The sequence below is a fragment of the Bradyrhizobium sp. LCT2 genome, from assembly GCF_009931255.1.
Taxonomy (GTDB): domain Bacteria; phylum Pseudomonadota; class Alphaproteobacteria; order Rhizobiales; family Xanthobacteraceae; genus Bradyrhizobium; species Bradyrhizobium diazoefficiens.
Genome location: NZ_CP034432.1, coordinates 8203460 through 8261130 on the forward strand (window position 1 = coordinate 8203460; position 57671 = coordinate 8261130).

The following is a 57671-nucleotide window of genomic DNA, read 5'->3' on the forward strand; positions in this document are numbered from 1 at the left end:
CAATGCGCGGTGATCGCCACAGGCGCGGTGGTGGACTGAGCCCGCACTGCGCCGCCGACATTGCAGTGGGGTCGATGATGCCCGCGGTCTGCACACGGCAACGGCGCTGAGCTTGACGGCCGGTGGCGGCAACACTTGGTCCGTATCACGCATGCTCAGCATACGATGTGCGCAGGAGCTGCTCCTGTTTCAACCGCCGCTCGCAGATAGAGCTAGGCGGGAAGAGCGCATCCGTTCTTGCTTCTGAGAGCCGCAGGCTAGACAGGTGAATACAGCTCACGCATGCATGCAAAGTTCTCATTTGTCGAAGAGTTCTGCGACAACGCAGACTAGCCGCAAAATCAGAGCTTAACAGCGTTTTGGGAAGGATGCGTGCTTCAAGGAAGCCAAATCGCGTTCATTCGGGAAGCCCAGTCTGGCTGATGCAGACCTGGCCGAAAGATGAGTGGCAATTCTCGCCACAGATGAATCGATTTGCCCGCGGCATCGGTACCGCCCGACCGTGCTCGCGCCGCGAGGCGATATCCCCAACCTGCTGATCAGAAAAAGTCACGTGAGAAGCGCTCCAAAGCCGCCTTGGCGGTCTGCGGACGCCCAGAAGAGGAGGAAAAAGGGGATGAAGTTCAGGACGTTTCTCGGCGCGGTCGTTGTCCTAGCGCTCACCGGTGCTTCGGCGCCAGCGGCCGATAAAGATGCCGCCGACATTGCGGTCGAAGCAGCAAAGAAGTACGCGGGCACGACGATCAGCATTGTCTGGGAGGCCGGCCTCCAATCGCTCGACCCACTGAATTACTCGGGCCCCAAGTGGGAGAAGCTGACCGGCATCAAGGTGAAGGTTGTCGAAGTGCCCACCGACCAGATGTTCACCAAGATCATGCAGGATTTCAAATCGGGCGCCGGAGCCTACGACGCGCTGAACGTCATTCCGTCTTGGATGCCTGATCTTGCGCGCGCCGGCGCGCTCGAGCCTCTCGACAAGTACGTCGACAAGTTCAGCTATCGCGACGAGTTGCAGGACATCGCGGCCGCTTACCGCGACAACCAGATGCAGTATGACGGGAAGATTTTCGGCTTTCCGGACGACGGCGACGTGATGCTGCTTTACTACCGGAAAGACATCTTCGATGATCCGAAGATGAAGGACGAATTCAAGGCCAAGTTCGGCTACGAACTCGCTCCGCCAAAGGACTGGAAACAGTTCGACCAGATCGGCCAGTTCATCACCGACAAGATGGCACCCAAGGTTTACGGCGCCGGCTTCTTCCGCACAGCGCCCTATCCGCAATACATGTTCCAGGAGCGCTTCCGCATGGAGGGCGGCAAGTTCTTCAATGCGGACACCATGAAGACGACGGTGAATGGCGACGTCGGCCTCAAGGTGTTCAAACAAATGCTGGCGGAAAACAAGTTCATGCCGCCGGGCGTGGAGCAGTGGAATTTCGTCGACAACCTCGCGGCATTTCTTCAGGGCACAACCGCGATGACGATCTCGTGGCCGCCTTACGGACGTTGGGCCGCCGGCTACGGTTCGGGCGAGGAAGCGTTGAAGTGGGTTCCCAAATCCCAAGTCGCCGGCAAGGTCGGCTACGCGCTCACGCCTCTCGGCCGCCCCGAACTCGGCGTCGGCTTCGACTTGTCGGTGTCGGCCACCAGCAAGAACAAGGAGGCCGCTTATCTCTTCATCCAGTGGCTGAACAGCAAGAAGACCAGCCTCGAGCGCGTCCAGCTCCCCTATACGCTCCGCGATCCGTTCCGCCTGTCGCACTACGCGAGCGAGAAATACCGTGCGCTCTGGCCTGAGGCTCCTGCCTATCTCGATACGATCAAGACATCCGGTGAGAAGGGCCTGCTCGATCTCTCCCTGCTGCAGCAGGACAAATACGACGAGGCGATGACCAAGGCGATTTCGAGCCTCTGGGCTAGCGAAGATCCCAAGGCCATCCTCGACCGCATGGCGCAACAATTCGACGCCATCACCGAGAAGGTTGGCATTGAAAATCAAAAGGCCGTCTACAAGGTCTGGGCGGCTAAGCCCGGCGCCTATCCGCAATAGCTGCCCTGGACACCACACGGGAGGCGTCGCCCTCCCGTTCGGCGTCGTTTCCTGGACTGATGATGACGCTTTCCGCAAGTCTCAATGGTGCCGAGCAACGCCGCCCGAGCCGCCTCGGGCGCATGCTCGAGGACCGCCTCCCCTATCTCATCGTCGCACCGGCCATTCTGATCCTTCTCCTGGTCGGCTTGTTCCCCCTCATCTACTCGCTGATCGTGAGCTTCCAGCGCATCACGATGACCGAGAACGACACATCCTTTGTCGGCCCCTTGAACTATGCGGAGCTCTTCCGGGATGCTCGCCTCTGGGCTTCGCTCGGCCACACAGCCATCATCACGGCAATCGCCCTGCCGCTTGAGCTGCTGATCGGCTTCCTGATGGCGCAGCTCTTCATTGATCGTATGCCCGGTCGCCAGATCTTCGTCGCGCTGCTGGTCCTCCCCACGGTGATTTCTCCGATTGTCGCGGGAGCGACCTGGCGTCTGATGTTCGACGTCCGCTTCGGTCCGATCGGCGAGATCCTGAGCTTCATCGCCGGCGAGCCGGTCCGGATTTTGTGGACGGTCAATCCCGCCTACGTCTATCCCGCGATCATCATCTGCGAGGTCTGGCAGTGGTCGCCGTTCATGTTCCTGTTGCTGCTTGCAGCGCTGTCAAATGTCGACCAGTCGCAGCTCGAAGCTGCGGAGATTGATGGCGCATCATACCTGCGCGTGCTCCGCGCGATCGTTCTGCCGGCCATCGCCCCCGTGGTCGCCGTCGCTTGCCTGATCCGGGGCCTGGACCTCGTCCGCATCTTCGACATCATCTGGGCTCTTACCGAAGGCGGCCCGGGGTCGATGACCGAGACCGTCTCGCTCTACACCTACGTCCAGGGCTTCTCGCAATTCGAGACGAGCTATACGGCCGCGATCTCGTTCCTGGTGATTGCGCTGTTGACGCTCATCACCACCCTGGTCCTCAAGCGTATGGACCTTGCGCGATGAGGGTTGCCAAGCTTCCGGCGAGAAAAGCCCGCATCCTGGCGCTTCGCTATCTCGGCGCCGGCGTCGTAACCTTGCTGTTTCTGTTTCCGGTCTACTGGCTGTTCATGATTTCGTTCAAGACGCCGGACGAGATCTATCATGTGCCGCCCTTATGGATCCCCGGACAGATCCAGTTCTCGAACTATTACGTGCTGTTCAAGGATGGTGACGTCTTGGCCGTCCTGAACAGTCTGATCGTCGCCGGCGTGAGTTCCGCCATTGCGATCGTTCTTGGGACACTCTGCGCCTACAGCCTCGCCCGGTTCGGAACCGGCGGCGAGAACCTCGCAATGTGTATCATCTCCCAGCGCATGATCCCGCCGATCGCGGTCGTATTTCCGATCTTCCTGATCTACGTGTATTTCGGTCTCGTCGACGGCTACTTCGGACTGATCCTGCTCTATACGGCGTTCAATCTTCCCTACGTCATCTGGATGATGCGCGGCTACATCGTCGACGTTCCGCTGGAGCTCGAGGAAAGCGCTCTCGTTGACGGCCTGAACCGATGGGAAGTGATCTGGAAAGTCGTCTTCCCGATGGTGCGCCCGGGGCTCATGGCGACGTCGGTCTTCACCTTCGTATTCGCCTGGAATGACTTCCTCTTCGCGCTGGTGCTCACACGCACCGAGGTCATCACGTTTCCGGTCATGCTGACGCACTACTTCGGCGGACAATCAAATTTCTGGGCAAAGATCGCAGCGATGTCCGTATTGGGGACCTTGCCGATCTTCGTCGCAGTCTCGGTGATGCAGCGCTATCTCGTGCGCGGCATCTCCTTGGGCGCAGTCAAGGGTTAGGGAGAGCGGAGTGGCTGATGTCAAGCTATCCGGGGTGCATAAATACTACGGCAGCGTGCACGCGGTTCGAGGTGTCGATCTCACCATCGCCGACGGCGAATTCGCAGTGCTTGTAGGGCCGTCCGGCTGCGGCAAGAGCACGCTCTTACGAACGATAGCCGGTCTTGAAGACCCTGACCGCGGAACCATCACGATCGGTGGCGCGGTGGTCAACGATCTGCGCCCGCGCGAGCGTAACATCGCGATGGTATTTCAAAATTACGCGCTCTACCCCTACTTGACGGTCAACGAGAACATCGCCTTCGGTCTGCGCGCCCGCAAGACTCCAGAAATGGAGATCAGGAAGCGGGTCAGCGAAGCCGCCGACATGCTCGGCATCGGAAATCTCTTGCAGCGCTATCCGCGTCAGCTCTCCGGCGGACAGCGTCAGCGGGTCGCCATCGGACGCGCCATCGTCCGCAAGGCGGACCTGTTCCTGTTCGACGAACCGCTGTCGAATCTCGACGCTCAATTGCGCGATGAGATGCGGACCGAGATCAAGCGTCTGCATCACGAGATCACGACGACGATGATCTACGTCACCCACGATCAGGTCGAGGCGATGACGCTCGCTGACCGCATCGTGCTGCTCCGCGATGGAAAGATCGAGCAGCAAGGGGCCCCGCTTGAACTGTTCGAGCAGCCCCGTACGGGCTTTGTGGCCGGCTTCCTCGGGTCTCCGTCGATCAATCTCGTCCCGGCGACCCTCAAGACGAACGGCGGCTGCGCCGCAGTTGTGTTTCAGTCCGGCGGTGCGCTGACGCTTCCGAGCGCAAGAGCCAAATTGCTGACAGGTGCGGATGGCCAAGAAGTTCTCGTCGGCATTCGACCCCAGCACTTCAGCCGGGCTGGCGGCGGACCTCTGCGCGACGGGGTGGTCTCCTATTCGGCCGTCGCCGATCTCATTCAGCCGACGGGGACCCGTACATTCACCACCATCAAGATCGGCGGCGTCGATGCGGTCGCGGAGCTCCAGGCTCATGACGTCAGCAGCCATGGCGAGCGGATCGACCTCGCCATCGACCTCAATCGCGTGGTGCTGATCGATCCGGCCAGCGGCCTGGTCATCTCGTAACGAGCGCCGGCAATCTGGAGAACGGGAGGAAAAGATGGCGTCGAGACTGTTTGCCACCGGAATTGGAGCGCCGGAGGGGCCGGTGTGCCTGCCCGATGGATCGATGTATGTGACCGAAATGTCAGCGTCGACCCTTTGTGTTACACGGCTTGATCCTCGCGGCAATCGCAGGGTCATCCGGACGACGGGTGGGCGTCCGAACGGGTTGACGACTGACGGCGACGGTCGGATCTGGATCGCGGAAGCAGGCCTCCGGGCGCTGATTTGCATCGACGAAGGCGGAAACGAGATCCGGCGCATGCAAGGCGCAGGTACGGACCGCTTTCTATTTCCGAACGATCTTTGCTTCGGCCCGAACGGACTGCTCTACATGACTGACTCCGGCATGGCCGCGGAGGACTTCATCAATGGTCAGGCCTTCGTCGACGGCTATCTGAACCTTGATTGGGACGGCCGTGTGTATGAGATCGATCCGGCCGCCATGAAGGTGCTACGCGTACTCGATCGCAAGATCCGCTTCACCAACGGCATTGCTTTCGGCTCCGACAATCACCTCTATGCCAACGCGTCCTTCACCGGCGAGATCTACCGATATGACGTGCTCGGCGAAGCCTCGCCTAGACGAGAGGTCTTCGGCAACGTGCTGCAACCGGATGCCAATCCCGATTTCAAAGGTCCGGACGGGATGGCATTCGGCACGGATGGCCGACTCTATTGCACGGTCTACAACCAGAAGAACGTCACGGTGCTGGACCGCCGGGGTGAGGTCGCCGACCGGCTGATCCTGGATGGGCCGCGGCCGACGAATTGCGCCTTCACGCTCGAGGGCAAGAAGCTACGCGTGACTGAAGTCGGCAAGGGCCAGGTCGAGGAGATCGATATGCCCTGCGAAGGCTTGCCGCTGCATCTGCCGAAATTCGCCTGACGAGGTGCCTCGCGGTTTTGTCCCGCGAAGCGTCCCGCCGAGGCGTCAAAGGAAGCCGATCGATAGCCAGGGCACGGCTGCGACGATCAGTGTACCGATCAAGAGCGCGATCATGTAGCCCACGATCGGCTTCATTCCCTCGTCCGGGTTGATGCGACTGATCGCGCAGGCCGCGTAGTAGCCGACGCCGAACGGTGGCGCGAACAGCCCGATGCCCATGGCCAGAACGACCACCATCGCATAGTGGACATCGTGCACCCCGACCTGCCGCGCGATCGGGAACAACAGCGGTCCGAACAGGACGATGGCCGGAATCCCTTCCAGAACGCTGCCCAGGATCACGAAGGTCACGATCGTCACGGCGAGGAACACAGGAACGCCGCCGGGAAGGCTGGTCATGAACTTGGCAAGAGAGGCGGAAAATCCCGACTGAGTCAGCGCCCACGCCATGCCCGTCGCCGCGCCGATGATGAGGAGAATCGCCCCCGACAGCGAGGCCGTCTCGAGCAGCATCGGATAGATGCGACGCCAGTCGAACTGCCGATAGATCAAGAGACCCGCACAGGCCGAGTACAGGATGCCAATGGTCGAGACCTCCGTCGCCGTCGCAACCCCTTCGACGACAGCGGTCCGGATCACGAATGGCAGCGCGATCGCCGGTATCGCGATCACGAAGGCGCGGCCGATCTGCCGCCCCGTCGCTCGTTTGACGTGAGACAGGTCCTCGCGGCGGTATCGCCACCACACCACGGCCGCGAGCATGACCGCGAGCACCACGCCCGGAAGCAACCCGCCGGTGAACAGCGCCGAGATCGATACACCGGTCACTGAGCCGATCGTGATCAAAACCAGTGACGGGGGAATCGTCTCGGTCTGCGCCCCCGTCGCGGCCAGGAGCGCAACGAGATCGCCGGGCTTGGCCCCCCGCTGCCGCATCTCGGGAAACAATACCGGCGCCACCGCAGCCATGTCCGCCGCCTTGGAGCCGGAAATGCCCGAGACCAGATACATCGCCCCGACGAGCACGTAGTGCAGTCCGCCGCGCACGTGGCCCAGAAGGCTTGCAAGGAAGCTGACCATGGCCCGCGCCATGCCCGTCATCTCGATCAGAAGGCCGAGAAAGACGAAGAGAGGCACGGCGAGCAAGATCAGGTGGCTCATGCCCTCATCCATTCGTCCGATCATCACCACGTCGGGCGTGTTGGTTGTCAGGGCGAGATAGCCGACCGTGGCGAGGCCGAATGCGAACGCGATCGGCACGGCCGCAAAGACCATCGCGCCGACCACGAAAACGAAGAAGATCAGAAGATTCAGATTGCCAAGCGGCTTCAAGACCGGCGCCAGCAGAATGAACGTCCCGATGATGCCTGCGACGATCGCGAGCGAAGCCAGCAAGCTGCGCAGGCTCGCGATGCGGATGAGCCGGAGGACGGCTGCGATCAGCATCAGCCCGATCCCGATCGGCAACGCCGCCGCTCGCCAGCTGTTGACGATCTCGAGCGCCGGCGTGGTGACGAATGCCTCGTCGGCGGCGAATTCATAGGCCGGCCAAACGACGAGCGCGAGGAACGCCAGAGATGCCGCGGCCGCGACGACATCCAGGAACGCACGAACTTCCGCACTGAGAACGCCGACGATGGCGGTCATTCGCATGTGCTCGCCGCGCTGGAACGCGATCACGGACCCGAACATGGCGAGCCAGAGGAAGAGAATGCCGGCGAGCTCGTCGGACCAGACGATCGGCGAGCGGAACACGTATCGGCTCACGATGCCCGCGGACAGCACGGCGATCTCCGCCAGGACCAGCAGCGCCGCCGGCACCGCGACGGCGTGGCCAAGTACCATGTTTGCCTCGACCACCCATCGGCGCGAGTTCGCTTGAGATGTGCCGGCCGCGGTCCCGGTATCCACATGCGGCGTATGGCTCATGCTGGTCATGACAGCTGGCCCGCTGCTTTTTCGAGCTGAGACCACGCCTCCTCGCCAAACTTGCCCTTCCAGTCGGCGTAGAAGCTGGTTTTGGACAAGGCTTGGCGGAACGCAGTCCGATCGACGTCGATGAACTTGAGGCCTTTGGCCGAGAGATCGGTTCGCAATGACTGGCTGAGCTTCGCGATGTCGGCCCGTTGGTCAACGGCGGAGCGATCGAGCTCGCGCGTCACGATCTCCTGCACGTCCTTCGGCAGACGCTCGAAGGCGCGCTTGTTGCCCAGGATCCAGTAGCCGTCCCAGACGTGCCCGGTCAGACTGCACGTGCTCTGCACTTCGTAGAGACGCGCGGTCGCAATGATCGGCAACGGATTCTCCTGGCCGTCGACGACCTTGGTCTGCAACGCGGAATAGACCTCGTTGAAGTTGATCGGCGTCGGCCCGGCGCCGAGCGCCTTGAAGAGCGAGGTGAGCAGCGGCGCGGGCGGAACGCGGATCTGGAAATTCTTCAGATCATCCGGTGTCCGGACCTCGCGGCCCGACGAGGTCACTTGACGAAAGCCGTTATCCCAGGCCTTCGACACCGCCATGATCGGCGTCTTGGCGATCTGCGCCCGGATGTAGGTGCCGAGGTCGCCGTCCATCGCCTTCCATACGCCATCGTAGTCGGCGAATGCGAAGCCGGTGTTTACAATGCCTGCGCTAGGTACGAGGGTGGCAAGAATCGAGGACGATTGGTTGAAGAACTCGACGCCGCCGCTGCGAACCTGGGTCAGAAGCTCGGTGTCGGAGCCGAGCTGGTTGGCCGGGAATAGCCTGATCTCCAGCCGACCGCTCGTCGCTTCGCGGATACGGTCGATCGCCTCTTGCGCCCGGATATTCACCGGATGCGTTGGATCCTGTCCGGTCGCGAACTTGTAGACGAACTCGGCGGCAGACGCCGGGCGGGTCAGAATCCCGATGAGAGGAACGGCCGTGGCCGCCATCAACAGCGAACGGCGGCTGATACTTCCGGGCTTCGAGACAATCATGTTTTCCTCCTGGTCCTTTATTGACGTTGCTGCCCGCTGCATCAGCGCACGCTGGCGTGCGGCTTTCCGGGTTCTCCGGTTGCCGGCTCTAGATCACAGACATTTGGGCAGGAGCAATCACTCGCCGCCACAACATGCGACGGGCGTAGCTCCTCACCTGAGCTTGGCTCGATTGGCGCTTAGCGCCGGTATCCTAAAGCCACTTCTTGATCTGTCGTGCGACCTCTACAGTGGAAATCCCGTAGCGGTCGTGCAGCGTCGGAAGTGCACCAGCATCAAGAAACTCGTCCGGCAATGCGATCTGGCGGAAAGTCGGATGGACGCCTGAACGCATCAGAAGTGCGGCAACCGCCTCGCCGAGACCGCCAATTGTTGTGTGGTTTTCGGCAACGACGACGAGCCGGCCCGGCCTGCCGGCTTCGCGCAAGATCGTCTCGGCGTCGAGCGGCTTGATGGTTGGCACATGCAGCACCGCAACATCGACGCTGTCGTCCTTCAAGGTTTGCGCGGCCTCAAGCGCACGCATGGTCATGATGCCGGAGGAAATGACCAGGGCGTCCTTCCCGTCACGGATCAGCTTGGCCTTGCCGAGCTCGAATTTGTAGTCGTACTCGTCCAGCACGACCGGCACCTGGCCGCGCAGCAAGCGCATGTAGACCGGCCCGTGATGCGCCGCGATAGCAGGCACCAACTGCTCGATCTCGTGGGCATCGCAGGGATCGATGACCGTCATGTTCGGCATGGCGCGAAACAGCGCGAGATCCTCCGCGGCCTGGTGACTCGGGCCGTAGCCCGAGGTCAGGCCGGGCAATGCGCAGACGATCTTCACGTTGCGGTCTTCCTCCGCGATCGTCTGGTGAATGAAATCGTAAGCCCGCCGAGACGCGAACACCGCGTAGGTTGTCGCGAATGGCATGAAACCTTCGGCGGCGAGGCCGGAGGCTGCGCCGAACAGAAGCTGCTCGGCCATGCCCATCTGGTAATAACGGTCCGGAAATTCCTTCGCAAAGATGTGCAGATCGGTGTATTTGCCGAGATCGGCCGTCATGCCGACCACCTCAGGGCGGTGGCGTGCGAGTTCGACGAGCGCGTGTCCAAAGGGCGCAGGCTTCGTCTTCTGCCCCTCGGCCGCGATCGATGCGATCATCGCTGAGGTGGTCAGGCGCGGCTTGCCCGGCTGCGGTGCTGATCTGACGGTCTTCATGCCTGCCTCCCGGCTTCCAGCGCGGCAAGCGCGAGCTGCCATTCGTGCGGCTCGACGCGGATGAAATGGCTCTTCTCGCGTTGCTCGAGGAAGGGAACACCCTTCCCCATCAGCGTGTCGGCGACGATCATCCGCGGCTTGGGCTCGGGATGAGACTTGGCGGCGTCGAAGGCGGCAATCACGGCATCGAGATCGTTGCCGTTGACGCGCTGCACGAACCAGCCAAAGGCCTGAAGCTTGTCCACCAGCGGCTCGAATGCCATCACCTGCGTGGAAGGGCCGTCCGCCTGCTGATTGTTGACGTCGACAATGCCGATCACATTGTCGAGCTTGTAGTGACCCGCCGACTGGATGGCCTCCCAGACCGAGCCTTCGTCAAGCTCGCCATCGGAGAACAAGGTGTACACCCGCGCCTCGGATTTCTTGCGTTTGAGTCCCAGGCCCATGCCGACCGCGATGCTGAGTCCGAGCCCGAGCGAGCCGCCCGACATTTCCATGCCGGGTGTGTAGGAGGCCATGCCCGACATCGGCAGGCGGCTCTCGTCGCTGCCATAAGTTTCGAGCTCTTCCTCGGGGACAATCCCCGCCTCTATCAAGGCCGCGTAGAGCGCGATGGCATAATGCCCGTTGGAGAGCAGAAAGCGGTCTCGCTCCTCCCAGGACGGATCTTCGGGTCTGTAGCGCATCGCATGGAAATAGGCGACGGCGAGAACGTCAGAGATGTCGAGCGCCTGTGCGATATAGCCTTGGCCCTGAACTTCGCCCATGCGCAGGGCATTGCGGCGAATATTGTGGGCGCGGTCCGTCAGCTTGGGCGTGTTCGTAAGCGCGTTGGTCGAGGTTTCCATCGATCTGACCCTTGTCTCGCTGGCTCAGTGGATGAGCATGCCGCCGTTCACGTCGATCACGGCGCCGGTTACGTAGGCGGAGAGATCCGAGGCCAGGAAGGTGTAGATACCGGCGACGTCTTCGGCCGTACCGAGACGATTGAGCGGAATGCCTTCCAGGATCTTCGCCCTCATCTCGTCGGTCAGCTTGCCCGCGGTGATATCGGTGCCGATCAGGCCGGGCGTGACGCAATTGACGCGAATGCCGTCCGGGCCGAACTCTCGGGCCATCGCCTTGGCGAGACCAAGTACGCCGGCCTTCGCGGCCGAATAGTGCGGACCGCCAAAAATTCCGCCGCCGCGCTGAGCCGAGACCGATGACATGCATGCGATGGATCCAGATTTCCGTGCGCGCATATGCGGGATCACCGCCTGGGAGAGGAACAGGATGCCCTTGAGATTGACGTCCTGAATGCGATCCCAATCGGCTGCCGAAATCTCCAGGAACTTCACCGGTTGGGTGATGCCGGCATTGTTGATCAGGACATCGATGGCGCCGAAGGATTCGATCACGCAGGCGACTGCCTGCTCGCAGGACGATTTGTTGGCGACGTCGCACCCTAGTCCGATGTGGGAATTTCCGAGCGATGCCGCAGCATCCGCCGCAGCGCCGGCGTCAATATCCAGAATGGCGACCCGAGCGCCCTCGGCGGCGAACCGCCGGGCGGTGGCAAGCCCGATCCCGCGCGGCGAGGCCGCGCCCGAAATGATCGCCGTCTTACCGCTGAGCAGCATCAGTTCCTCCCGCAAATTGTTCTTCCTTGGCGCTTAGGAATGACCCGCCGACGGCCAGCGGACAAGCGCGCAGTTGTCACGGATCGATGAATCTGGTTCACTTATGGGATGCTGTCGAATATCCCCCTATCGGCAATTCGTGCCTTTGAAGCGGCTGCCCGCACCGGATCGTTTCGCGATGCGGCGAATGAGCTTCACCTGACGCCAAGTGCGGTCAGTCATGCCATCCGTAAGCTGGAGGACACGCTTCGGACCGTTCTGTTCGAGCGCGGCGCGCGGTCAGTGCGGCTCACGCCAGCAGGCGAAAATCTGATGCGCCACACGGGAGCAGCATTCGATCAGCTCCGCCGCGGCCTCGAGGAAGTCGCCGCGCGCGGACCGCAATTGGTGCGCGTCCACTCCGCGCCAAGCTTTGCCGCTCAATGGCTGGCGCCGCGGCTCGCACAGTTTCTCGCCGCTTATCCGAAGCTCGAAGTTCGGCTGGCAGCAAGCACAGATTATGCGCGCTTCAGCAACGACGATTTCGATATCGACATCGTCTACGGCCCGCCGCGCGCGGAGGGCGTCGAAATTGTTCCTTTGCCGGAGGAGACGGTCACGCCACTCTGCTCGCCCTCGCTCGCAAAATCGATACGAAAGCCTGCCGATCTCCTCGATCAGACGCTCATCCGCTCCGACGTGAAGCGGGTGCAGTGGCACCAATGGTTCACCGCGAATGGGTTGGAAGCACCTGCGCTTCACGGCATGAGATTCGACCGCAGCTTTCTTGCGATTGCGACGGCTGCGGAGGGATTGGGCGTAGCGCTGGAATCAACCCTTCTGGCCGAACGCGAACTGGCGAGCGGGCGATTGGTAGCTCCATTGGCGGGACGGGCCAACGATATCCGCTACGTCGGTCACCGCCTGATCTACCCGCGCGCCAGCCGACAGCGATCGGCCGTGCGAGCGTTTGCAGATTGGCTCGTGGCGCAACTTGAGGGGCAAAACACGCGCTCCTCAGAGTGACTGCAACCATGGCCCTCCTCTTGGCTTAAGCACAGCCGAAGAGCCAATTTTAATAGGGATACATCCAATAAGTCGCGGTGGAATCGTCGGGCATCGATCGCAAGGTCGGGGTCCGCTGCGGGGGTTTAAGATGCGTCGAAGAAGAGATGATCCGGCCTATATCATCGAGAACCGCGCGGCTGGTTGAGTACGTGCTGTGATTTAGAGCAAACATTTCGCTCCCCACCGCAGAAACATCAATCGTTTCGATCCCGGGCACGAGAGTCGGCCCACTCTTGGATACGAACCCCATTCGCGAGGTGGATTGCGCCTTCTTCATGGAGGCGAGCAAGGCGAGATCCGTTGAGGAGGCGTATAGGGTGACCGCGCCTGCTGCTGATTTGATCTGGTTAGCTCTTTCCAGATAGAGGTCGCGATCAACATCCGGCGCCGCAAAAATCAGCTCGGTAATGCCTAGCGTCGTCTGGCTCAGCGCGGCTTGCTGCAAAGCTCCCAATAGCACCTCGCTGCCCAAGCTGTGTGCGATCACGATAATCCTGGAAACTTTCGCTTCCTTCTTGATGAGCTGAAGGAGATCGAACAAGCCGTCTGGCGCATAGAGTGCGCTTTCGCGATCGTAGTCATAATCGAGCAGCCCGCCCTTGGACGGCCAGGAATACATCATGACGCGACCTTTGTAGTTCGCATCGAAAGCAATCTGCGCTGCCTTAAATGCAGCGTCGGAAAAACCGACGTTGTAGCCATGCACAAAGAGCATCATGCTGTCGGCGGGATTTGCGATAGCGGAAGCGAACTCTTCGCGAGACAGACGATATAGCTTCTGGATTCGGAAATGCTTTCTGTCGTCTTCCGCCTCCTTGCGTAGCCCAAACCAGCTCGTCTTCGGCGTCTCAACTTCGCCCATCTTGTGAACGACGGGAATACTGACGGTCACGTAACCAAAAGTGTTGGTGGCAGAACGAGCATAGGAGATCTGGCTCAATTCGAGACCAGGCCCGCCCGTCACCATGCGATTCGTGGCGAAGTAGACCGGCACCAGACCCTTGATAGCCGACTTGTTGACCACAACCTCGGCACCGGTGGTGCTCTTGTCAGGCGGCGCCTCCTGGCTCGCCTCACCGGTTGTCGGTCGCCACGGCCGATAGCCATGATAGTGACGGACATGATGGTAATACCCGGGGCCATAGCGATAGCCGAATCTCTTGAACGCGCTCCCATGTTTCTGCGGAGCTTTGTGAACATGCGGCTTGGCAGGCTGTGAGACCGGACCTTGGTGGGCGCAACCGGTGGCGAGCGCGCAGAACAAGATAACGAGCCCTGTCCGAACGTGCTGGAACGCGTGGCGGAGCCAATGTAACCGGTTCGAAGCGTGGGTTGGCAGGGCGAGCATAACCATCCGGTCCGTTACCTACTTCGCTAGAATCTGGGAAAGATTGACGGTCGCGCCCAGCCATCCGCGATACCTGTCGACGGCAGGTCCGCTGGTGAGCCTGTAGGTGAAACGAGCCTGTGCCCCGCTGCCGTTTATCGCGCAAGCAATATTGCCGGCACCATTGGCGGTCTCCACGTGCCAGGAGCACCCCGTGATTCGGTACCCAGGTTCAGCCGCGAAGGTCTCAGCGTAATCAGCCGAGTGCTCCGCAAATACGACCGGGTGATCGTCCTTGGTCTTGTCCACCGTAAACGACCGCTCGATCTGCTTTGGCTCGACGAGTTGCGATACCGGAACGTTCACTATCAGTCGCCGGTCCTCCGGCAGAAGAGTGTGGATCGCTCCGGCAAGAATTTTGGGAATTTTCACGCCGGCATTGGCTTGCGTCTGCACATGCGTGGAATTCAGCCTGCTCCAGTTCTCAAACGAGATCGTCGTGTCGACCCACTTCGTCCAGCAAACAGAGGGCTGGGGAATGGCCGTGATCATGCTGTAGAGCGGGCTGGCGGTAATCACAGTGGCTGGAATGATGAAGTTGACGCCAGAAACCTGCGCATCGTTCCACTTAATAATGCCACCGACCGCAATCCCCAGCAGTGCGCCGAACTCGTTGAATGCGGGTCCCCCGCTGTTGCCGACGTTCATGACCGTGTCGGTCTGCCAGCGACCATTCGGGCTAGTCTGGTTGCTTATCAGACCGCTCGATATGCTGAGATCCAGATCGAGGGGATATCCGAGCAGATACAGCTGAGTCCCCATCGGGGCTTGCTGGTTGTCGTCGATCACCGGCATCGGGCAACGCGATGCGCCACCGCTGTTGTTGACGGGCTGAGACAATTCGAGGAGCGCCAGGTCCCTGGCATCATCGCGATGAATCGCGGTGACTTTGATCGGGTTCGCATTGCGCGATCCGAGACGAGCATTGACTTCGAAGCTCTTGTAGTTCTCCTCGCGTCCGATCACATGGCTGTTGGTCAGCACGAGGTTGTCGCCGATCAGCAGCCCGGAGCCGCCGCCGACCTCCTGCTTGTCGTTGTACATGACGCCAACATACTGGACGTGAACCGTCCTGACATTGTACCGCGCAGCAACCTGCACCGCCGCGCGGTCCGCTTGCGCCGGCGGGCAGAAGAATAGAGACAGGCCAAATGTCAGGAAGGATAGAATGTTCTGACAGCGGCGATGTCGAGCGGGCTGAGTTGTCCGTTTCCGTTCCATGCTGGATTACAATAGTTCATGATGGAATTGGGGTCGTATTTGGTGACTTTATAATCGCCGACCGAGCCAGACGCTTTCTCGTTGCGGCACTGCTCCGGCGCATCGTCGCGGTTCTGTTCATGCGTGAAACCAAGCGCATGTCCGAATTCGTGGACCGCAACCGCACGAATGCAGAACTCGCGTCTATCTCGACAGCCTTTGCTCCAATGATTGAAACTGAAATTGAGAGTCATGCCCGATGGCTTGCGGTCAAGGTATTTTCCGACGACATCGGTGTGAGCGCCCTCATCAGCGACCCGCACGTGCACACCGGGCGCGCCGTCGGTACACAACGACCAGGTCTTCGAAAACCACACTCCGCCTTGCGCCGCAGTCTGCCAAGTCTCCGCAACCGCTTTTCGAACTAGGTCGGCATACTTTTGATCCTTCGGCTGCAGATTCTCCCAGCAGACGGGGATTTCCTTAATCTCCCATTTCGATCCGCGAATGACCGTGCCGTACAGCTCCATTTCGGACACGCCCGAAGGAAGCGCGGGCTGAGCATTCGCGCCCCAAGAGATCAAGAGCGCGAGCAGCAGAACGAGTCTGGGTAACCAGAGGCGAATCATTGTCCTAATGCGTCGGGGTTGGGGTCGGCGGGAACACAGGCACCGGCGCCACGATGAAACCATTTGTCCGGGGTCCGCCGCCCGTACGGCGTCCGGCGCCTCCCGGGAATTCCTGCGACTTCTCTCCTCCCGGCGAGGGAGCGGTGTAAATTGGATTGTCCTTTGATCCAAGCGGCGGCGTTTTTGCCGCGTAGCCGGCGGACCCGGATTTGGCTCCGTTGGCAAGCACCGCGTTCGGACCGTTAATGTAGATACCGAGATTGCTGAACTGCTGAGCGGAGGCAGAGGCCTGAACTGCAGCAGGCGTCCAACGCGACGACGTGAGGGAGTACTTTGCCTCGACGCCGCCGGTAACCTGGATCGAAAACGTGTAAGTCATCTGCGCCGGCTCCGCGCTCTCCGAAGGCATGGCCGGCGTGAGATTGTTAGCGGCGATGAGAATAGCATTGTCCCGCAACCAAGCCGCCAGTGGCTTGGACGCATCGACAATGATGCGCTTATAGGCGGCGCGGTCCGGGTACTTGTTCTCGGCGAGTCCCTCGAGCTCGATCAGGTCCGTAGGCGTTCCTCGATAGCAGCCACGCTCGTACGTTGCGGGTCCCGCGGCAGCCGGCGTCGAGTCGGACGCAAGCTGGGCGTTCTGCTTCATCAGGAATGACCAGATCAGGTCATAGGTGTCCTGGGCTGAAGCAGTGGGACCCACATGGGTGATCTCACTACTGGTCGCGCTCAGAATCCGCTTGTAATCGAACGCTGTACCGGATCCGAGCCCGCCCGTATCGGTCACCTTCAACTCCAGGAAAAAGGTGCCATACAGGAACGGGTCTATGTCGAGATGAGCGTACCTGTCGAAGGCCTCTTCAGGCCTGGCCTTGTAGATCTTCAGGTATTCCTTCCGCTTCTCTCCTCCCGGCGAGGGAGCCGTGTAAATCGGATTATCCTTTGATCCAAGCCTGGATGGAGAAAAGTGTATGTCATTTGCGCCGGCTCCGCGCTCTCGGTAGGCATCGCCGGCGTGAGATTGTTAGCGGCGATGAGAATAGCATTGTCCCGCACCAGGCTGCCTGTGGCTTGGACGCGTCGACAATGATGCGCTTATAGGCGGCTCGGTCCGGGTACTTGTTCTCAGCACGCCCCTCGAGCTCGATCAGGTCCGCCGGCGTTCCATGATAGCAGCCGCGCTCATACGTTGCCGGTCCCGCGGCCGCTGGCGTCGTATCGGACGCAAGTTGTGCGTTCTGTTTCATCAGGAATGACCAGATCAGGTCATAGGTATCCTGGGCTGAAGCAGTGGGACCCCATGGGTGATTTCACTACTGGTCGCGCTCAGAATCCGTTTGTAATCAAACGCTGTACCGGAGCCGAGCCCGCCGGTATCGGTCACCTTCAACTCCAGGAAGAAAGTGCCATACAGGAACGGATCAATGTCGAAATGAGCGTACCTGTCGAACGCCTCTTCAGGGCGTGACTTCTAGATTTTGAGGTATTCCTTCCGCCGCTCCCGTTCGATCTGGTAGAAAGTCACGACCTCACATCGGATCGACTTGAGGAAATACGGCAGCCCACCGGCCGTAATCACGCCTGTCTGCGGTTCATGAATATAATACAGACTGGTACACCCGCCCATGGCGAGGCAAATACCAACGCAAGCCGCGGCTCGACTGAAATTCCACATATGACCGCCCCGTATCCGCGTCGAGCTAGCCCGTCTTATTCGCAAGAGTGCGCCTGAGGGGTTGGCGAGCGTGGTGTAAAGCGCTGATACGGCGTAGGATTCGGTTGCAACCCATCACCTTCAACCGCGAACGCCACGTCCGCCATGACCGACGATACGATTCCGCCCTTCTCGTTTTCGGCCGTTCACGCCAAGAAAGTCACAGCTGCCTTCGATGGTGGGCGCCTAATCTCGAATGGGGGCGTGATGCTTCTGGCGATGGCCGAGCGGCGTCTTGGTTTGGCCGACAATTTGGCCCGGGTGTTCCCGGATCGGCGCGATCCGACGCGGTTCGTGCACAGCCTTGTCGATATGTTCCGCGCGCGCATGTTCGCGATCTGCTGCGGCTACGAGGACGCCGACGACCTCGATCATCTGAGGTCCGATCCTGCATTCAAGCTGGCCTGCGGACGGCTGCCGGACGCGGGCCGGGATTTGTGTTCCCAGCCGACGCTGTCGCGGCTGGAGAATGCTCCGCGCCTGCGCGACGTGATTCGACTGACCTGCATTTTGGTCGATGCATGGATGGATAGCTACCCCCACCAGCCGGCATCCGTCACGCTGGACATCGATGATACCTGCGACGTCGTCCGCGGCCATCAGCAGCTCTCGCTGTTCAACGCTCATTATGACGAACGCTGCTTTCTGCCGATCCACGTCTACGACACGGAGAAGAGCCGGCCCGTGGCGGTCGTGCTGCGGCCCGGCAAGACGCCGGGCGGCGTCGAGGTGCGTGGCCATCTGCGCCGCCTGGTACGGCATCCGCACGCGATGGCACAACACGCGAATTACGTTCCGTGGCGACGGACACTATGCCCGGCCGGAGGCAATGGCGTGGTGCGAGACCAACGGGCATCGACTACATCTTCGGTCTGTCCGGCACCAAGCCGCTCGCCAGAAAAGTCGACGAGGTCGCCGACGACATCCGCACGCGACGCGCCATCGAGAACCTGCCGGTTCTGCGTGGCTATACCGAGACGCGCCACAAGGCAAAGTCCTCGGATCGCGAACGGCGCATGGTCGCCCGTATCGAGGCGACGATGCTCGGCCTCGACATCCGCTTCGTCGTCACCAGCCTCGATGTCGGTTCGGCCGAGTGGATCTACGACAGCCTGTATTGCGCGGGCGGCCAAGCCGAGAATCTGATCAAGCTGCATAAGACGCAGCTCGCCTCCGACCGCACCAGCTGCCGTTCGGCGCTCGCCAACCAGGTCCGTCTCGTGCTCCATACGGCCGCTTATTGGCTGATGCTGACCGTGCGCGAGGCGATTCCCAAAGTCCGGGAATTGGCCGCTGCCGAGTTCGCGACGCTGCGTCTTCGGCTCTTGAAAATCGCTGCCCGTGTCGTCGAGACCACGAGCCGCATTCGCCTTGCGTTCGCCGCGGCATGTCCCGAAGCCGACCTGATCCGCGGCTTGCCAGGCGCGCTGCTGCCACTCGGTCCTTGACCGGCGGGGCGTGCGCCCCCGTTCGCCCACCCCATCCCTCAAGCGCGTTGCAAAGTACGGGTCGTCAGGCGGTGAATAGCCGAAGGCAATCCTGTGCGCCTCGTCAGACAAGATGTGCGGCCGCATCAATCGGACTAAAAAGCCGCACTCTCACGAATAGGACGGGCTAGGCGCGGCAGCGACCGTCCTTTTCTTCTTGGTCAATCCACGCGCTGCGGGCGTTGGCCTTAAAGAGCGCGGCGTGATCTATTTGGTCATCATGGTGGTCGGCAGTAGCGTACCGTGCGCGATATTGTACGGCTTAGGTGCTTTGGCTCGCCATGTTTTTGCGGGAGCGACTTGAAGAGCGAGTCGGCCGGCTACAACTTCGGCCTGCTCCTGCGATGGCCCGCAGACGTGCCATCATCCGTGCCTTCGCCGAAACTGTCCCGGCTCAAAAGATTGCTTAAATCATCGCTCGTCCGCGTTTTTCACGGAGCACTCTTTATTTATTTGTTTGCACTGCTCCCTTGAGGATTGGGAATGAGCCTAAATTGGCCGCCTATGCGTCAGGTTGTGGTCAGCCAAGCTGTATATCCTCCTCCGCACGGAGCTTGCGCGGCACGAGCTCCAGCGTGCAATTGTGCCGAGAGGAGAGCGAATCTGATGTATGGTAGAATCGTCGGATCGTCCAGCCAGCCTGGAAGCGCCAGCCATGTTGATGAATCTGGAGATGAGGGAGAGAGTCCCCGATTTGCGGACACAGTTGCGGGCATGGAGCCCAGTACGTCGTCGTCGGTGACAACGACGCCATACTCTCTGGCTTCCAAGCCGCCGATCATAGAGATCGATCAAAATTCCTTCGAAAACGGACTGAGGAGATTTTTGGGCGGCGACATCAGGCACGTCGCCGGTAACCCAGAAGAGTACTCGGATCACGTGTCCGAGAAGGCTTGGCGCACAGGAGCGGTTGCTGGAAGCTACCTCAACACTCCCGAATATTCAATCAAGCCAGGACGATTCTACAGCTATCAGTTAGGTGACGAAACCGTCGGGCTTTTAAAAGCAGGTGGGCCGACTCAAATCGAGGGGGAGCAGTTTTGGCAACAGTTTGGACGCAACGATATCACGTCCGTGGTTGAGCTTCGGGTTACTCATCCGTTGGTCGATAACGCGGGCGATATTCTGCTGGAGCATCAACTGCGACTGGACGGCGACCATCCCTTGGTCTTGTCACGTCCTGGCATGGAGGGCATGGAACCCCGTCTGAAAAAAATGGGTTTTGTCCACATGGGTGGTAATGATTGGGCGCTTGATCCTAACCAGCATCCCGAAGTGTGGACGAAGAACGAGAGCAACGAGTGGCAGCGAGTAGACAAACCTACGAAGTATCTTACTAAGGTCGAGGATAGTGACACCGCTTCTGAAGCAAGTGTCGAAAGTGCCGAAACGACCTCTTCAGGTGGTGATCCGGCATCCCTCTTGGACCAGCACTTCGCACGATTGCGCATGGAGTAGAACAGCCGCAATAAAGAGAGACCTGGGCAGGAAATAACGGCTGTTTCGTGAATGGACGCGGCGCCGCGAAGGTCCTAGCGTTAAACGAGGGGGGCGTACGTTAGCAGCGTGCGCCCCATTCGCCTGCCTATCCTATTCAGAAAGTAATGTAAAAAGGCACTCCGCTCCGTCACAGTGCGAACCACCGATGCGAGGGGCGACCGCCGGTCTTGGTCGAGGCGAACCGCTGCTCGATCTGCTTGGACTCGAGAAGCTGTTGGGTGACGTCGTTCAGACGGCGCAAGTCGAACTCGCCGTTGACCATCTTCTTCAGCGTCGAGCTAGCCCGTCTTATTCGAAAGCGTGCGCCTGAGGGGCTGGCGAGCGTGGTGTAAAGCGTTGATGCGGCGTAGGATTCGGTTGCGAAGCCAACCCCATCACCTCAACCGTGAACGCCACGCCCGCCATGAACGATGATACGATTCTGCCCTTTTCGTTTCCAGCCGTTCACGCCAAGAAAGTCACAGCTGCCTCGATGGTGGGCGCCTAACCTCGAAAGGGGGGGGTGATGCTTCTGGCGATGGCCGAGCGGCGTCTTGGTTTGGCCGACAATTTGGCCCGGGTGTTCCCGGATCGGCGCGATCCGACGCGGGTCGTGCACAGCCTGGTCGATATGTTCCGCGCGCGCATGTTCGCGATCTGCTGCGGCTACGAGGACGCCGACGACCTCGATCATCTGCGGTCCGATCGTAAGCGGCGTGTCTCCCGCACCTTGTTGCTGTTGAGCAGACCGGCAATATGCGTTCCGTCTTGAAGAGGACGGTTTGCATATATGATCGGGCGTGTTGTCGACGCATCGGAACTACGGGTTCGGCGGCGCTGGAGCGGCGAGGTCAAGGGACGGATCGTCGCGGAATCCTTTGTTCCCGGCGCGATCGTCTCGGACGTCGCGCGGCGCCACGGTCTATCGCCGCAGCATTTGTCGACCTGGCGCAAGGCCGTGCGCGACGGGTTGTTGACGTTGTCGGAACACACGGAGCCGGCGGCGACGAGGCCGGCTGGAGCGGTCGCGATCCAGGAAGCGAGTTCATCAAGCGGCGAGGCTTTTAGCTTGCTCGGCGCTCCACGCCCAGGGCATGAGTTCGTCCAGACGCGAGGCCGGCCAGAGGTTGACGAGTCTGGTGAGGACGTCGGTCAGATAGGCCTGCGGCTCCACGCCGCAGAGCTTGCAGGTCTCAATCAGCGAAGCGATGCAGGCCCAGTTCTCCGCGCCCTCATCATGCCCCGCGAACAGTGCGTTCTTGCGGTTGAGGATAAGAGGACGGATGCTTCGCTCGACAATATTTGTGTCGAGCTCGATGCGGCCGTCGTCAAGGAAGCGCATCAGGCCAACCCAGTGGTTCAAGGCGTAACGGATGTGCTCGGCGATTGTCGCTTTGCCCGAGACGCGGGTGAGTTGCTGCTCGAACCAGGCCTTGAGCGCCAGCACCAGCGGCTTGCTGCGCTCCTGGCGGATGGCACGACGCTCATCGGCGCTGCGGCCCCTGATCGTCTTCTCGATCGCATAGAGAGCGGCAATACGCTCGAGCGCTTCGCTCGCGATCGGAGCAGGACCGTCCTGGACAACGTCGAAGAAGCGCCGCCGCAGATGAGCCCAGCAGAAGGCGAGCGTGATCGCCGCGTCAGGCGCGGTGTCGGCAATGGTCTTGTAGACGGTGTAGCCGTCGCATTGCACGATGCCGCGATAACCGTCGAGCAGCTTGAGCGCGTGGACGGCGCCGCGACCAGGCGCATAAGTGTAGGCCACTGCCGGCGGATCGGCCCCGCCCCACGGCCGATCGTCGCGCGCGATCGCCCAGAAGAAGCCTTTCTTGGTGCGGCCGCGGCCGGGATCGAGCACAGGCGCTGTGGTCTCGTCCACCGCGATCTTGTTCGCGGTCAAAATGATCTCGCGCAGCCTGAGCCAGAGCGGACGAAGCTCTGCGCCTGCATAGCCCACCCAGAACGCCAAAACCGAGCGCTTGATGTCGATACCCTGCGCCAGCAGCATCTGAGCCTGCCGATACAGCGGCAGGTGCCAGGCATATTTGGCGACCAGAACATGGGCGACCATCGCCTCGGTCGGCAAGCCGCCCTTGATCAGCCGCTCTGGTGCCGGCGCCTGAACCACGCCATCCGTGCAGGCCCGACAGGCATATTTGGGACGATGGGTGACGATCACGCGGAACTGTGCCGGGACGACGTCGAGCCGCCGTGAGGTCTCCTCACCGATCACATGCAGAGGCGTGTGGCAGCACGGACAGTTGGTATCCTCCGGGGCAATCGTGACGTCGATATGCGGCAGATGGCCGGAAGCGCACCACGGCTGGCGCGGCGCCGTTCAGCACGCTGGCGTGCGCCTGCCGTGTCCTTCCTGTCCTGGACCGCTTCATCGCCGGCAATGGCCTGCTCGATGTCCTCGATCGCCAGCTGCAACTGCTCAGGGTCGAGCTTCTCCGAGCGGCGACCGAACTGCGCGCGTTGCAGCTGGCGCAAGAGATGCTGAAGGCGATCCATTTGCGACAGCGCCTGATCGCGTTCGACGATCGCCGCGTCGCACTTTGCGATCGCCGCGTCGCGCTCCGCACGTGCCGCCGCAACCAGCGCCTGCAGCGCCTCGATATCGGTCGGAAGTTGATCCGTGGTCTCGCTCACGCCCGGTACTCAAGCTGATTCGCGGGCCCTTGTGGAAGACTGCAGCCGACATGATTCAATTGGTCACAGGGTTCACGACGTTGCGCTCGGCTGACCAATGTCGCGGGCATGCAGGCGCGACCAATCCAGGCCGTCCATCAGCGCGGCGAGCTGTGAGGCAGACAAACGCATCACGCCATCGCTGATCGGCGGCCAGCGGAACGCGCTATGCTCCAGCCGCTTCCACAGCAGCACGAGCCCGGACCCGTCCCAGGCAAAAATCTTCAAACGGTCCGCTCGCTTTGAACGGAAGACGAAAATCGTTCCCGCGAACGGATCATGGTGGAGTTGCTCGCGCACCAGCGCGGCGAGACCATCGGCACCTTTACGAAAGTCGACCGGCCGCGTCGCGACCATGATCTTCACGCCCGCCGAAGCCGCGATCATGTCGTCGCCCTCACGGCCCGCAGCACATCGCGCAGCCAGGCCGGATCGACCCCCGCCGCTGCGCGAACTACCGCATCGCCAATCTCGATGCTGATCGTTATCCCGTTCCGCGTTGCCGCTTCCACGCACATCCCAGCGGGGCGAAGCTCCGACACCACCGGAACGAAGAGCGGTGCATCCTCCGCCGGCAAGCTCAGCAGACCGGCACGCGCGGCCTTGCGCCAAGCAAACAGGTGTTGCGGTGAGAGGTCGTGCCGGCGCGCCACCTCGGACACAACTGTGCCCGGCGCATATGACTCCGCCACGATCCGCCCCTTGACCACGGCGCTCCACCGCCGCCGACGCCCCGCTCCGACCTGGATATCCACCCGGCCCCGTGGCTCTGAAGCGTCAACTATATGGTCAACCATATATGCGAACCGTACTGTATATGACGGCTCGCATGTTGCCGATCAGCTCACGCCGAACAAGGTGCGGGAGACACACCGCTTACGTCCGATCCCGCATTCAAGCTGGCCTGCGGACGGCTGCCGGACAGCGGTCGCGATCTTTGTTCCCAACCGACACTGTCACGCCTAGAGAATGCGCCGCGCCTGCGCGACGTGATCCGACTGACCTACATTTTGGTCGACGCATGGATGGATAGCTATTCATCTCCGCGCGGGCTTTAGGCGCGAGATCCATCAAGCGAGCCATGGTCAAGGGCTCGTAAGGCCGCCCCAGGCGAACCGACGCGGGGAAGCAATCGAGGGACACCGCCTTCGCCGCGATCCAGCATGATCTTGCGCTTTTGCGCCGCATTCCGTTGCCGAATGCGGGATAACAGCAGCGAACGTCACCTCAAGTTGCACCAAATTAGTGATCCAAGATGCGACTTCTAAGCGAACTCTTTTGGGGCTTCAATATGAAGAGATTTCTGGGATTTTTGTTGATCGCTCAGTTCTTCTTGCTTTTCGCCGAGGCCAGGGCGCAGGGGCTTCCTGCTCCCTCATACTGGAAGAATGAACGGGGTTCAGAGCTGTATGTTTGGTCCACTAATGGCAGGGCAATCCAAGGGACTTTCACGAACCATGCTCAAGGGTTTGCTTGCCAGGGTATCCCTTATCCTGCATCGGGAGCAGTCGGTCCAACCGGACTGTATTTTGTTGTTACTTTTGCCCAGTGCAATTCGTTCACCCGGTGGGTTGGAAAAATTAACGGGGCTCAAATGCCAACGTCATGGACGCTGTTCTACGTTGATAAGAACGGAAAGCCCGGCAAGTTGAAGGGCGCGGATACATTCACGCGCGTATGGTAGTTTTCAATCTTCTTGCAACGTGGCGACCTTAGATCGACAATTCGCTCTCGCGAGTTTCGGACTGCGTCTCTTTGAGACGCGTAAGCTCCGTTTCGCAATGCTCTGGGCTGTCCACGATCAGCAGGTTCGATGCTTCCCGCAAGCCCTGTTGGAACGGCCGAGGAATTGCATCGAAGGGCCTCCCCAGATCCGAAAGGACAGTATAAGCTTGCGTCCAAACTTGTCGGACGATCCGTGCGTTAGCATTTGTTTTCAGGTTCTTGTTTTGAAGCCCAGCGCGGGGTCCGCTAGGGGCCGCTAATGTGTGCGGCGATCGTGCCACTGCGTTTGGTTAACGAATGTGAGTTTTCAGCTCTCGATACTTAAGATTCTCGCCGGCCAACCGGAGGGCCGTGCGAGTCTCGCTGTCCTGAAGGATTACCTAGCGGTATTCTACACCAGCGGTCCGGAGTGGACGGCTCGTATGAAGCGATTGGCAGAGCGGGCCCCGGATCTCAATATTTTCGGACAGAAGCTGGTTGCGCGAGAATCCGGACAGTGGATCATAACGGAAAAAGGCAGGGCCCTTCTTGGTTCGCTGGAACAGATGGCCATGCCGACCACTCAAGAGCGAGCGCTCGAAGGATCGCGTGAGACGCCTCTCGCAAGTAAGCTTCCCGTGCTTCCACCCGCGCTGCAACGCCGCAGCGCCAGCCGCAGGCGTCGCGGCCAGAAACAGCCGAGGACGCGGGACGATCGATCGGCCTAACGGCTCTGTGAAGCTCAGAGCGACGACCGATGTCGCTCAATAGTGAGCGGCGGGGCAACATCGCACGCGACCTACGAGGAGGGTCTTGATCATTCTGCGAACAGTAGATAGATCGCGGTCATTTGCATGGAGATATTATAGTGGCAACCGGTATAGTAAAGTGGTTCAGCGCGACGAAGGGCTACGGCTTTATTAGGCCGGATGATGGGGGAGCCGACGTATTCGTGCACATCAGAGCAGTCGAGAAGGCCGGCTACACCGCTCTTGCGGAGGGGGCGCGGATCAGCTTCGATGTCAAGATGGGTAGCTCGGGTAAGGTGTCCGCAGAAAATCTGCGTTTTGGTTGATTTGCGCCATCAGCTTCGCGGCCGTCGCTGTGTAAGCCGAGCAATGCCTGCGCGGCTCAAGCGATCATCCCTGGGGTCGAGAGCTAGTCTTACTGCATCATAAATTTCGATGACTGCTTTGTCTTGAGATTGCTCTGATACAACAAGGGCATCGAGATAGTGTGGACGCGAGAGCGGCGCTCAATTTCCGCCGGACAGTCGAGATCGAATTTGGAACGTGGCGTTCAGGCCGCAATGGCGGAACCCCCTCGGGCGATAAGTTTCGGGAATTGTAACCTCTTTGAAAAACCCGGCCGAACCTGTTGCTGAGGGGGGAATCGTCTCCCGCTCGGAGACCAGGAATCCGTAGGCCGCGATGCACAGCGTTGCATGATGGTGGAAGCCGCGCCAGCCTCGTCCCTCGAAGTGGCCAAGACCGATCTCCTGTTTGAGTTCGTGGTAGTCGCGCTCGATGCGCCAACGCAGCTTGGCCGTGTCAACCAGCTGACGGAATCCAATGTTCTCCGGAAGCGTCGAGAACCAATATTTGGTGGGTGCTTCCGCGCCCTCCGGCCACTCGATCAGCAGCCATTCCTGCGGCCGGCTTTCGGCAAGCCAGTAATCTCGATGTGCCGGACGGATGCGCACACGGGCAAAGCGCGAGGATAAGCGTTCTGCCGTCCCTTCACGCCACGTGATCTTGCGCCAAGCACCATCCGACGCGGCGGTATCACCAAGGCTGGCAACGCTCTGGCCAGGCGGGCTCTGATCGAGGGGGCATGGACCTATCGCATGCAAGCCCGCGTCAGTCGCAAGCTCCATGACCGTAACGAGCGCCTGCCTCAAGTTATCCCCGTGGGTCGGTCAAAATCCCCCGGGTATGGTCACTTGAAACTCCCCCACCTGATGATCGCCGTCAGCGCCGCTGAACAGCAGTAGCCGGTCAGGCAGGACGTTTATGTTCGACCCCTTTAGCCAGCAAGGGGCCGGGGAGTTGAACGTCTTGAAGCGACATCTGCAAAGCACGGTATTTACATTACTTGATCGCAACGCCAGCCAGCGCGAGATCCACAGGCTGACGGGGGTCGATCGCAAGACGATCCGGCGTTACCGGGCGCTGCGGGCTGGTGCGGAGGCAAATTCCCCCGGGGAAGTGACCACCGGCACGGTGAGCGCGGACGACCAAATTCCCCCACCCCGACCACCGGCTTTTGGGGTGTCGGAAGCGACAGCCGCCTGCAGCCTGGCCCGCTCGGCCTGCGAACCGCATCGGGCATGGATCGAAGAACAGGTCCGCCTGAAGCGGAATGCGCAGGCGATTTACCAGGACCTGGTCGATCGATTTGGCTTTCCGTCCAGCTATCAGAGCGTCAAGCGGTTTGTGCGCACGTTGCGACACAGCGATCCCGAGCAGTTTGATCGACTTGAGTTCCTGCCTGGCGAGGAAGCTCAGGTCGACTATGGCGAGGGCGCTCTGACGATTGATCCCAGGAGCGGCCGGTACCGCCGTCCCCGCCTGTTCGTGATGACGCTGCGCTACTCGCGGCGCAGCTTCCGGCGGGTGGTCTGGAAGTCCAGCCAACACGTCTGGGCGCAGCTCCACGAAGAGGCGTTCCGGTATTTTGGCGGGGTCCCCAGCTATGTCGTGCTCGACAATCTGAAGGAAGGCGTCCTCAAGCCGGATTTGTACGAGCCCGAGCTCAACCCGATTTACAGCGCGATGCTGGCTCATTACGCCGTGGTCGCCGATCCCGCGCGGGTGGCCGATCCCAATCGGAAAGGCTGCGTCGAGAGTGCGATTCAACATACCCAGGGCACCGCGCTGGCCGGACGGCGCTTCGAGACACTGGAAGCCCAGAACGAGTTCCTGAGGCACTGGGAGGAGAATTGGGCCTCCAAGCGCATCCACGGCAGCACGCGCCGTCAGGTCGAGGCGATGTTCCAGGAAGAGAAGCCGCACCTGCGGCCGCTGCCTGTCGCTCCCTTCCGCATCTTCACCGAAGTCGTCCGGACTGTCTGCGACGACACCACCGTACGCGTCGACAACAGCTATTACGCCGCGCGGCCCGCGCCGATCGGCAGTCAGGTCGTGGTGCGGATCTACGCCTCCACGATCGAGATCCGTGATCGCCACACCCGTGCGCTGCTGCGTGTTCATTCCCGGATGACGCACCCCGGTTCTGTTGTCCTGCCGACCAGCGAACGGCCGTTCAATCCGTCGCGGCAAACCGCCGTGCTGCTGGCGAGCGCCGAGCGCATCGGGCCGCAGACCAGGGCCTTGTGCCAGCAGGTGTTCGACACCGAAGGGCGCCCCGGACAGCGCGCGATGTGGGGCATTGTCGGGCTGGGCCGGAAGTATCCGGCGCGGCTGGTCGAGCAGGCCTGCGCGCACGCCATCGACAACCGCATCTACCGCTACAAGCACGTGCGTGCGACCGTCGAGCGGTTGTTCGAACAGGCGATTGAGAAGGTTGGAGTGACGCCACAGCCGGCATCGCCGCTCACCCAGGATCATCCGCTGATCCGTACCCCCGCGGAATACGGCGACCTCTTCAGCCGCGCTGTGCGGCGCGACGCCGACGATAATGGTCGGCAGGCCGAGGCTCACGACGATCACGCCACGGCAATCCGCGCTCGTGTCGCCTGCGCAACCCCGGCCAGCTCCGGCGCCACGAGCGCTCCCGCTGCACCTTCTCACCTTAAACTGGAGACCTAGCCACATGATGACCATGCCGGAAATTGAGCGTTGCCTACGACAGCTGCGCCTGTCGGGTGTCCGCGACACGCTGCAGACGCGCGTGCTCCAGGCGCAGGGCGCCAACCAGCCCTTCCTCGAGACCTTCTCCCTTATCCTGCAGGATGAACTGGACCGTCGTCAGTCCCGTCTTATCGAGCGGCGATACCAGCAATCCGGGCTCGACGAAAAGCTGACGCTCGCCGAGTTCGACTGGTCCTTCAATCCCAAACTGCCACGTCAGACCTGCTTCCAGCTCCACACCCTGGCGTTCATTGCCGCTGGCGAGAACGCTCTGCTTGTCGGCAAACCTGGCACCGGGAAGTCGCACATCGCCAAGGCGATTGCCTATCAGGCGATCCTGCAAAGCCACAAGGTCCAGTATCTTGAGACCGACGACTTCTTCCACCGCTACGCCCTGAACTCTCCGGCACAACGCGAGGTCCGGCTGCGAACCATCATCGACTGCGATCTCCTCGTGCTGGACGATCTATTCCTCGCACGCGCCATCCCCGACGACGCCGGCACTTTGCTGCAGACCCTGATCCATCAGCGCTACAAACTGCGCCGCAGCGTCATCGTCACCTCCAATCGCGTCGTGCAGGATTGGGGGCATACCTTGGGGACAACACTATGAGCACGACGATCCTCGATCGCCTTATGCATCATTGCCATCTGCTTGAGTTCGACGGACGCAGCTATCGGCTCAAAGAAGCCGCTGAAGCTCTTGCCCGGGAAACAAACTCAAACTAACAGTCCCTTGTCCTGCCTCGCGGGTGGAGGAATTTGACTGACCACACCCGGAGGAATTTGAAGTGACCCGCGGGGAGTTATCCGCGATATCGCCTGGAAGGCCCAGGTCAGGCTATGCGCTCGCTATCGGCGCTTGTCGGCGGCCGGCAAACCCAAGGTGATCGTCACCACCGCCATTGCACGTGAGATGGTCGGCTTCCTGTGGGCGATCACTCGTCAAGTACAACTCGGGCCGGCCGCCTGAAGAGCGCCGACCATATCGGTGCCCAGGGCAGGAGGCAGGGCGCGGTGGGGAATCCTCGTGGCCTGTTATGAGCCGGCATTGCCGACGCTCGCCCTCTAGACCGAGGCAGCCCCAAGACGAAACCACGGTCATGCGGTAGCCAACCCGCGCATGAGAGCTTGATCAACCGTCGTCTTTAGCCCTGCCTCCTACCGTGGGCACCTTCGAAGTCCAGCATCCGGGCGCTCAGCCGGAAGCGGCTCCGCTTGATCGGGTCGCTTGACAGCAAACATGAGAGCAGGGTGTTGAAAAACTCAGCCGCGTTCGCAAACGAAGGCGGAATCGTCGCCGTTGTGGATGTAGAAGTGGCCGACGAGCCTGCCCTTGGTGCCAATCATAGCCCATCCGCGACCGCAGGATGGATCATTCTCATCGTGCCCTTCCCATGAGAACTCCGCGCAGGGCGAACCGTCGCGGGTGCCGTAGCGCACGTCCAAGAAGCCCTTAAGAGCCCCAAAGGCGATTTCGCCATCGGACTTGCCCTGGAAGGTGAGATGCGCCTCTTCGACAAGATCGAGGAAGTCGCTGTCCCAGACGTCCATCTCGACGATGCGCCAACGTCCGACAAAGGCCTTGGCGAAGCCGGGCACCTTGCCCATCAGCCGGTCTCCGCGATCAACTTGGGCAGCCGCACCAGATTGTAGGCGCTGGCAGCGAAGGTGAAGGCCCATGCGACGCGATCACGGCCACGGAAGCTGGTCTTCTCTTGACCGGCGACCGTCTTGATCCAGCCGAACGCCTCCTCGATGCGCTTGCGGATGCGCTGGCTGACGGCATAGCCGCTGTGCCGGGTCGTTCTCCCGTCGATCGAAGAGCTGCGGCCGCTGGTGTTCTGCGCAACATGCGGCGTTACGTGCATCGAGCGCAGCTCGTTGACGAAGTCCTCTGCGTCGTAGGCTTTGTCGGCGCCAAGCGTGATTGCTGTCGGCCGGTCGGCACGAGGCTCAATCATGTGCAGCGCGGCCACTCGCTCGGCATGCCCGTCGGCCCGCGTCAGGCAGGCGTCGACCAGCAGGCCGTGGCGGTTCTCCATCAGCCCATGCCCGATGAAGCACAGCTTCGTCTCCTTGCCTTTACCTTTGCGGTAGAGCCTGGCATCGGGATCAGTCGTCGAAGCATGGGTGTCGTTCGAGCGTTTCTGGCCGTGGAAGTCCGCATCAGCATTGCGCCCGCCGCCTTGCGCCGGCGGCTCGCCCGAGCCGTCCTTGGGTTTGACGCTCTTCATTGTTGCCGCAAGCCCGACGTCATTTGACGAGTTTGGCGAGTATTTCGGGAGCGTCAACGAAGGCGAACGGGTTCAGGAACTGCCGCCCCCATAGGAAATTGCGATCGACCTCTGTAAGTGACGCGGCGTCGCATACGTCATTCCAGAATGTCTTGATCGCCCTGATCTGTCGAGCAATGAGATCCGTGGCCTCGTTGGTATCGAGCAGGAAGAGCGGCGCCGCCTTCAGGCAAACGGAGATTTGGCTTGTGCGTTGCTCGCCGACAATGAGCATTGCCTGGGTTGTCTCGCCGACCGTCCTGACTTGCGGGCAGATATCATAGGCGGGCGTCAGCGCGAGATCTTTTCCATTCCAAAAGCCCGCGTGATTGCGGGCATGATCGTCTGTATTGCCGCAAAGGATATTGAACACCATCCGGCCATACAATTCTTTGAGCGTTTCCTTGGGCGAAGTGAACCGGTGACGGATAATAGTCGCAAGGTCTTCGTAGCTTGCGTAACGCGCCATCATCTCGTCGAGCCCGAGCAAGGTCAGCGCTGATACCATGACGCGACGCTGCCATCCGTCATCGACTTTCTGCCGATCGAAACGCTCGATCAGCAGCACCTCTTTGCCGGCGGCGCGCTCGAGAGCGACGGAAGCGGCGGCAAGTCCTGCTTTGGTGGCCAGCCGCATTGCCACGAACTCGGCTTTCACGACATTGTAGAGGTCGTTCTGTGAAGAGAACTTGGTGATGTACTTCTTGCTGTCCGACGTGATCATCGTCTTGGGCCGGGCACCGCCAATCGAGCTTCCGTGCAGAAGCGCGCGATCGAGGTCCTGCGTCAGCGGCAGGCCCTTTTCGACGAGCGCGGTCGCGGCTTGAAGTTCTTCGAGCGATGCAGCCGAAGCCTCCCGCGGCACGTACTTTTCTGCCGACGACTGGAAATCGAGGGCTCCGATGCGGTCGGAGCCAGATTCGAGAAGATAGGTCAGTTCGTCGATCTCCGCAGCGTCGACCTCCTTGCTGCTCTTCCCGAATTTGCGGTTGATGATTACGCGACGTCCCCAGGCGTCGGGAGCCGCGTCGCGAATGCAATTAGGCATCATCAATCCCGGCGTCAGGGGAAGGACCCCACGACGTAACGGCAGTTCCGGATCGTAGAGCGCAATGGCGTTGTTGCGCGCGAGATAGGTCTGTCCGTAGTTGAAGAGGAACTGATTGCCAGAGGCAAACAAGCGGCCGGCCACGACCGGCGTGGTCTTACCGGGTAGCCAGACCCATACGAAGGCCTCGGCCGGCTTCTTGTCAGAAGTCGTCATCGGGCCTCACGCGCGGGGCATGGACGGCTTTTGGCAATAGCCTCATCACGGCCGAATTCGATGCGAGAGCGCTGGTCAGCGTGCGTTCATCCGCTTCAAACAGCGGTGCGCCCGCGATGGTGGCGGCTTCGAAAACGGCGCCAAGTGTGCAGCCAAGATCGCCATTCTCGATACGTCGCAAGAGTCCACGGGAAAGGCCCGCCCGGTCGGCGAGCTCTTCGGTCGTCATCTTGCGATCGATGCGGGCCTTGCGGATGAGCTGCCCCAGAAGTGCAGCCGCATCCTTGGCATATCGAGAGTATGGTCTCGTTTTCTTGGGCATCTCACGATCCATTAATAGACCATTGTGGTTAGTATGGCTCATTTATAAACCAATCTCGAGGATCATGTCAAGTTCTGGTCCATCTGTGAACCAAATCCACTCATATGGTTCGTTAATGGATCATCTTGCCTTGCGGAGCCCGAGTTTGAAGCGGCAATCAACCGACTGCGTATAGCCGATCTCGCCACTCGGGTTTGTGAACGAAAACTGCTGCAGCTCCAGGCACCCCCGCCACCTGCAAACCCGGGCGGAAGCACACCAAAGTCCCAGCCTGAAACGACAGACGATGAAGCGCTTACACGTTCATGTCTCTCGAGATCCGAATCGTAAGATTCGAGTCCTCCCGCCGATCGGAAAGCAGAAGCGATATTTCGCGCTGACATTAACGGTGATCCATGCCGAAGAACGCGGGACACCGAAGAACAGAAAGAAAATCGAGTGGAAACTGATCACCGACCTGCTCGTTCAGTCACGCAAGGACGCCATTGAGAAGCTCGAATGGTATGCGCTGAGGTGGAAAATCGATGTGTTCCACAAGATCCTCAAATCGGGCTGCAAAGCTGACGAGTCGAAGCTCAGGACCGCCCAACGGCTTGCCAATCTGATCTCGGTCTTTTGCATCCTGAGTTGGCGGGTCTTCTGGATGACGATGCTCAACCGCTCGGCTCCAGATGCGCCACCGAGCCTTGCGCTGTCCGACATCGAGATCGACCTGCTTGATCATCTTGTAAAGGATAAAGGCCAAAGGTCGTTCCGACAAAAATCACTGTCTCATTACCTGACCAAGATCGCACGACTCGGCGGTACCTCGCGCGCTCCAATGATCCCCCGCCCGGCAATACGGTTATGTGGCGCGGACTGTCACGCCTTACTGACATCGGGTTGGGCGCCGTCGTTGGGCAGAAATTGTGAGTAATTGAAAGCTTGACCGGATGTGTACGTCCCAAACAGGAGCTATGGCTGATTTTGGGTGACGCGGCCTGATCAGGCGGCGTGGCTTTCAGTGTTCGGAATGACTTCGATTCCGTCGATGAACTTTACACCGGCGATGACTTTCGGCAACTGGTTCGTGCTCTTCAATCGCCGCCAGGTCTTCGATGCGGCGTCGATGAGCTTGAACACCATCAGCTTCGCAGTTTGTTGCGACAGCGATCCCTTGGTCCGCACCGTTCGGTGGCGCACCGTGGCGAAGACGCTCTCGATCGGGTTCGAGCTGCGTAGGTGGATCCAGTGCTCAGCAGGGAAGTCGAAGAAGGCGAGCAGCGCATGGCGATCCTTGATCAGGCACTCCACCGCACGTCCGTATTTGACGTGGTATTTCTCGACGAAGACGTCGATCGCGGTTTCAGCTTCGGCCCGGTGTGGGGCCAGATAGATGTTCCGCAGGTCGTTCTTCATGGGGCCCTGCACGGATTTGGCGACCTTGTCGAGTACGTTGCTCACTTTATGGCACCAGCATCGTTGGTGCCGCGTGCCGGGAAAGGCCTCGTCCAGTGCCTTCCAGAAGCCGAGGGCGCCGTCGCCGATGGCGAGTTGCGGGGCAATCCGTAACCCGCGTTGCCGCAGGTCGATCAGGAGTTCGCGCCAGCTCTGCGCGCTCTCGCGCACGCCGACCTGGAAGCCGATCAGCTCCTTCTTGCCTTCCGGCGTGGTGCCAATCAGCACCAGCATGCATTCGCTGTGATCTTCCATGCGGGCCTGCAGGTACACGCCATCGGCCCAGATGTAGACATAGCGACGCGCCGACAGATCGCGTCTCTGCCAGCGTTCGTACTCGACCTGCCAATCGGCCTTCAGGCCGGCGATCACCGAAGGCGACAGGTTCGGCGCATCCTTGCCGAGCAGCGCCGAGAGCGCCTCCTGGAAGTCGCCGGTCGAGATGCCGCGCAAATAGAGGACCGGGATCAAGGCATCCAGGCTCTTCGTCCGCCGCGCCCATAGCGGCAGGATTGCCGAACTGAAGCGGAGGCGGTCGCCTGGCCCGCTCGCTCCGCGGTCGCGGACCTTGGGACGAGCGACCTCCACCGGACCGATGCCGGTCGCAATCTCGCGCACCGGACCGTGCCCATGTCGGACCAGGCGCGCTCGACCGTCGGGCAGCGTCAGATTGGCCGTGCTGGCCAGAAACGCGCCAACCTCGATCTCGATCGCCCTGGCAAGCAGGTCCCGCGCGCCGGCACGAACGATATCGGTCAGTGGATCATCAACCGCGGACGGCTGACGGAAAGCAAGAACATTGGTAGTCTCGGTCATGGCGTATCGCTCTCCTCGAGAGGTTCTGGCAGGCTCGTCACCCGCCTCGATACGCCGCCTTCCTCACACCGTCATCACCCAGATTCCGCCATAGCTCCCCAAACAGCGCCGATGCGTGTGGAAACGGATTTCGCCGTCGCAAGCGGCTATGGCTCGCTCGATATCGTCAGCAATCAGGAATCCTGGAACCGACGCCAGTTGCCAATTGGTGAAGAGCGTCCTGCTCAGCGCCGCATCTTCGAGCAATCGCCAAGGTCCGCACAGTTAACGAGTGACCCACATTTGCTTGAAGTCTAACATCGGCAGCACGGATAGTCGCACCAGCTCTCCGGCGCCATTTACAGGACTGAGGTGCAGACTGTCGAGGAGCTCAAGCTAAATGATCTCGAAGTACCTCCGACGTTCGAAGTCGGTGACCCGATGTTGAACGGCTTCCCATTCCCAACGGCGGGAGCAAGAAAAGGCTTCAACAAACCTTTCTCCGAAGACATCATTGGCCGCTGGAGACTGTGCAAACCGTGATGTTGCCTCTGATAGGCTTTGGGGCAGTCTCGCGGACGGACGACACATCTCCACGCCTGCATCACCGACGATCGAAGCCGGTAGTGCCACATCCGTCTCGACGCCCAGTATTCCGGAACCAATGGCACATGCGAGCGCGAGATATGGGTTCGCGTCTGCGCCAGCCAGCCTATACTCCAGGCGATGGGCCGACGAATCTCCCGGAATCGCACGAACCGCGCAGGAGCGGTTGTCAACTCCCCAGCTTGGACAGATTGGTGCCCAGCAGCCGGGTACCAATCTCTTGTAGCTATTGAAGTTCGGCGCTGCGAGCACACAGAAATCATTCATGTATTCCAGTTGTCCGGCGATGAATTGCCTCATAAGCTTCGAGACGTTGCCGAACGCATCGCTGTCGTAAAACGCATTCTGACCATCCGCGGACATCGAGATGTGAATATGGCCGGACTGGCCAGGCCATTTCTCGGAAACCTTGGCCATGAATGTAGCCATCATGCCTCGCGTTTGCGCCCAGGCTTTTATCATCGACTTGAATATGGTTGCTCGATCGGCAGCTTCCAGCGCATCACAATGACGAAGTGACGCTTCGACCACGCCAGGCCCCGTTTCAAAGTGCAGTCCGCTGAGAGGTATTCTAGCCTTCTCACAAAGCGCCAAGATCTCATCGAACAGCTCATGTTGCGCGACAGAGCGCGCAATCGAGTAGCCGAACGGGCCCCGTGTTAAAGGAGCCCATTCGCCGAACGGCTTATCTTCAATTGTGTCGGCGTTCTCCTTGAACAGCATAAATTCAAACTCGAACCCGGCAGCGCAGCCGTATCCGTGGTCAGCGGCCCTTCTCAGGACCTTACGCAGAATACCGCGCGGGCAGATGTTCTCATGTGCGCCCGTGAACTCGGCCAGGTAGAGATATTGATCGCCGACATAAGACACTGAACGGCCGGTGCCTGACAGAATACGCAGATCAGCATCTCCGAACGCTGATAGCGGCTTTTGCGTGAAACTGGCCGGAATGACCCGGTCCGAGCAATCCCACGCCAGCACCGCTTCAGAGAACTTGATAACTTTATCGCCATCCGACAGATCTTCACCTAAGACGTGTTTGCCTCGCAGGACGCCATCGAAGTCGCTTACGCCGATCATCGCCGCGCGGGCTGGATTCGCCCCGGTCAACCTGGCATTAGTTGGCATTAGTCGCGATCCACTAAATCGAACACCTGATCCATCCGCATTGCTCGCAACTTGTCATAGTCATCCTCAAGCTGCGTCAAGTCGCTATTCACGAGATAAACGATGCCTGGTGTCGACGCCAAGTCGATCGTCGGAACCAGCTCTTGACCAATCGGAACGAATGCAATGGCATCCGCGAAGCTCGGGAGCTTGCGGATAGCTTCGAGTCCCGGGTAACCGACAACGACACCGCCCATATCGGAGATCAGCGAGACGCATAGTGCGTGAGCTTGCCGCTTGTATGGCCCGCGCAGCCTCATGTACTCACCAAAGCTCTTGGGATCTGCGTAGCGCCAGGCCGTCAGCGTCATATGGTTGTGCCCCAACGCCATGGTTCGTGCTTTTGCCGACATGGTCCCTTGAAGCCTCGCTCCGAAGTCCACCAGAACCGGCCCCCGACGATCGACAATGATCTCAGCATGAGCTGGTCCGTCGACGATCTGAAGCGCCTGCAACGCACGCACCAAGTAGTCGGACAGCTCCTGAACGATTGGTTCGCTGCCCCCCAACAACCTCTCAAGTGAGCAGACCGATGATGCCCCCTGAATAGGAACGGTGTCATAGGTCCAGGCCTCCGTAACGAAGGCTTCCCCGTCGATCGAGACGGCATTTACGGTGTATTGCTGGCCGTTTATTTTTTCCTGCCCAAGGGCAAAGCGATTCAACGCTCCGACACGGTTCGTCTTCCCGACAATTGCGCTTAGAGCCCGCTGAATATCAGCATCTGTCGAGCAAAAGAATACATCCTCGGTACCAGTACTGTTCAGAGGCTTGATCACGATCTCGTCGAACTTCGCTTCATGCTTCCAACTTGCGAACTCTACAGCACTGTCGGACACGACTTGTCTGATCGATCGCACGCCTGCAGAGGTCAGCGCGCAAGACAACCGCGCTTTGTCACGCCGAGCAGCCGATAGCGCGGTGCCATTCGAAGGTAAGCCCAGCCGCTCCGACAAAGAATCGGCGAGCTCAACTCCGGTCTCGCAGCCCGCGATAACGAACTCCAATTCCCTACCATGGAGAGCCTGAAGATGATATTCAACGATGTCGTCATACCCCATGTGCTCGCTGGGGCGAATGACTTCATCATACAGATCCGCATTGAAATGCGATTGGAATATGGGTGGAATCTGTGCAGCCGACATCGCATGCACCGTTCCAATTCCATAGCGCTTGAATTCTTCCGGTAGGTAGCGGCCGCTAGAGTATGCGTCTACGATTACACAGTTCCGTTCTTTCATGCGGATCTCCGATACTGCAAGTAGATGCTGCCGACAGAGACAGCCGTAATGAGAACATTTCCAACGAACGTATGTGACGAAGGCACGATGCGAGAATCGAAGTACTGGAACAGGAAGGTGATGATAGGGGCGGTGGACAGGACCATGTTGACGGTGAAGGGCTCTAGGCGGCGAATGCCCTGCTGGATCAAGAGCAAAGGAACAATGATCGTCGACAGCCCAGTTGTTGCGATCGCAAACCAATGCTGCGAGATCTCGATCACCATAGATGAATGGTCGACCAGTCCCAGCAGCAAGAGAATCGTTCCATAAAAGCGATGCGCCAGCACTTGTCGGCCAGAAAAGCCACGGTCGAACAGCAGTTTAACAAGTATATTTGTAACGGCCAGCGATAGGCCGGCCACGATGGCCAAGACGATGCCAAAGGACGATCGAGCCCCCCACTCCACGCCCGCGTTGCCGCTGGCCGAGATCCAAATCATGTAGCTCCCGATCGTCGCGATCGTAACGCTCACGACAATATCGGATGCTGGAGGGGCGCCCTGGCGCCTGATCAGTGCGTTTAACCACACTGTTGCAGTGGGCCCCAACGCCACCATAAAGGCGACGACGATCGCAGGTTCAGCGTATTTCAGGCCGATAAACAGGCCGATCCAGCTGATCGCTGTCACGGCATTGAGCGCGACGAAGATCAGGAGCGACCATTTCGCCACCCTTGCTTCGCCTCCCTCGTGGTGAGCCAGGAGATTGAACGTCAGACAAATCACAGCGAAGGACAGCAGGAGCGCGACGAACACATCTGCTTGCTGAAAATACGATGCCGCATAAACCTCGCCTGCCGCGCTCACGACGACATAAAGCGCCACAAAGAAAACTCCTAGAGCGAAGCGATTCGTCAATCGCGCACTCTTCCTGTGCCCGCGCGGCGGCGCACGGCCCTCGCAGGACCAGACGCGTACATCGGCTCCGACGGATTCTCGTTTCGACCTGCACGGACCACGTTTGGTTTGAAATGTCACAATCCGCCTCTAGTGCTTCTTAGTTCGGCAGTACCCAACACACGCCTCTCCAAATGCCTTGAACAGTTGCTTGCTGAGGAGATCGGTTGAGACGTGCCATTCGGGGTGCCATTGCACACCGGTTTGCAGCGTCGGCGCGCCAATGACCGAGGCCGCCTCGACCAGACCGTCAGGCGCCCACGCCTCCCGCCTCAGCGCCGGGGCAAGCGCCTCGATGCCTTGATTGTGCAGCGAGTTGACTTGCGCTTCGATCGCCCGCGCGACTGGAAAGAGCGCGCCATCGGAACATATGCTGACGCTGTGCGCGGCGTCGTACTGACGGTCTCTAGGACGATCTGACTTCTCGGCATGCATCGCGCCACTTTCCGGCCTCCACTCCGCAAGCGATGGGCGGAGTGTGCCGCCGAAATAGACGTTGAGTTCCTGAAGCCCACGGCAGATGCCCAGAATAGGCATTCCGAGCGCGATGGCGCTCTCTATGGTTACGGCAGAGAGCCTGTCCCGCGGGCGGTCAAGGATCCCAACCTCAACGTCCTGCGGATCAGCCTCCGTCAAGGACGCAGGCGCTCTCAGGACGGCGGGGTCGATGTTCGATTCATCACCAGTCAACACCAGGCCGTCGAGCCGGCGCATGATCGCCGGGGCGATCTCCTCCCGCGCGTCTTCGGCGTCGACCGTCGGCAATATGACGCAAGCCACTCCCGCATGCCGATGGAGTGCCTGCACGTACTTGCGCCGCAACCAGTCGCGATGCACACCATCGACCAAAAGACGGTTCGAGGTGACGCCGACCACGGCTCGGGCGCGCTCTGGCCGAAGCAACGTCACGCCCCCTGCCCTCGCGTGCGAACGTCGGCAACGGACTGCTCATACAACCGTCGATTTCGCTCTTTCAACTGAGCTATGACGCTAGGTTGACCTTGAGGTCCCTTGACAAAGAGCCCGCCCCAGGTAGCGGCAACCTTCGCGTAGTTCGGATCCTGCATTCGGATTTTCTGAGCTTTGCGCAACAGCCAAAACGGGATACCCGGCGAAAGGTGATGCTCAAGATGGTATTCATCCAGATTCTGTCCAAGGATGGCCCGCTCGAGGAAACTTCCTTTCCGATTCCTGGTGAGATAGACGTTTTGCGTCTCGGTTTCGCACATAGGTGAGTGCTCAGCGAGCTCGATAAACCAGCCGAGGACCTGAAACGTGGTAAGATAGGGCACGATCCAAAACAGGACGACGATATGGAGCAGCCCAAGAGCATATGACCCGGCCAGGATGCTGATCCAGAAGAGATAGAAGCCATACTTGTCGACAAGTATGGCTGAGCGGCTCTGATCCTCGGCATTTGTGATCGAAAACCGATTCGTCCAAAGATATTTCAGATACGTCACTGTTGCGCCGCCGAAGATCGGCTTCCAGATGATGTTGAAAGCGTACCGCTCCGGAGACTGCACGTCGTAAACGCCGCTGGCCAGGAAGAACTTCAGGTCGGGATCCTTGTCCGGGTCGCCGAGATAGGGATGATGCAAATAGACGTGCGAGATCCGGTAGGCCCAGTGGCGCTGGAACAAGGGATAGGCCGCGAACAGAATGCCGAGCACATAATTCCAGGTCGTGTTCTTTGCGAGCGTGCGGTGAGCCGCATCATGAGCGATGGTTGTCAATCCGCGCTGATAGGCACCAATCAGAAGAACGGCCAGCGGGTAGAGCCACCATGAGACGGACACAGTCGCGAGCGTGCACGCTGTGATCACAGCGTAATCTTTAGCAATATAAGCGGCTCCCGTTATGTTGTCGGGCCTCAACTCGGAGAGCTGCCTATTGATCTCTCGGCTGAATTGAACGGCCTCATAGCGTGATGACCTCAATTTCCAAGCCTCTGCCTGATTCATGAGAACCTCTTCCTGATCGCCTTGCGGGTTGTCAGATTGCGGAAAGCGCCTTGTCCAGATCGCGTACGATGTCGCTGACATCTTCTATGCCGACGCAAAGTCGGATCGAGCCGCCAAATATGCCGGCGGCTTCGCGCTTTTCCCGCGGGACGGTGGTGTGGGTCGTCGAGACAGGATGGGTCACGAGCGTGCGGGCATCCCCTACATTCGAAACGTGATACATCAAGTCGACGTTCTGGATGAACTTGCGCCCAGCCTGTTCATCCTCCACTTCGAACATGACCATCGCCCCGTGCCCGTATGCGGCATTGAGTGTCTGGTCGACGGTTTCCCGATCGGCGCCTTCAAAGAGCCCCGGGTAGAAGACACGGCGCACTTTAGGATGCTCCTTGAGAACGTCGGCCACGATCCTGGCATTCGCGCAGTGCTGCTTCATGCGAAGGGGCAGCGTTTCAAGCCCTTGGATCAGTTGAAAGCTCGCAAACGGGGCGATCGCCGCGCCGGTATCGCGCAACCAGGTCATGCGAGCCTTGAGGAGAAACTCGCTCTTTCCAAGATCGTCGACATCGCGCACCGCGTTATGCCAGACAATTCCGCCATGCGCATCGTCGGGACGGTTGAACAAGGGAAAGCGAGAGGCTCCCCGGTAGCTAAACTCGCCGTTGTCAACGATCAGTCCGCCGAGCGTCGTGCCATGGCCGGATATATATTTCGTTGCGGAGTACGTCGTAATCGCAGCGCCAAGATCTGATGGCCGGCATACCAGTGGCGTCGTCGTATTGTCCACGACCAAAGGCACGCCGTACTTTCGGCCGATCTCCACCAGCTGTTTGACGGGGAGCGGAATCAGACAGGGATTCGAAATCACCTCTCCGAACAGGCATATCGTGCGATCATCAATGGCACGTTCGAACGTCTCGGGCCTTCGAGGATCTGCCGTCCTCACGCTGATCCCAAGACGCTTTAATGTGTTGTGGAGCAGGTTCCAGGTATTGCCATATAGATACGGAGAGGCGACGACATTGTCCCCCACATCGCCACTTGACAGGTTGACAATAGCAAGGAACGTCGCCGCTTGACCTGACGCAACGGCGAGCGAGTCGCTTCCCATATCGACGGCGGCGTAGCGTCTTTCCAGCGCGCGGGTCGTCGGATTGATGATCCTCGTATAGGTGAACCCATCAGCCTTAACGTTGTAGACGTCAGCAATGTGGTTTAGATCGCCATCGAGTTCATAAGCCGTATTCTGGTAAATCGGCACTGCGACGGCTTTCGTCACCGGGTCGCTTCGATAGCCCGCATGCAAAACAGCAGTCTCGGCAGAGAACGACAGCTGCGGGTCCGCAGCCGCTCGAGCCGGCATCTTTACGCGAGCCCCGCATGTCTCTTGGCCCGATATCGGGCCCGCTGACCGAGCCTGACCGGACCGGAAATATGTACGAAAAGCGCACCCCAACTGCTCGATCCAGCTGGATTGGATTTCCCCGATGCAACCGACTCGAAAACTCCGCGTCGCAAGATGCAGCTTCGAGTAGATGTAAAGGTTGTGGGCCGCCAAGTGGCGATACAGCCCATCGAATCCTGCCTGGTCCACGATTCCGGACGGCGCACTGAACGCGACGCAGACCGGCGACTGCAAGTCCGCGGACAGCAGCGGAGACACTACTCCTTCGAGTTCTTTGACGAGATCGTCCCTGACCTTCTCGTATCTGCAGCGCCTGGCATCAATGCCCTCCTCGTGCAGAATCTTCAAGGCCTTTGTCGTTGCCTGAACGACGTGGGTGGGAGGGGTCGATCGCCACTCGCCGGTGCGCTCGAGTGAGAGCCATTGATCTCTCACGTCGAGCACAAACGACCTCGGTTCTTGAACCGCATTCTCCAGCAGCTCGCGAGACGCGATGACAAACGCTACTCCCGGCGGCCCTTCTATGCACTTGTTGCTCGACGTAACCAGGACGTCAGGTCCACGCTGGCTCAGGTCGATATTAAGGGCGCCGAAAGAACTCATCCCATCGATGATGGTCTTTACGCCACGTCGCCTCGCCTCCTCCACGATCGCGTCCAGCGGATTGACGATCCCGGTGGTCGTCTCACAGTGCACGAGACACAGGTGCGTAACGCCAGGGTTTCGGCTCAGATGCTCGCCAATTTCTTGAGGATCCAAAGGATCGGTCGCTCGCTTGACAAGCTTCAGTGCTTCGACGCCCCACAGCCGCAAAATTTCTAAAATGCGCTCGCCATAGATGCCGTTTATGCAAACGAGCGGCCTGTGGGCTCGGGACACAAATGAAGAGAGAGCGGCTTCCATTGCAAAGGAGCCGCCTCCCTGAATAGGCACCACCGAATGGTCGCCAGCATTTCCCAGCAAGTTGAGCATCAGCCGCCTCATGCAGGCGGTCACTTCCTTGAACTCGCAATCGCGCGATGCGAGATCAAGCTGCATCTGGCTCCTGACCGCCAGCGATAACGACAATGGACCAGGCGTCAGCAAAGAGCGCTGTCTTGTCAAACCATTCCTCCTCAAGTTGTATTCGTCAATGGATCTGAAGTACGCCCACCCCACCAGGGGAGCCCCTGTGGCGAGCGTCGACTTCCTCGGTCAACAGCTTAGGAACGTCATAGATCGCGGGCGCGTTTCTGGTCGGCGTCCGAAAAGCCTGCCGGATGACAACCTCCATATCTCATCGCAGATGCAGAGCGATCTTCAAAGCTCCTCACCGATGCCATTCAGACTTCCTAGAAATTGGCTTTGCGACCGCGCCCTCGAACGCAATTGGCGCCGACGCGCGCTCTCACCCAGCCATCACGCATGCGCAGGTTTTAGCGTGGTCGCCTTCTTGCGAAGCGGCAGGTCGGCCGACCGACTTACGTGTGAACCTGCGCCATTCAGGCAAACTTGACGTTTGGAAATCGATGCAAATCATCGCGCCCGGATGCAGATCAAGGCATGGCACACTTGATAATCGTCGTTGGCAGCGGGAGTCTGATGCGTGGGCTTGAGACTTGATGCATTCGCACACCGTCGCTCGTTGGAGGGTTTGGGACGCTGATGACTGCCGTTGTCCATTTCAAGATCGTACAACTTGACGTTAGGGGCGTTTCAACCCTCTCCAGGATTTTCTTGCGTGAATTTTTCCTGACACGTCCTCCCATCTGGCGGCGACAAGCCGACGTGGGCGGCAGAGTGCGGAGATTCACAGCGAGCTAGAAGAATTTGATAGTTCGATATCAGGACCGTCGGCATTCCGCCTGCGAGCGCGATATCTGCAGGTAAGTGATGGCCCAATCTTCCCGTTCACGTACGATCCTCGCCATACCCCCAGATGGAGGTACCGAGCTTCTCCGCCGTGCCGGCGAGATCCGCCTGGAGGCTCATGCCTGGAAAGTGTACGCCCTCGTCGCACATGACTGCCGGCATCACGTCGTTGCGCTTGAATGGAGCGGCCTTGGTCGAGTCCGGCTCGAAGGCAATCTGAGCGACCTTGCGATTGCTGACCCTTTAGCAACGATCAGTTCCATACCTTTCGGCGAGTCGCCGTGAAGCAGAACATGTCGTCCTGCTTTGGCTAGGGTCTGTTTGGATTCATCTTGAATTTGTCACGGCGGCGGTGAGATTGATCATTGCTTCGAAGCTGAGGTCAGTTTTGTCGGCTCGCATGGCGATCCGCTTGAATTCCTTGAGCTTGCAGAAGAGGTTTTCGATCAGGTGCCGCCATTTGTACATTTCCTTGTCGATGGCGAGAGGATTTGCGCGCCGCGGGTGCTGGGAGATGACAACCTTGGCGCCGCGTGCGTCGAGGTCGGCGATGATTGCGTTACTGTCGAACGCCTTGTCTGCAATCAGCGCATCGAAGGCCAGCCCTTCGATCAGCGGCGGGACACCGACCGTGTCAAAGCGCTGCCCAGGCAGCAGCACGAAGCGCACGAGATTGCCGAGCGCGTCGGTCAGTGCCAGGATTTTGGTGGTCATTCCACCTTTCGAGCGGCCGATGGCCTGGTTTTGCGTCCCCCTTTTGCGCCCTGTCCGTGGCGGTGGACTTTGACGATGGTAGCATCGACCATAGAGCTGGCTCCGGAAATCTGGACAGGGCGGTAAGTGGAGTTTCTGCCTGACGGCGGACAAGATTGTCCCGCGAATCAGGAGAGACGATGAGCAGACGAGCCCGCCGGCAACACGCACCGGCATTCAAGGCCAAGGTGGCGTTAGCGGCGATCAAGGGCGAGATGACGCTGGCCCAGCTGGCTGAGCATTTCGACGTGCACCCGAACCAGATCACGCAGTGGAAGTCCCAGCTTCAGGAGGCGGCGGCCGAGGTGTTTGGTCCTGGCGGTGGCAACAGAACGAGCGAGTCCGCGGTAGACGTGAAAACGCTGCACGCCAAGATCGGGGAGCTGACGCTTGAGAACGATTCCTAAGAAACAGCATCGCCGACGTTCGGCTCCAAGGGCTGGAGAACGAAGCCGAATGCCTTGGCACGCCGATGCAAATTGTTGACCACTCGCGTCCGGTAGCGCGTCTCGTAGGACGAGGCCCCGGGATCGACATAGTCCATTCCGTATCGCACAGCATTGTAGAACAGAACTGCGATCTTGCGGGCCGTGGCGGTCACTGCCTTGGCCTTACCGATGCGCGATGAAAGTCGCCTGTAAAAGGCGCCGAGCGCAGTATTGGTGCGTCCGACGGTGACGGCAGCAAGGCGCAGAAGCGCCGCCGCCCGGCCGCCGGATCGGCGCGTTCGGGACGAGAGCCTTTTGCCGCCGGAGACCTTGTTGCTCGGCGCCAGTCCTAGCCAGGAGGTAAAATGCTTTGCACTTGGCCACGAGGAGAGGTCGTCACCGCATTCAGCGATCAGCTTCAGCGAGAGGTAAGGACCGAGGCCGTCGATCGTGGTGATGTCTTTTCCCAGCAACGCGAATAGCGCCTCGCGGACGTCGAAAGCTAGAGCGTTCGCCTGATCGGTTCGATTCCGACGCAGCGAGGCCGGCGGTGCTGGTCCATGACCACGACCGCGATGGTTGCTCAGTTCCTTCAACACGGCTTCGATCCGGGCGTCGCAGGCAGATGCCTTCTCGTGGTAGGTGTCGTAAAGCGCAAGTGCCTGCTCGAGCGCAAACAGATGCTCGGCGCGGTAGCTCCCGGTGAGCGCCTTCGCAATCGTCTCGGCACTGGAGTGGCAACTGTAATGGCGCAAGCACGCCAGCGCCTCGGGATCGCGCTCGCCGGCAAGGATCGCGCGTATGATACGCAGGCCGGTCGCGCCGGTGATGTCGGCGACGACGTGGTGGAGCTGAAGATTCATCTCCGTCAAGGCCTTCTGCATATGCTGGATGTGTGAGGCCGCGTACTCCAGCAGACGCTCGCGCTGACGCACGTAGGCTCGCAGCTCGGCAATCTGCCCTTTGGGCTGAAAGCTGGCCCGCAGCAACCCGAATGAATGGAGCCGCTGCAGCCATTGCGCATCGCTGACATCGGTCTTACGCCCCGGCACGTGCTTGGCATCCCGCGCGTTGACAAGAAACACCGTAAATCCCCGGGCATCGAGAAGCTCGAAAATTGGAATCCAGTAGACGCTGGTCGATTCCATGACGACGGTCTCGACGCCGCATTCCGTAAACCAGTCGACCAGCCGATGCAGATCGGCCGTGAAGGTACCGAAACTGTGGACTGGCTCCGGTGCGCGATCTGCCCTAACGGCCGCCATATGCATGGTGGCGCCAACGTCGATGGCAGCCGCGTTCGGGTGCACCATCGGCATCTTACCGCCGTCCTTCGACTTCGATCTTTTGGGATTCATCTGTAGTTCCTCCTGACTCCGGCGGAAGGGCTGGGCTGCGCAATTCATTCAAATTCCTAAACGGGATCGCCGAGATGGCGTCACCACTCTCAAGTGCGCAACAGCCCATGGACCAGGTTTTTTGACGGGGTCACGTGCCACCAAAATCGTATCGGCCGCTCCCTTCCGGCCGCAGTCTAGCGGTTGCCCGTTTCTATCCCACAGGGGGCGCGCAGCGTCGCGCATAGTTTTTTAGAAGGCGCGCTCAGCAAAGCCGGCCTGCTGAGCGCAAAGCGATGATCGACCGTGAGCACGACCTGCCGATCACCAAACAGGCGGAAGTTTTGAAGATCAGCCGTGGCAGTATCTATTATCTACCACGTCCGGTGTCGCCCGCCGACCTCGCGATCATGCAGCGGCTTGACCGGCTGCACCTGGAGTTTCCTTTCGCCGGTTCGCGAATGTTGCGAGACCTGCTGGCTGCCGAGGGGTGCAAGATCGGCCGCCGGCATGTCAAAACGCTGATGCGGCGGATGGGGATAGAGGCGCTCTATCGCCGGCCGCGTACCACCAAGCCCGAACCCGGGCACAAGATCTATCCGTATCTGCTGCGCGGGATGGAGATCACACGCCCGAACCAGGTCTGGGCGATGGACATCACCTACATCCCGATGGCGCGCGGCTTCGTCTATCTCGCGGTGGTGCTGGACTGGTTCAGCCGCCGGGTGCTGTCGTGGCGCGTCTCGATCACTATGGAAGCCGCATTCTGCGTCGAGACGCTGGAGGACGCTCTCGCTCGCCATGGCAAGCCGGACATCTTCAATACCGACCAAGGCTCGCAGTTCACGGGCGCCGCGTTCACCGGCGTGCTCGCCAGTCATGGCATCGCCATCAGCATGGACGGTCGGGGCGCCTGGCGCGACAACGTGTTCGTCGAGCGTCTGTGGCGCAGCATCAAATACGAAGAGGTCTATCTGCGCGCCTACGACACCGTGTCCGACGCCCGCGCCTCGATCGGCCGATACCTCGCCTTTTACAATGGCCGGCGTCCCCACTCGAGCCTTGACGGCGGCACCCCCGATCAAGCTTACTTCAGCCCGCTGCCGTTCCGCGCGGCAGCCTAACTCTGGCAGAAACTCCACTTATCGACGCGGAATTGCTGTTCAGACAACCGGGGCCAGCTCTCATGACATATTCCATGTCCGGCTCGTCTGAAACCGCATCAAACATGCGCTTCCAGACGCCCGCCTTCGCCCAGTCGCGAAAGCGCGAGTACGCAGTTATCCAGTTGCCGAAGGCGCGCGGAAGATCGCTCCACGGACTGCCGTGCGGGCAATCCACAGCACGGCTTCGACAAACAGCCGGTTGTTATTGCCGCTCCGGCCGGGATCGCTAGGCTTGCCAAGACACAGCGGCTCCATCTTCGCCCATTGGGCGTCAGTCAAAACGAATCGGTCCATCCCAAGCTTGAATCACAGCCAAGCCAGGATGAGAATCTTGAGGGTTCTGTGAGGTCGCGCTCACGCGAGGGCGCGGCAGGCGCTTATGACGCGACCTCATTGAAGCCGGATTGAACGAAGGCGCGGGAGGCTATGCGCGGTTTTGCAGCTATGGGGATTGTTCGAGATCGCAATGCCCGATCTGCTGGCTCGGCGCGAGAGGCAGAGAAACGGGATGTGCGCATCGGGGAAGAGTTGAGATCAGACGCGCTTCGCCGGAGATCGCGATAGGCTTTTTGCTGCATCGGACGGTTGTTGTGGCGCGGTGTGACAGCACGGATTCGACATCGTCCGCGATGATCGAGACGCTGGGAGCGAAATGACGAATGATGATCGTCGTGCACGGCATGACTTGGCTCACGATGTGTCGCATCGGAACGGTGATGTTCGAGGGCTGGGGCGTCTGAAGCTATGTCGAAAGCGCTCAATGATGCGCATGACGCCACCACAATCGGGACAGGCAGGAGCCTCGGCCCAGGTTTGAGCTTCCGAATCCACAGGCGACGGCTCGCCATCGTTTGGCGCTGTCCGCTCACGATCGAGAAGTTTGCAGCAAAGGGCGAGTTTGGCAGCGCGATGGCCGTTGGCCATGAAGCCGAAGTGGCGGATGCGATGGAAGCCATCGAAGAGCCGCGCCGCGCTTACCACCGCCTATGCGGCCGGGCTCAGGGCCTCGGAGGTTGCGGGACTGCGGATCGAAGACATCGACAGCGCCCGCGGCGTCATCCAGGTGGTGTTGGCCTATCTCGGCCGCTACACCCATCGCGTCGCCATCGCCAACAGCCGCGCACAGACGATCTGGTTCAGCGCCGGCCATGATATGCCGGTCGAGACCAGATGCACCTGGAAGGCGCGGACGTCTTCCAACTCTAACCGGTCAGGTGATCGGCCAAAATAGCGGCTGAACTTCGAACCGCGCTGATGTAGGATCGCTGCGTCGCCGGCGACAGATTGCGGGCGGTCATGTCTTCGATCATGCGGCGGCGAAGAGGGCTCAAATCGGCCATCTCGATACTCCTGTCTGAGGGGGTGGGCTCCAACCCCCACATCCTTCAGCCAGGAGGCGATCTACGCCACCTTGCCCCTTACGCCGCGGCAGCGGCTCGTTCAATCCTAATAAAAAGCCAAATTCTAACAATCTGTTCGCGGTAGGGACACCCATCACTGGGCGCCCCCCGCGCAGATCCCGGCGAGCCCAATTAAGGCACCGGGCTCCTACCTCGGGTGTTTGACGGCGAAGCGCAGCTTCGGCCATGGATGAAGGATGCGAGCCTTGGGGAGCCAGTCATCGGTGATCTGCGTTATGCGATCCCAGGTCAGACAGGTCCGCTGACTGCGCCGCCGAAGCGTCCGCCTCCAGAGATCGGTCAGATAGAACCGAAACGCATTGAGCGCTCGGCCATTCGTCGGGACAGCAAAGTACGCAAAGTGGCCGGTCAAGACCTGCCTCAGCCATTTCCCTTGTGCAGGGATCGGCCAGTGCATTCGGCGCCTTAGCTCCTCCTTGATTTCGCGGAGTTTGGTTCGCAAGCGGTCGCTACGGGTCTTCCGTTGAAGCTGGAAGCGCCCTTGGCGTGATTTGCCGCAGATAAACGTGAACCCCATGAACGCAAAGGTTTCCGGCTTTCCGAGTCCGCGCTGCTTGCGTTGAGCCGCCGCATGGCGACCAAACTCAATCAGGCGGGTCTTGGCCGGGTGGAGCGTCAGCTCGAACTCCTCCAGTCTCGCGCGCATCGCGTCAGGAAACGACGTGCGTCATCCTCGCGCTCAAAGCCGACTACTACATCGTCCGCGTAACGCACGATGATCATGCCGCCGGAGACCTCGCGCTGTCGCCAGCGTTTGGCCCACAGGTCGAGAGCGTAGTGCAGGTAGATGTTGCCGAGAAGCGGTGAAATCACCGAACCTTGACCCGTTCCCCTGTCATCAGCGGCTACGACGCCGTCTTCGAGAACACCCGCCTTCAGCCATTTCTGAATGAGGCGGATGATGCGCTTGTCGCCGATCCTATGTTCCAAGAAGCGAACCAGCCAAGGTTGACTGACTGCGCCAAAGAAGTTTTGGATGTCGGCGTCAACGATCCAGTTCACGTGCCGCGTCTCGATCGCTGTGCAGAGCGCGTCCAACGCATCATGTGGTCCTCTGCCGGGCCGAAACCCGTAGGAAAAGCCACAGAAGTCTCCTTCGTAGATGGCGTTGAGCACGATGACGGTGGCGCCCTGGACGATTTGCAATCCGCTCCTCCCGCCCGGGCGGGAGTCGAAAACTCCGGCTGGAAGCCGGAGTTTTCTTTGTGCTATTATAGGCACCAGCTCTCGTAAACCGCCGCCAGTACAGTGCACCTCACGGCTTGAGCCGAATTGGCTTGGGCTTCGTTCCGTCCAAGGCTCGATCGTAAGCCGCAGGTGTCGGTTGGTCTGCGCTCCTGCTCCACCTCAAATGGATTGGTAGAGATCTCACGTCACATGAAGTCTCCATCCGAGTCGGATTCTGATGAAGGTTCATCATCGCTCGACGCTTTGGAGAGATACATCGAAGAATTGGTTGCGCGCTGCCATTCACCATCCCTATATCTCCACTGGCTGGACTGGGTGGGATCAAGTACCATATCATCGGGATCCACATGAACGAAGCCCAGTTGTTCTGCACGGGCTCTCGCTTCGTCATTGGCAGGACGCCAGTTCACTAGCGGCCGTTCGCCGTCTTGCCGTAGTTGGTGCTCGAGCAGAATATCGCCGGCGTTACCGACGAGCGGATGTGCAACCTGAAAATCCACGATTGATGTGACATCAGTCCGTCCGGGAAACAGTTCTCGCCACCGCTGGCTGGTGAACTCAGTCGCCATAGGAAATCCGGCTTCCGTTCTTTGGAGGCCGACGCTCGTATTTCCTAGTTGGTAGCTGTAATATCGCGCGGCATCGGAATCCCTTCGGATCGCGAAACTTCTGGCGGTATCCGCGGTGCGATTAGCTCTTTCGGATACAAATTCTGAGTATTCCTGCGGATTGTTGGCGATACGATCGATTTCTTCACCATGAAAGCTCCTCACCCGCTCCCGGAATTCGGCCCGGTTGATCTCAATAACGGGAGGTCTTGAGTTGAGGTAATAACTCGGCTGCGAGGATGAGCTGGCACCCGAGTCCTGCAATCCCATTCTACGGAACGCGTCCGCAAAATCGTCGGCATTCCTGTGCTCCGGGGAGCTAGCGTAATGATACTCATCGTAGGATGGAACATGCGACGTATTGTTAACTCGATCGTCCATGACGACCACACTCCTATGGCGATTGCATTGTGTTTCAGGTCGTTAGACCGGACTCCGCAGATAAGCAGCTTAGCTGTCCGTAAGCTGACGCCGAGAAATTAACGGAAAACTAGGTGTTTGGCCCCGGCATTTCTGCAGCGGATTGAGTTTGAATCGTTCCGGCTTGGAAGTTCAATCCTGAATCCAAACAGACCCTAGTCCACGTCGAGCCGATTCCAGATAAGTGGCACGTGTGCCTCTGTGAGCGCGATCGTTCGGCTGGCAGCATCTCTCGGTTCTGCACGCCGCTTGGCGGAGAAAAAGTCTCACGGATCAATCATCGCCGCGGTGAGCGTGCCGTGGCTGACGGAGCGCAAGTACCTCGGTCATTCGGCTGTTGGCGGCTGGTCCCGCTGCATACGTTGAGGCGCCCGACCCGGACATCATCATGAGGCGCTACGCGACCTCGGAAAGAACCATGACCCCAGCTGGCATCAAAGGTTCAACTATAGACCGGTCCGATGCCTGACTAACCATCATACCTCAGCCGCGCCGGCGCCGTGGCTCCATCGGCACGAGCGCTACCGTCGTGCCGTTGGCGAGATCAAAAGGAAAGCTTGACAACAAACCGCAATTAAAAGTTTTTCTTGAACAATCAACGGCGCCGAGCGCCCTGCGAGACAATTTCCAGCCGGGAAATCTTCGAGACAGGGCTGTGGCTAAGACGATGTCTTCACTCGCGATCATAAATCGCAAGCGGTCTTCGCCGTCGAAACCGTCTTCCAAGAAACTTCATCAAAGATGAGGAGGCGCTGGAGCCCGTTCCGCGACATTGGGAGGCCATCCAGCACGTGCGTGAAAAACGTCTCAGCGCGGATCGGCAAAGCTGATGTGCGACAAAATTTCTATGGCCATAGAGGGCGGCCCGCGAGCCGCCCTACCGCGCCAGTAGCCAGCGCTGCTGAAAATTACCGCTGATGTCCGAGTCCGATTCCGAGATTTAAGGCCTTCTGGCGTAGCGCACCGACACTGCGTTTGGTCATTTTTGCTATTTTTATGACCGGGGTCCGAGCCTTCGAGTGGACTTTGAGCTCTTTGATATCTGCCTTCGTCCACTCGCGCCGCTTAACGCGATTCTTGGTTGCTTTTTTCACGATGAATGTTCCTTTTGAGAGGAGCGGCTTGTAACATAGTTTTTTCTGAGCGACACCGCAAAAAAGAGGCAATCATAGGAACTCGCGCCAGGATATAAGCTCGGTCATGTTTTCCGAAGACAAGGAGTCTGGACTAGTGCAGCTGTGGAATTGTAAACTTCGTACAGACGCCGTGTTGAGAGGCTTCTTGAATGCGGCCCCCAATCGACGCCTTTCTATTCGAAGCTGAGCACGTAAACGAACATGTTCTGGAATGAGCGAGCCAAGCGCGATGAACCTGAACAGCTCCAACTCGGGGCAATCGACTCAAGGAAAAGCTCCAATACTTATCCTGAGGAAGCCGCAGCGCCGTGCGGCCGCTTTTCAAAAGAAACCTTGCTCCTTAACCCTAATGAAGGGAGATACCCGTTGCCGTCGACGCGGTAAGCAAGGTTCTCGACGGCATCCTGCCCAGAGTGTTTCGAAGAATGGATCAGCGTAGATCGCCGCGTTGGCTACGCGTGTGACGAGGTCTCAACTGCCGCCTTCGACCTATTTGAGATCAAACTACGTCGATGGTAACCGCGCTGTTGGACATCTTGGCGAATGAGATCGCTCACTGAGCGCACCGCCCGCTTCTTTCGCTTCCAATTGCCGTCCAATCCCGCGGGGATCGCAAAGCCTCGCGGAACGACCAAAAGATCGTGTCTTCCGTTCAAATAAATATCGAACATGCCGTCCCTCGTTTGACACGAGCGTAGATCGCCGGCTCATCCATTTGGTGACATCGAAGCAACAGTCGTTTAAAGACTCTACGCGAGTTTTTTCCGGATTTCGCCCGCACTTGAGCGTGCATACCGCAGAGCGCACCACGATATCGAGTGCACCAAAGGAACACAGAGCGGAGGCTCTGGCCCGCATTGGCGCGAACAGGCTGTAACAAGCGCCGCAGGGCCTAACCGGTGTCCATCAGTGACGCCGCTCTGGCGGGGCTGAGACGGCAGAATGTAGTCACCAAGGCGTCGGCCCCGATTCCGCGACCACCATCGCCGGTACGAAGCCCGTTGATGGGCGGCATCGTGAGCGTCACGAGAGGATCACTGGCGCCTGGGCTTGACTTGCGCGGAATGCTCTGGATAGCGCGGTCTGGATGATTGACGCTGCCGGCGCGCGGTGATGGGGTGATCCCGGTTCGGAGCGGGCAACGGGGATCAGAATGACCAGCGAATCGCAGCTGCGCGAGAAGCTTCGGAAGATCGAGGCGTTGTTCGCGGGTGCCGGAACTGCCGGTGAGCGCCTTGCGGCGGAAGCTGCGCTACAGCGGGTGCGTGCCCGGGTCGCGGAGCTCGCTCGCCACGATCCGCCGATCGAGCAGCAATTCTCACTTCCTGACCAATGGTCGCGGCACCTGTTTTTGGCGCTTTGCCGCCGGTACGGGCTGCGGCCGTTTCGTTATCACCGCCAACGACGCAACACGGTGGTGATCCGTGCGTCCCGAGGCTTCGTCGACAAAGTTCTGTTGCCGGAGTTCACCGAGCTGGAGAGGGCGTTGCAAGTTTATCTGCACGAGATGACGCTGCGCGTGATCCGCGAGGAGATCTATGACGACACCAGCGATGCGCAGGAAGTTCCAGAGTCCTTGCCGTCGAACTGATCAGGCGGCGAGCTTTGCCAGCGAACTGTCGCGCTCGGCCTTCCAATTCCACGGCAACAGCATGTGCAGCTGATTGATCTTTGTACGTCCGGAGACGATGCGCTCGAGAACATCGGTCAGATAGTGTCGCGGGTCGATGTCTTGCAGCTTTGCCGTGTTGATGAGCGAGGCGAGAATGGCCCATGTTTCGGCGCCGCCTTCACTGCCGGCGAACAAGTAGTTCTTCTTTCCCAGGCCTATCGGCTTGATGCTGCGCTCGACCGTATTGCTGTCTATTTCAATGCGTCCGTCATCGATGAAGCGCGTCAGGCCGTCCCAATGGTTGAGGGTGTAGCGGATGGCTTTGCCCAGACCGGACTTCTTCGAGACTTCCAGCAGTCGCGCCTCGAGCCAGGGTTTGAAGTCCTCGATCAGCGGCCTGGTGTCGGTTTGCCGCACCGCAGCCCGATGCGCCGCCGGCAGACCGCGGATGCGATCCTCAATGGCGTAGAACATCGCGATCCGTTGCAGCGCTTCCGCGGCAATCGGCGACTTCGTCGCGACGTGAACGTCCCAGAACTTCCGCCGCGCATGCGCGAAGCAGAACGCCAGCAGCACCAGACGGCCGCCGTTCTTGATCAGGCCCTTGTAGGCGGCATAGCCGTCGACCTGCAGGATGCCCTGGTAATCCCCGAACAGCTGCTTGGCGCGGATCGCCTTGCGATCCTCGGCAAACATGTAGACCACCGCCGGCGGCGCGGGGCCGCCCCACGGACGGTCATCGGTGGCGATCGCCCAGAACTGGCAGACTTTGGTTCTGCCACGGCCGGGATCGAGAACCGGCAGTGGCGTCTCGTCGGCAAACAGCCGCGGGTAGGACATCACTGTGTCGCGCAACAGCGTGTGAAGCGGCTTCAGCCACCAGGCGGCGCGGCCCATCCATGAGGCCAGCGTCTGCCGGTCAAGCGTGATGCCTTGCGCGGCGAACATCTGTTCCTGCCGATACAGCGGCAGCTGGTAGCCGTATTTCATCACCGCGATGTGGGCCAGCAAGGCTTCCGTCACCATCCCGCCGTCGATCGCCTGGGCCGGCGCCGGTGCCTGCAGCACACCCTGGCGGCATCCCCGGCAGCCGTAGCGCGGACGCACAATGCGCTTGACCTGGTACTGCATCGGAATGACGTCGAAGGCTTCCTTGACGGTCTCCCCGATCTTGTGCAGCCGCTCGCCGCAGCAGGGGCAGATGTGGCTCTCGATATCGATCACGACGTCGATGCGCGGCAAATGCTCCGGAAGCCTCCCCCGGTTGCGTCGCGCCGGTCGCTTGCTACGGCCTTCCGCTCCATCAGGCAGCCTGCCTCCGGTCCCGTCGTCGTTGGCGGCGGCACCTGCCGCCTGCGCCGTGATGGTGAAGAGAGACAGCTGTCCGGGATCCAGTGTCTCGGAGCGGGGACCAAAGATCGTGCGCTTGTACTGGGACAGGATCATCAGGAGCTTGTCGTTCTCCTGGACTGCAGCATCGCGTTGGGCGATCGCCACATCACGCTCGGCCGCCAGCGTGCTGCATTCCGCCGACACCACGGCAAGCCGTGACGACAGTGCCGTCACGGCTTGCTGGAGCAATGCTCGATCGGAAGGCAAATCAATCATGCAGCGCGTTCTACTACAGCTCTGCATGAATGACGAACTACTCTTGATGATGATCAACCAGCTCGTGTTGGTTGATCCACAACCCGCATCGGCACACGCTTCCAGTCCGAGCCGTCGAGCAGCACCGAGAGCTGAGCATGAGATAGCGGCATGACGCCTTCCTTGATCGGAGGCCAGCTGAACTGCCCTTCGATTCTCTTGTAGTAGAGAACAAGGCCACTTCCGTCCCAGGTCAGGATCTTCACGCGATCTCGGCGCTTGGATCGAAACACCCACAGCCCGCCGTCGAACGGATCGGCTCCAAACGCCTCGCTTACCAGCATCGCCAGCGAGTCCATGCCGCGACGGAAATCGACCGGCTGCGTCGCGATCCAGATCGATAACCCAGCGCGGGGCCCGATCATCGGCCGACCGTCCCGACTGCCGCAAGCACCTCGCAGAGTGCTCGCCGGTCGACCGTTCCCATGACACGGATGCGAACTGCGCCGACCTCGATCTCAATCGCTCCCTGCTCCTCGCATAGCGGCAATTTGCCTCCACAGTCGGTGATTGCGACCGGCACAAAGCCTGATGGCATGCCTCCATGCTCCTCGAGCTTCGCCCGCGTTGTCTGACGACGCCAAAGAAACAACAGGCTCGGGCTGATGTCGTGTCGCCGCGCCACCCCGGAAGCGCTTGCACCCGGCGCAAAACTCTCCGCGACAATCGCCGCTTTCGCATCGGTCGACCAGCGCCGTCGTCGGCCGGTCCCCGTGATGATCTCGACGCGCCGCAGCGTGTCGGAGCCGTCCTCAAGGATAGGCGTATGCCTATCCTTATCGCCATCCTTACAACTCGCTCTTGACATGGTGACCTCGTGACAAACCTCTCCACGAGATCTTCCTAGCCGACTAGATCAACCCTCAGTGCGTGGTCGCCAGATGACGCTCACGCGGCATCCTTCGGCTCGGGACGAAACGACCGTCGCCATCGCAGCAGCAATGAGCGCGAAACGCCATATCGCCGCGACCTGACGCGGCGCCTGTAAGCTCTCCAGAACCATCTTGAGCTTCTCGTCCTCGGACCAGCGCCGCCGTCGGCCTGTGTCCACTACTTCGAGCCGTTCGACTTGGGCACCGCGCCTATCACGGAGGGGTGGACACCCCCTCACAGCTTCCCTGGGCAAGGTGGCGGGTGCATGATTCGAAAAGGATGTTCCCATGTCAGGAGTTGGTACAATTGAATTGGATCTTGCGAAATACGTGTTTCAGGTACATGGCTCGGGTGTTTCAGCAGCCGTGATCTTCCGCAAGCAGCTGCGACGAGATAAGGTACTTAAGTTTTTTGCCACCCAGTCGGCCTCTACGGTTGCCATGGAAGCCTTGGCGAGCAGCCATCATTGGGGCGAGAGATCGCAAAATTGGGGCATCAGATTCGCCTCATTGCATTGGCCTTCTTTGAAAGCCGGCTTGCTCAGGAGTCAAGATTTTCGGCGAGGAACTGATTGAACGCGATCAATCGCGAAAGCGCAGCGGGAGGATATCTCACGACCGAACGCGCAGGGCCTTTTCGTTTGGGCAGTCTTTGAGCGGATTTGCATGGTTCTGCCTCTCGAGGTCGGCGGCGCAGCGGGTCTTGGCCTGAGGCAGGCCGCACACCCGCTGCAGATCGCGCAATACGTCTCCATGTGGCAGCAAGCGCATTCTCGAAAAAACCGGCAAGTCGAGGCGCTTGCTTAAGACTTCAGGAGAGTCCGGTTTTTGCGCCATGGTTCGAAAGGCGGATGTGGCAGATTGAGCTCACGTGCGATCGCATCGATGTCCTGATCACGCCTAGATTCACAGATTGACCCCACACTTCAAGTTGCAGGCTTCCCTGGCCAAAACCAAGCTACCCTCC

At 59.9% G+C, this 57671-nt stretch carries 47 protein-coding genes and 15 pseudogenes (1 of these 62 cut by a window edge); 24 read left to right on the forward strand and 38 right to left on the reverse strand.

What is annotated here, in order from left to right:
• Positions 1-616: 616 nt before the first annotated feature.
• From EI171_RS38765 to EI171_RS38785, 5 genes are all read left to right on the forward strand, one after another.
• Positions 617-2053, forward strand: a complete 1437-nt coding sequence (locus EI171_RS38765; protein WP_161536408.1) for a sugar ABC transporter substrate-binding protein — start codon at positions 617-619, stop codon at positions 2051-2053.
• Positions 2054-2115: 62 nt separating this feature from the next.
• A complete protein-coding gene (locus EI171_RS38770; protein WP_161536409.1) occupies positions 2116-3039 on the forward strand; it encodes a carbohydrate ABC transporter permease in 924 nt (307 codons plus the stop codon).
• Positions 3036-3875: a carbohydrate ABC transporter permease gene (locus EI171_RS38775; RefSeq protein WP_161536410.1), complete on the forward strand. Its 840-nt coding sequence runs from the start codon at positions 3036-3038 to the stop codon at positions 3873-3875. The genes EI171_RS38770 and EI171_RS38775 overlap by 4 nt, the downstream gene beginning before the upstream one ends.
• A gap of 10 nt (positions 3876-3885) precedes the next feature.
• A complete protein-coding gene (locus tag EI171_RS38780) occupies positions 3886-4989 on the forward strand; it encodes an ABC transporter ATP-binding protein (protein ID WP_161536411.1) in 1104 nt (367 codons plus the stop codon).
• Positions 4990-5287: 298 nt separating this feature from the next.
• On the forward strand, positions 5288-5914 hold the full coding sequence (locus tag EI171_RS38785; protein WP_371740334.1) for an SMP-30/gluconolactonase/LRE family protein: 627 nt from the start codon (positions 5288-5290) through the stop codon (positions 5912-5914).
• 45 nt (positions 5915-5959) lie between these two features.
• Here EI171_RS38785 and EI171_RS38790 read toward each other — a convergent pair whose 3' ends face one another.
• From EI171_RS38790 to EI171_RS38810, 5 genes are all read right to left on the reverse strand, one after another.
• On the reverse strand, positions 5960-7759 hold the full coding sequence (locus EI171_RS38790) for a TRAP transporter large permease subunit (RefSeq protein WP_246740361.1): 1800 nt from the start codon (positions 7757-7759) through the stop codon (positions 5960-5962).
• Positions 7760-7848: 89 nt separating this feature from the next.
• Positions 7849-8874, reverse strand: coding sequence for a TRAP transporter substrate-binding protein (locus tag EI171_RS38795; protein WP_202633060.1), 1026 nt, complete (start codon positions 8872-8874; stop codon positions 7849-7851).
• A 193-nt stretch (positions 8875-9067) separates the two neighbouring features.
• Positions 9068-10078, reverse strand: coding sequence for a transketolase family protein (locus tag EI171_RS38800; protein ID WP_202633061.1), 1011 nt, complete (start codon positions 10076-10078; stop codon positions 9068-9070).
• Complete coding sequence (locus EI171_RS38805; RefSeq protein ID WP_161536416.1) at positions 10075-10926, reverse strand: transketolase; 852 nt, start codon at positions 10924-10926, stop codon at positions 10075-10077. The genes EI171_RS38800 and EI171_RS38805 overlap by 4 nt, the downstream gene beginning before the upstream one ends.
• Positions 10927-10950: 24 nt before the next feature.
• Positions 10951-11700 carry an SDR family NAD(P)-dependent oxidoreductase gene (locus EI171_RS38810; RefSeq protein WP_161536417.1) on the reverse strand — a complete coding sequence of 250 codons (750 nt, stop codon included), beginning with the start codon at positions 11698-11700 and terminating at the stop codon, positions 10951-10953.
• Positions 11701-11808: 108 nt separating this feature from the next.
• Between EI171_RS38810 and EI171_RS38815 the strand changes: the two genes are divergently transcribed.
• On the forward strand, positions 11809-12705 hold the full coding sequence (locus EI171_RS38815) for a LysR substrate-binding domain-containing protein (RefSeq protein WP_161536418.1): 897 nt from the start codon (positions 11809-11811) through the stop codon (positions 12703-12705).
• Between the two features lie 49 nt (positions 12706-12754).
• Here EI171_RS38815 and EI171_RS38820 read toward each other — a convergent pair whose 3' ends face one another.
• From EI171_RS38820 to EI171_RS38840, 4 genes are all read right to left on the reverse strand, one after another.
• A complete protein-coding gene (locus tag EI171_RS38820) occupies positions 12755-14101 on the reverse strand; it encodes an alpha/beta hydrolase (RefSeq protein WP_246740362.1) in 1347 nt (448 codons plus the stop codon).
• A 12-nt stretch (positions 14102-14113) separates the two neighbouring features.
• On the reverse strand, positions 14114-15178 hold the full coding sequence (locus EI171_RS46030) for a serine protease (protein WP_246740363.1): 1065 nt from the start codon (positions 15176-15178) through the stop codon (positions 14114-14116).
• A gap of 110 nt (positions 15179-15288) precedes the next feature.
• Positions 15289-15963, reverse strand: coding sequence for a M12 family metallopeptidase (locus EI171_RS38835; RefSeq protein ID WP_161536420.1), 675 nt, complete (start codon positions 15961-15963; stop codon positions 15289-15291).
• A 4-nt stretch (positions 15964-15967) separates the two neighbouring features.
• Entirely contained in the window at positions 15968-16750 is a 783-nt protein-coding gene (locus EI171_RS38840; protein WP_161536421.1) for a hypothetical protein, read from the reverse strand.
• A 1032-nt stretch (positions 16751-17782) separates the two neighbouring features.
• On the opposite strand from EI171_RS38840, the pseudogene EI171_RS46885 reads away from it, so the two are divergent.
• The 5 genes and pseudogenes from EI171_RS46885 to EI171_RS38860 all read left to right on the forward strand — a co-directional run.
• A pseudogene (locus tag EI171_RS46885) lies at positions 17783-18391 on the forward strand (transposase); the annotation flags it as partial.
• 83 nt (positions 18392-18474) lie between these two features.
• Entirely contained in the window at positions 18475-19125 is a 651-nt protein-coding gene (locus EI171_RS46890) for a transposase (protein ID WP_371740335.1), read from the forward strand.
• Between the two features lie 645 nt (positions 19126-19770).
• Entirely contained in the window at positions 19771-20622 is an 852-nt protein-coding gene (locus EI171_RS38850) for a host specificity protein (RefSeq protein WP_246740364.1), read from the forward strand.
• A 445-nt stretch (positions 20623-21067) separates the two neighbouring features.
• Positions 21068-21349 (forward strand): annotated as a pseudogene (locus tag EI171_RS38855) (transposase); the annotation flags it as partial.
• 84 nt (positions 21350-21433) lie between these two features.
• A pseudogene (locus EI171_RS38860) lies at positions 21434-21580 on the forward strand (transposase); the annotation flags it as partial.
• Between the two features lie 111 nt (positions 21581-21691).
• Here EI171_RS38860 and EI171_RS38865 read toward each other — a convergent pair.
• From EI171_RS38865 to EI171_RS38875, 3 genes and pseudogenes are all read right to left on the reverse strand, one after another.
• A pseudogene (locus EI171_RS38865) lies at positions 21692-23295 on the reverse strand (IS66-like element ISBj7 family transposase).
• 72 nt (positions 23296-23367) lie between these two features.
• Positions 23368-23721 carry an IS66 family insertion sequence element accessory protein TnpB gene (gene tnpB / locus EI171_RS38870; protein ID WP_011084591.1) on the reverse strand — a complete coding sequence of 118 codons (354 nt, stop codon included), beginning with the start codon at positions 23719-23721 and terminating at the stop codon, positions 23368-23370.
• Positions 23718-24089, reverse strand: a complete 372-nt coding sequence (locus EI171_RS38875) for a transposase (RefSeq protein ID WP_157158178.1) — start codon at positions 24087-24089, stop codon at positions 23718-23720. The genes tnpB (EI171_RS38870) and EI171_RS38875 overlap by 4 nt, the downstream gene beginning before the upstream one ends.
• Positions 24090-24209: 120 nt before the next feature.
• On the opposite strand from EI171_RS38875, the pseudogene EI171_RS38880 reads away from it, so the two are divergent.
• The 3 genes and pseudogenes from EI171_RS38880 to EI171_RS38890 all read left to right on the forward strand — a co-directional run.
• Positions 24210-24371: pseudogene (locus EI171_RS38880) on the forward strand (transposase); the annotation flags it as partial.
• Between the two features lie 254 nt (positions 24372-24625).
• Positions 24626-25018, forward strand: a complete 393-nt coding sequence (locus tag EI171_RS38885) for an avidin/streptavidin family protein (RefSeq protein WP_097670005.1) — start codon at positions 24626-24628, stop codon at positions 25016-25018.
• A gap of 888 nt (positions 25019-25906) precedes the next feature.
• Positions 25907-26113: a cold-shock protein gene (locus EI171_RS38890; RefSeq protein ID WP_161536422.1), complete on the forward strand. Its 207-nt coding sequence runs from the start codon at positions 25907-25909 to the stop codon at positions 26111-26113.
• 180 nt (positions 26114-26293) lie between these two features.
• On the opposite strand, the pseudogene EI171_RS38895 reads toward EI171_RS38890, so the two are convergent.
• Positions 26294-26821: pseudogene (locus EI171_RS38895) on the reverse strand (transposase); the annotation flags it as partial.
• Here EI171_RS38895 and EI171_RS46035 point away from each other — a divergent pair.
• The 4 genes and pseudogenes from EI171_RS46035 to EI171_RS46040 all read left to right on the forward strand — a co-directional run.
• Positions 26801-26944 (forward strand): annotated as a pseudogene (locus EI171_RS46035) (IS110 family transposase); the annotation flags it as partial. The pseudogenes EI171_RS38895 and EI171_RS46035 sit on opposite strands and share 21 nt — an antisense overlap.
• Positions 26945-27050: 106 nt before the next feature.
• The gene (gene istA / locus EI171_RS38900; protein WP_161536423.1) at positions 27051-28808 is read left to right on the forward strand and encodes an IS21 family transposase; all 1758 of its coding nucleotides are present in this window, start codon (positions 27051-27053) and stop codon (positions 28806-28808) included.
• A gap of 4 nt (positions 28809-28812) precedes the next feature.
• Positions 28813-29579 (forward strand): annotated as a pseudogene (gene istB, locus EI171_RS38905) (IS21-like element IS1631 family helper ATPase IstB).
• Positions 29580-29658: 79 nt separating this feature from the next.
• Positions 29659-29823, forward strand: a pseudogene (locus EI171_RS46040) (IS110 family transposase); the annotation flags it as partial.
• 293 nt (positions 29824-30116) lie between these two features.
• Here EI171_RS46040 and EI171_RS38910 read toward each other — a convergent pair.
• The 4 genes and pseudogenes from EI171_RS38910 to EI171_RS38925 all read right to left on the reverse strand — a co-directional run bounded on the left by EI171_RS38910 (position 30117) and on the right by EI171_RS38925 (position 32712).
• A complete protein-coding gene (locus EI171_RS38910; protein ID WP_161533216.1) occupies positions 30117-30461 on the reverse strand; it encodes a hypothetical protein in 345 nt (114 codons plus the stop codon).
• Positions 30461-31093 (reverse strand): annotated as a pseudogene (locus EI171_RS38915) (transposase); the annotation flags it as partial. The gene EI171_RS38910 and the pseudogene EI171_RS38915, both read right to left, overlap by 1 nt.
• 13 nt (positions 31094-31106) lie before the next feature.
• A complete protein-coding gene (locus tag EI171_RS38920; protein ID WP_161536424.1) occupies positions 31107-32390 on the reverse strand; it encodes a type II toxin-antitoxin system HipA family toxin in 1284 nt (427 codons plus the stop codon).
• Positions 32377-32712: a helix-turn-helix transcriptional regulator gene (locus tag EI171_RS38925; protein ID WP_161536425.1), complete on the reverse strand. Its 336-nt coding sequence runs from the start codon at positions 32710-32712 to the stop codon at positions 32377-32379. Before EI171_RS38925 ends, EI171_RS38920 begins: the two co-directional genes overlap by 14 nt.
• A 286-nt stretch (positions 32713-32998) precedes the next feature.
• On the opposite strand from EI171_RS38925, the gene EI171_RS38930 reads away from it, so the two are divergent.
• Positions 32999-33628: a hypothetical protein gene (locus tag EI171_RS38930; protein ID WP_246740365.1), complete on the forward strand. Its 630-nt coding sequence runs from the start codon at positions 32999-33001 to the stop codon at positions 33626-33628.
• Positions 33629-33696: 68 nt separating this feature from the next.
• Here EI171_RS38930 and EI171_RS38935 read toward each other — a convergent pair whose 3' ends face one another.
• The 9 genes from EI171_RS38935 to EI171_RS46045 form a co-directional block, all read right to left on the reverse strand.
• Positions 33697-34965: an IS256 family transposase gene (locus EI171_RS38935; protein WP_038952271.1), complete on the reverse strand. Its 1269-nt coding sequence runs from the start codon at positions 34963-34965 to the stop codon at positions 33697-33699.
• Between the two features lie 63 nt (positions 34966-35028).
• A complete protein-coding gene (locus EI171_RS38940) occupies positions 35029-35211 on the reverse strand; it encodes a hypothetical protein (RefSeq protein ID WP_161536426.1) in 183 nt (60 codons plus the stop codon).
• A 129-nt stretch (positions 35212-35340) separates the two neighbouring features.
• Positions 35341-36678, reverse strand: a complete 1338-nt coding sequence (locus EI171_RS38945) for a glutamine synthetase family protein (RefSeq protein WP_161536427.1) — start codon at positions 36676-36678, stop codon at positions 35341-35343.
• Positions 36678-37958 (reverse strand): ATP-grasp domain-containing protein, encoded by a 1281-nt coding sequence (locus EI171_RS38950; protein ID WP_161536428.1) that lies wholly within the window; start codon positions 37956-37958, stop codon positions 36678-36680. Before EI171_RS38950 ends, EI171_RS38945 begins: the two co-directional genes overlap by 1 nt.
• On the reverse strand, positions 37955-38857 hold the full coding sequence (locus EI171_RS38955; RefSeq protein ID WP_097669825.1) for a DMT family transporter: 903 nt from the start codon (positions 38855-38857) through the stop codon (positions 37955-37957). Before EI171_RS38955 ends, EI171_RS38950 begins: the two co-directional genes overlap by 4 nt.
• A gap of 129 nt (positions 38858-38986) precedes the next feature.
• Complete coding sequence (locus tag EI171_RS38960; protein WP_246740366.1) at positions 38987-39772, reverse strand: gamma-glutamyl-gamma-aminobutyrate hydrolase family protein; 786 nt, start codon at positions 39770-39772, stop codon at positions 38987-38989.
• Between the two features lie 29 nt (positions 39773-39801).
• Complete coding sequence (gene rtxC, locus EI171_RS38965) at positions 39802-40860, reverse strand: dhydrorhizobitoxine desaturase (RefSeq protein WP_097669827.1); 1059 nt, start codon at positions 40858-40860, stop codon at positions 39802-39804.
• A 31-nt stretch (positions 40861-40891) separates the two neighbouring features.
• Complete coding sequence (locus EI171_RS38970; protein ID WP_161536430.1) at positions 40892-43303, reverse strand: 2-aminoethylphosphonate--pyruvate transaminase; 2412 nt, start codon at positions 43301-43303, stop codon at positions 40892-40894.
• 1140 nt (positions 43304-44443) lie between these two features.
• On the reverse strand, positions 44444-45046 hold the full coding sequence (locus tag EI171_RS46045; RefSeq protein WP_246740367.1) for an IS5 family transposase: 603 nt from the start codon (positions 45044-45046) through the stop codon (positions 44444-44446).
• Between EI171_RS46045 and EI171_RS38980 the strand changes: the two are divergent.
• Positions 45010-45270: pseudogene (locus EI171_RS38980) on the forward strand (transposase); the annotation flags it as partial. The gene EI171_RS46045 and the pseudogene EI171_RS38980 overlap by 37 nt on opposite strands.
• 2 nt (positions 45271-45272) lie before the next feature.
• Here the strand turns inward: EI171_RS38980 and EI171_RS38985 are convergent.
• Positions 45273-46655 (reverse strand): IS110 family transposase, encoded by a 1383-nt coding sequence (locus EI171_RS38985; protein WP_161533276.1) that lies wholly within the window; start codon positions 46653-46655, stop codon positions 45273-45275.
• Between the two features lie 227 nt (positions 46656-46882).
• On the opposite strand from EI171_RS38985, the pseudogene EI171_RS38990 reads away from it, so the two are divergent.
• Positions 46883-47758: pseudogene (locus EI171_RS38990) on the forward strand (IS3-like element ISBj3 family transposase); the annotation flags it as partial.
• Here the strand turns inward: EI171_RS38990 and EI171_RS46050 are convergent.
• A pseudogene (locus EI171_RS46050) lies at positions 47727-48094 on the reverse strand (transposase). The pseudogenes EI171_RS38990 and EI171_RS46050 overlap by 32 nt on opposite strands.
• Before the next feature lie 664 nt (positions 48095-48758).
• Between EI171_RS46050 and EI171_RS46055 the strand changes: the two are divergent.
• A pseudogene (locus EI171_RS46055) lies at positions 48759-48866 on the forward strand (integrase); the annotation flags it as partial.
• Positions 48867-48919: 53 nt separating this feature from the next.
• On the opposite strand, the pseudogene EI171_RS46060 reads toward EI171_RS46055, so the two are convergent.
• The 6 genes and pseudogenes from EI171_RS46060 to EI171_RS46080 all read right to left on the reverse strand — a co-directional run.
• Positions 48920-49140, reverse strand: a pseudogene (locus EI171_RS46060) (phage integrase N-terminal SAM-like domain-containing protein); the annotation flags it as partial.
• Positions 49141-49348: 208 nt separating this feature from the next.
• Positions 49349-49867 carry a maturase gene (locus tag EI171_RS46065; protein ID WP_246740368.1) on the reverse strand — a complete coding sequence of 173 codons (519 nt, stop codon included), beginning with the start codon at positions 49865-49867 and terminating at the stop codon, positions 49349-49351.
• Positions 49837-50367 carry a reverse transcriptase domain-containing protein gene (locus EI171_RS46070; protein ID WP_246740369.1) on the reverse strand — a complete coding sequence of 177 codons (531 nt, stop codon included), beginning with the start codon at positions 50365-50367 and terminating at the stop codon, positions 49837-49839. Before EI171_RS46070 ends, EI171_RS46065 begins: the two co-directional genes overlap by 31 nt.
• A 227-nt stretch (positions 50368-50594) precedes the next feature.
• Positions 50595-51398 carry an effector protein NopP gene (locus EI171_RS46075; RefSeq protein WP_271553145.1) on the reverse strand — a complete coding sequence of 268 codons (804 nt, stop codon included), beginning with the start codon at positions 51396-51398 and terminating at the stop codon, positions 50595-50597.
• Between the two features lie 522 nt (positions 51399-51920).
• On the reverse strand, positions 51921-52163 hold the full coding sequence (locus EI171_RS39020; RefSeq protein WP_161536434.1) for a hypothetical protein: 243 nt from the start codon (positions 52161-52163) through the stop codon (positions 51921-51923).
• A 182-nt stretch (positions 52164-52345) separates the two neighbouring features.
• On the reverse strand, positions 52346-52534 hold the full coding sequence (locus EI171_RS46080; RefSeq protein ID WP_245570233.1) for a hypothetical protein: 189 nt from the start codon (positions 52532-52534) through the stop codon (positions 52346-52348).
• Between the two features lie 1192 nt (positions 52535-53726).
• Here EI171_RS46080 and EI171_RS39030 point away from each other — a divergent pair.
• Complete coding sequence (locus tag EI171_RS39030) at positions 53727-54164, forward strand: hypothetical protein (protein ID WP_060908463.1); 438 nt, start codon at positions 53727-53729, stop codon at positions 54162-54164.
• Here EI171_RS39030 and EI171_RS39035 read toward each other — a convergent pair whose 3' ends face one another.
• The 3 genes from EI171_RS39035 to EI171_RS46895 all read right to left on the reverse strand — a co-directional run bounded on the left by EI171_RS39035 (position 54165) and on the right by EI171_RS46895 (position 56640).
• Positions 54165-55751, reverse strand: coding sequence for an IS66 family transposase (locus tag EI171_RS39035; protein ID WP_371740555.1), 1587 nt, complete (start codon positions 55749-55751; stop codon positions 54165-54167). It lies immediately after the preceding gene.
• Positions 55752-55846: 95 nt separating this feature from the next.
• Entirely contained in the window at positions 55847-56197 is a 351-nt protein-coding gene (tnpB, locus tag EI171_RS39040) for an IS66 family insertion sequence element accessory protein TnpB (RefSeq protein ID WP_038379303.1), read from the reverse strand.
• Positions 56194-56640: a transposase gene (locus tag EI171_RS46895; protein WP_060908461.1), complete on the reverse strand. Its 447-nt coding sequence runs from the start codon at positions 56638-56640 to the stop codon at positions 56194-56196. The genes tnpB (EI171_RS39040) and EI171_RS46895 overlap by 4 nt, the downstream gene beginning before the upstream one ends.
• Positions 56641-56992: 352 nt before the next feature.
• Here EI171_RS46895 and EI171_RS39050 point away from each other — a divergent pair, with 352 nt between their 5' ends.
• Complete coding sequence (locus EI171_RS39050) at positions 56993-57280, forward strand: hypothetical protein (protein ID WP_143279399.1); 288 nt, start codon at positions 56993-56995, stop codon at positions 57278-57280.
• A 382-nt stretch (positions 57281-57662) separates the two neighbouring features.
• Here the strand turns inward: EI171_RS39050 and EI171_RS39055 are convergent, their stop codons facing one another.
• Positions 57663-57671 carry the 3' portion of a hypothetical protein gene (locus EI171_RS39055; RefSeq protein WP_097669773.1) on the reverse strand. It continues 219 nt past the right edge of the window, so the window shows 9 of its 228 coding nt (coding positions 220-228); its start codon lies beyond the right edge, outside the window; it ends in the stop codon at positions 57663-57665.

What these genes read in the sequence shown, in the direction of transcription:
- EI171_RS38765 (WP_161536408.1), top strand. Translation starts at nt 617, where the DNA reads ATGAAGTTCAGGACGTTTCTCGGCGCGGTCGTTGTCCTAGCGCTCACC.
- EI171_RS38770 (WP_161536409.1), top strand. Translation starts at nt 2,116, where the DNA reads ATGACGCTTTCCGCAAGTCTCAATGGTGCCGAGCAACGCCGCCCGAGC.
- EI171_RS38775 (WP_161536410.1), top strand. Translation starts at nt 3,036, where the DNA reads ATGAGGGTTGCCAAGCTTCCGGCGAGAAAAGCCCGCATCCTGGCGCTT.
- EI171_RS38785 (WP_371740334.1), top strand. Translation starts at nt 5,288, where the DNA reads ATGCAAGGCGCAGGTACGGACCGCTTTCTATTTCCGAACGATCTTTGC.
- EI171_RS38790 (WP_246740361.1), bottom strand. Translation starts at nt 7,759, where the DNA reads ATGGTACTTGGCCACGCCGTCGCGGTGCCGGCGGCGCTGCTGGTCCTG.
- EI171_RS38795 (WP_202633060.1), bottom strand. Translation starts at nt 8,874, where the DNA reads ATGATTGTCTCGAAGCCCGGAAGTATCAGCCGCCGTTCGCTGTTGATG.
- EI171_RS38800 (WP_202633061.1), bottom strand. Translation starts at nt 10,078, where the DNA reads ATGAAGACCGTCAGATCAGCACCGCAGCCGGGCAAGCCGCGCCTGACC.
- EI171_RS38805 (WP_161536416.1), bottom strand. Translation starts at nt 10,926, where the DNA reads ATGGAAACCTCGACCAACGCGCTTACGAACACGCCCAAGCTGACGGAC.
- EI171_RS38810 (WP_161536417.1), bottom strand. Translation starts at nt 11,700, where the DNA reads ATGCTGCTCAGCGGTAAGACGGCGATCATTTCGGGCGCGGCCTCGCCG.
- EI171_RS38815 (WP_161536418.1), top strand. Translation starts at nt 11,809, where the DNA reads ATGCTGTCGAATATCCCCCTATCGGCAATTCGTGCCTTTGAAGCGGCT.
- EI171_RS38820 (WP_246740362.1), bottom strand. Translation starts at nt 14,101, where the DNA reads ATGGTTATGCTCGCCCTGCCAACCCACGCTTCGAACCGGTTACATTGG.
- EI171_RS46030 (WP_246740363.1), bottom strand. Translation starts at nt 15,178, where the DNA reads ATGTACAACGACAAGCAGGAGGTCGGCGGCGGCTCCGGGCTGCTGATC.
- EI171_RS38835 (WP_161536420.1), bottom strand. Translation starts at nt 15,963, where the DNA reads ATGATTCGCCTCTGGTTACCCAGACTCGTTCTGCTGCTCGCGCTCTTG.
- EI171_RS38850 (WP_246740364.1), top strand. Translation starts at nt 19,771, where the DNA reads ATGTATGGTAGAATCGTCGGATCGTCCAGCCAGCCTGGAAGCGCCAGC.
- tnpB (WP_011084591.1), bottom strand. Translation starts at nt 23,721, where the DNA reads ATGATCGCGGCTTCGGCGGGCGTGAAGATCATGGTCGCGACGCGGCCG.
- EI171_RS38885 (WP_097670005.1), top strand. Translation starts at nt 24,626, where the DNA reads ATGAAGAGATTTCTGGGATTTTTGTTGATCGCTCAGTTCTTCTTGCTT.
- istA (WP_161536423.1), top strand. Translation starts at nt 27,051, where the DNA reads ATGTTCGACCCCTTTAGCCAGCAAGGGGCCGGGGAGTTGAACGTCTTG.
- EI171_RS38910 (WP_161533216.1), bottom strand. Translation starts at nt 30,461, where the DNA reads ATGGGCAAGGTGCCCGGCTTCGCCAAGGCCTTTGTCGGACGTTGGCGC.
- EI171_RS38920 (WP_161536424.1), bottom strand. Translation starts at nt 32,390, where the DNA reads ATGACGACTTCTGACAAGAAGCCGGCCGAGGCCTTCGTATGGGTCTGG.
- EI171_RS38925 (WP_161536425.1), bottom strand. Translation starts at nt 32,712, where the DNA reads ATGCCCAAGAAAACGAGACCATACTCTCGATATGCCAAGGATGCGGCT.
- EI171_RS38930 (WP_246740365.1), top strand. Translation starts at nt 32,999, where the DNA reads ATGAAGCGCTTACACGTTCATGTCTCTCGAGATCCGAATCGTAAGATT.
- EI171_RS38935 (WP_038952271.1), bottom strand. Translation starts at nt 34,965, where the DNA reads ATGACCGAGACTACCAATGTTCTTGCTTTCCGTCAGCCGTCCGCGGTT.
- EI171_RS38945 (WP_161536427.1), bottom strand. Translation starts at nt 36,678, where the DNA reads ATGCCAACTAATGCCAGGTTGACCGGGGCGAATCCAGCCCGCGCGGCG.
- EI171_RS38950 (WP_161536428.1), bottom strand. Translation starts at nt 37,958, where the DNA reads ATGAAAGAACGGAACTGTGTAATCGTAGACGCATACTCTAGCGGCCGC.
- rtxC (WP_097669827.1), bottom strand. Translation starts at nt 40,860, where the DNA reads ATGAATCAGGCAGAGGCTTGGAAATTGAGGTCATCACGCTATGAGGCC.
- EI171_RS38970 (WP_161536430.1), bottom strand. Translation starts at nt 43,303, where the DNA reads ATGCAGCTTGATCTCGCATCGCGCGATTGCGAGTTCAAGGAAGTGACC.
- EI171_RS46045 (WP_246740367.1), bottom strand. Translation starts at nt 45,046, where the DNA reads ATGCCGGTGCGTGTTGCCGGCGGGCTCGTCTGCTCATCGTCTCTCCTG.
- EI171_RS38985 (WP_161533276.1), bottom strand. Translation starts at nt 46,655, where the DNA reads ATGAATCCCAAAAGATCGAAGTCGAAGGACGGCGGTAAGATGCCGATG.
- EI171_RS46065 (WP_246740368.1), bottom strand. Translation starts at nt 49,867, where the DNA reads ATGCGCGCGAGACTGGAGGAGTTCGAGCTGACGCTCCACCCGGCCAAG.
- EI171_RS46075 (WP_271553145.1), bottom strand. Translation starts at nt 51,398, where the DNA reads ATGGACGATCGAGTTAACAATACGTCGCATGTTCCATCCTACGATGAG.
- EI171_RS39030 (WP_060908463.1), top strand. Translation starts at nt 53,727, where the DNA reads ATGACCAGCGAATCGCAGCTGCGCGAGAAGCTTCGGAAGATCGAGGCG.
- tnpB (WP_038379303.1), bottom strand. Translation starts at nt 56,197, where the DNA reads ATGATCGGGCCCCGCGCTGGGTTATCGATCTGGATCGCGACGCAGCCG.
- EI171_RS46895 (WP_060908461.1), bottom strand. Translation starts at nt 56,640, where the DNA reads ATGTCAAGAGCGAGTTGTAAGGATGGCGATAAGGATAGGCATACGCCT.
- EI171_RS39050 (WP_143279399.1), top strand. Translation starts at nt 56,993, where the DNA reads ATGTCAGGAGTTGGTACAATTGAATTGGATCTTGCGAAATACGTGTTT.